Source organism: Streptomyces sp. NPDC102451, assembly GCF_044765485.1.
GTDB lineage: Bacteria > Actinomycetota > Actinomycetes > Streptomycetales > Streptomycetaceae > Streptomyces.
On the sequence record NZ_JBIWKD010000008.1, the window covers coordinates 57672 to 115217 of the forward strand.

48 protein-coding genes and 1 pseudogene (2 of these 49 running past the window's edge) are annotated in these 57546 nt (G+C 70.9%); 36 read left to right on the forward strand and 13 right to left on the reverse strand.

The window, feature by feature from the left end:
* The 4 genes from ACIRD8_RS19945 to serA all read left to right on the forward strand — a co-directional run.
* Window positions 1-1421, forward strand: partial view of an acetolactate synthase large subunit gene (locus ACIRD8_RS19945; protein ID WP_403992982.1) — the 3' portion only. 436 nt of this gene lie to the left of the window's left edge; the window shows 1421 of its 1857 coding nt (coding positions 437-1857); its start codon lies beyond the left edge, outside the window; the stop codon is at window positions 1419-1421.
* A gap of 22 nt (window positions 1422-1443) precedes the next feature.
* Window positions 1444-1971 carry an acetolactate synthase small subunit gene (gene ilvN / locus ACIRD8_RS19950; protein WP_099174327.1) on the forward strand — a complete coding sequence of 176 codons (528 nt, stop codon included), beginning with the start codon at window positions 1444-1446 and terminating at the stop codon, window positions 1969-1971.
* Window positions 1972-2076: 105 nt separating this feature from the next.
* Complete coding sequence (gene ilvC / locus ACIRD8_RS19955) at window positions 2077-3078, forward strand: ketol-acid reductoisomerase (RefSeq protein WP_031091632.1); 1002 nt, start codon at window positions 2077-2079, stop codon at window positions 3076-3078.
* A 302-nt stretch (window positions 3079-3380) separates the two neighbouring features.
* Window positions 3381-4973, forward strand: coding sequence for a phosphoglycerate dehydrogenase (serA, locus tag ACIRD8_RS19960; protein WP_403992984.1), 1593 nt, complete (start codon window positions 3381-3383; stop codon window positions 4971-4973).
* Window positions 4974-5078: 105 nt separating this feature from the next.
* On the opposite strand, the gene ACIRD8_RS19965 is transcribed toward serA, so the two are convergent.
* Complete coding sequence (locus ACIRD8_RS19965) at window positions 5079-6218, reverse strand: PucR family transcriptional regulator (protein WP_403992987.1); 1140 nt, start codon at window positions 6216-6218, stop codon at window positions 5079-5081.
* Window positions 6219-6395: 177 nt separating this feature from the next.
* On the opposite strand from ACIRD8_RS19965, the gene ACIRD8_RS19970 reads away from it, so the two are divergent.
* Both ACIRD8_RS19970 and pruA read left to right on the forward strand, forming a co-directional pair.
* On the forward strand, window positions 6396-7322 hold the full coding sequence (locus tag ACIRD8_RS19970; RefSeq protein ID WP_403992990.1) for a proline dehydrogenase family protein: 927 nt from the start codon (window positions 6396-6398) through the stop codon (window positions 7320-7322).
* 45 nt (window positions 7323-7367) lie between these two features.
* Complete coding sequence (gene pruA, locus ACIRD8_RS19975) at window positions 7368-8999, forward strand: L-glutamate gamma-semialdehyde dehydrogenase (protein WP_403992993.1); 1632 nt, start codon at window positions 7368-7370, stop codon at window positions 8997-8999.
* A 103-nt stretch (window positions 9000-9102) separates the two neighbouring features.
* Here pruA and ACIRD8_RS19980 read toward each other — a convergent pair whose 3' ends face one another.
* Entirely contained in the window at window positions 9103-11424 is a 2322-nt protein-coding gene (locus tag ACIRD8_RS19980) for a glycoside hydrolase family 3 N-terminal domain-containing protein (protein ID WP_403992996.1), read from the reverse strand.
* Between the two features lie 125 nt (window positions 11425-11549).
* Here ACIRD8_RS19980 and ACIRD8_RS19985 point away from each other — a divergent pair, with 125 nt between their 5' ends.
* The 9 genes from ACIRD8_RS19985 (at window position 11550) to cimA (ending at window position 21168) form a co-directional block, all read left to right on the forward strand.
* Window positions 11550-12149 (forward strand): TetR/AcrR family transcriptional regulator, encoded by a 600-nt coding sequence (locus ACIRD8_RS19985; RefSeq protein ID WP_403992998.1) that lies wholly within the window; start codon window positions 11550-11552, stop codon window positions 12147-12149.
* 268 nt (window positions 12150-12417) lie between these two features.
* On the forward strand, window positions 12418-12543 hold the full coding sequence (locus ACIRD8_RS19990; RefSeq protein WP_099174318.1) for a hypothetical protein: 126 nt from the start codon (window positions 12418-12420) through the stop codon (window positions 12541-12543).
* A gap of 104 nt (window positions 12544-12647) precedes the next feature.
* Window positions 12648-13691, forward strand: a complete 1044-nt coding sequence (locus ACIRD8_RS19995; protein WP_403993001.1) for a 3-isopropylmalate dehydrogenase — start codon at window positions 12648-12650, stop codon at window positions 13689-13691.
* Between the two features lie 291 nt (window positions 13692-13982).
* Window positions 13983-15086, forward strand: a complete 1104-nt coding sequence (locus ACIRD8_RS20000) for a branched-chain amino acid aminotransferase (RefSeq protein WP_403993004.1) — start codon at window positions 13983-13985, stop codon at window positions 15084-15086.
* A gap of 142 nt (window positions 15087-15228) precedes the next feature.
* Window positions 15229-15918, forward strand: a complete 690-nt coding sequence (ureA, locus tag ACIRD8_RS20005; protein WP_403993007.1) for an urease subunit gamma — start codon at window positions 15229-15231, stop codon at window positions 15916-15918.
* On the forward strand, window positions 15918-17600 hold the full coding sequence (locus tag ACIRD8_RS20010; protein WP_403993010.1) for an urease subunit alpha: 1683 nt from the start codon (window positions 15918-15920) through the stop codon (window positions 17598-17600). The genes ureA and ACIRD8_RS20010 overlap by 1 nt, the downstream gene beginning before the upstream one ends.
* Window positions 17601-17611: 11 nt before the next feature.
* Window positions 17612-18634, forward strand: coding sequence for an agmatine/peptidylarginine deiminase (locus tag ACIRD8_RS20015; protein WP_403993013.1), 1023 nt, complete (start codon window positions 17612-17614; stop codon window positions 18632-18634).
* Window positions 18635-18637: 3 nt separating this feature from the next.
* Window positions 18638-19282, forward strand: coding sequence for a TetR/AcrR family transcriptional regulator (locus tag ACIRD8_RS20020; RefSeq protein WP_403993016.1), 645 nt, complete (start codon window positions 18638-18640; stop codon window positions 19280-19282).
* 278 nt (window positions 19283-19560) lie between these two features.
* Entirely contained in the window at window positions 19561-21168 is a 1608-nt protein-coding gene (cimA, locus tag ACIRD8_RS20025; RefSeq protein WP_403993019.1) for a citramalate synthase, read from the forward strand.
* Window positions 21169-21177: 9 nt separating this feature from the next.
* On the opposite strand, the gene ACIRD8_RS20030 is transcribed toward cimA, so the two are convergent.
* Complete coding sequence (locus ACIRD8_RS20030; RefSeq protein WP_403993022.1) at window positions 21178-23046, reverse strand: ricin-type beta-trefoil lectin domain protein; 1869 nt, start codon at window positions 23044-23046, stop codon at window positions 21178-21180.
* Between the two features lie 276 nt (window positions 23047-23322).
* On the opposite strand from ACIRD8_RS20030, the gene ACIRD8_RS20035 reads away from it, so the two are divergent.
* The 9 genes from ACIRD8_RS20035 (at window position 23323) to ACIRD8_RS20075 (ending at window position 36498) form a co-directional block, all read left to right on the forward strand.
* A complete protein-coding gene (locus tag ACIRD8_RS20035; RefSeq protein ID WP_403993024.1) occupies window positions 23323-24297 on the forward strand; it encodes a LacI family DNA-binding transcriptional regulator in 975 nt (324 codons plus the stop codon).
* A gap of 148 nt (window positions 24298-24445) precedes the next feature.
* Entirely contained in the window at window positions 24446-26125 is a 1680-nt protein-coding gene (locus ACIRD8_RS20040; RefSeq protein WP_403993027.1) for an ABC transporter substrate-binding protein, read from the forward strand.
* Between the two features lie 219 nt (window positions 26126-26344).
* Window positions 26345-27400: an ABC transporter ATP-binding protein gene (locus ACIRD8_RS20045; RefSeq protein WP_403993030.1), complete on the forward strand. Its 1056-nt coding sequence runs from the start codon at window positions 26345-26347 to the stop codon at window positions 27398-27400.
* Entirely contained in the window at window positions 27397-28377 is a 981-nt protein-coding gene (locus ACIRD8_RS20050; protein ID WP_403993033.1) for an ABC transporter permease, read from the forward strand. Before ACIRD8_RS20045 ends, ACIRD8_RS20050 begins: the two co-directional genes overlap by 4 nt.
* 5 nt (window positions 28378-28382) lie before the next feature.
* Complete coding sequence (locus tag ACIRD8_RS20055) at window positions 28383-29456, forward strand: ABC transporter permease (protein ID WP_403993036.1); 1074 nt, start codon at window positions 28383-28385, stop codon at window positions 29454-29456.
* Complete coding sequence (locus tag ACIRD8_RS20060) at window positions 29453-30439, forward strand: ABC transporter ATP-binding protein (RefSeq protein WP_403993039.1); 987 nt, start codon at window positions 29453-29455, stop codon at window positions 30437-30439. The genes ACIRD8_RS20055 and ACIRD8_RS20060 overlap by 4 nt, the downstream gene beginning before the upstream one ends.
* A gap of 49 nt (window positions 30440-30488) precedes the next feature.
* A complete protein-coding gene (locus ACIRD8_RS20065; RefSeq protein ID WP_403993042.1) occupies window positions 30489-31901 on the forward strand; it encodes a GH1 family beta-glucosidase in 1413 nt (470 codons plus the stop codon).
* A gap of 42 nt (window positions 31902-31943) precedes the next feature.
* Window positions 31944-35030 (forward strand): glycoside hydrolase family 3 N-terminal domain-containing protein, encoded by a 3087-nt coding sequence (locus ACIRD8_RS20070; protein WP_403993045.1) that lies wholly within the window; start codon window positions 31944-31946, stop codon window positions 35028-35030.
* A 79-nt stretch (window positions 35031-35109) separates the two neighbouring features.
* Complete coding sequence (locus ACIRD8_RS20075; protein ID WP_403993047.1) at window positions 35110-36498, forward strand: hypothetical protein; 1389 nt, start codon at window positions 35110-35112, stop codon at window positions 36496-36498.
* A 9-nt stretch (window positions 36499-36507) separates the two neighbouring features.
* Here ACIRD8_RS20075 and ACIRD8_RS20080 read toward each other — a convergent pair whose 3' ends face one another.
* On the reverse strand, window positions 36508-37089 hold the full coding sequence (locus ACIRD8_RS20080; RefSeq protein WP_403993048.1) for an MSMEG_1061 family FMN-dependent PPOX-type flavoprotein: 582 nt from the start codon (window positions 37087-37089) through the stop codon (window positions 36508-36510).
* 160 nt (window positions 37090-37249) lie between these two features.
* On the opposite strand from ACIRD8_RS20080, the gene ACIRD8_RS20085 reads away from it, so the two are divergent.
* From ACIRD8_RS20085 to ppk2, 5 genes are all read left to right on the forward strand, one after another.
* Complete coding sequence (locus ACIRD8_RS20085; RefSeq protein ID WP_403993051.1) at window positions 37250-38317, forward strand: FecCD family ABC transporter permease; 1068 nt, start codon at window positions 37250-37252, stop codon at window positions 38315-38317.
* Window positions 38314-39390 carry a FecCD family ABC transporter permease gene (locus ACIRD8_RS20090; protein WP_403993053.1) on the forward strand — a complete coding sequence of 359 codons (1077 nt, stop codon included), beginning with the start codon at window positions 38314-38316 and terminating at the stop codon, window positions 39388-39390. Before ACIRD8_RS20085 ends, ACIRD8_RS20090 begins: the two co-directional genes overlap by 4 nt.
* 49 nt (window positions 39391-39439) lie before the next feature.
* Window positions 39440-40261 (forward strand): ABC transporter ATP-binding protein, encoded by an 822-nt coding sequence (locus tag ACIRD8_RS20095; RefSeq protein WP_403993056.1) that lies wholly within the window; start codon window positions 39440-39442, stop codon window positions 40259-40261.
* 31 nt (window positions 40262-40292) lie between these two features.
* Complete coding sequence (locus tag ACIRD8_RS20100) at window positions 40293-41318, forward strand: ABC transporter substrate-binding protein (protein ID WP_403993059.1); 1026 nt, start codon at window positions 40293-40295, stop codon at window positions 41316-41318.
* A 62-nt stretch (window positions 41319-41380) separates the two neighbouring features.
* Window positions 41381-42331 (forward strand): polyphosphate kinase 2, encoded by a 951-nt coding sequence (gene ppk2, locus ACIRD8_RS20105; protein ID WP_403993062.1) that lies wholly within the window; start codon window positions 41381-41383, stop codon window positions 42329-42331.
* A 49-nt stretch (window positions 42332-42380) separates the two neighbouring features.
* On the opposite strand, the gene ACIRD8_RS20110 is transcribed toward ppk2, so the two are convergent.
* The 3 genes and pseudogenes from ACIRD8_RS20110 to ACIRD8_RS20120 form a co-directional block, all read right to left on the reverse strand.
* Window positions 42381-43475: a chitinase gene (locus ACIRD8_RS20110; protein ID WP_403993065.1), complete on the reverse strand. Its 1095-nt coding sequence runs from the start codon at window positions 43473-43475 to the stop codon at window positions 42381-42383.
* Between the two features lie 207 nt (window positions 43476-43682).
* Window positions 43683-44357: pseudogene (locus ACIRD8_RS20115) on the reverse strand (cellulose-binding protein); the annotation flags it as partial.
* A gap of 209 nt (window positions 44358-44566) precedes the next feature.
* Window positions 44567-45949 carry a cellulase family glycosylhydrolase gene (locus ACIRD8_RS20120; protein WP_403993068.1) on the reverse strand — a complete coding sequence of 461 codons (1383 nt, stop codon included), beginning with the start codon at window positions 45947-45949 and terminating at the stop codon, window positions 44567-44569.
* Between the two features lie 519 nt (window positions 45950-46468).
* Here ACIRD8_RS20120 and ACIRD8_RS20125 point away from each other — a divergent pair.
* The 4 genes from ACIRD8_RS20125 to ACIRD8_RS20140 all read left to right on the forward strand — a co-directional run bounded on the left by ACIRD8_RS20125 (window position 46469) and on the right by ACIRD8_RS20140 (window position 48513).
* Window positions 46469-46690: a hypothetical protein gene (locus ACIRD8_RS20125; RefSeq protein ID WP_403993071.1), complete on the forward strand. Its 222-nt coding sequence runs from the start codon at window positions 46469-46471 to the stop codon at window positions 46688-46690.
* Window positions 46691-46758: 68 nt separating this feature from the next.
* A complete protein-coding gene (locus tag ACIRD8_RS20130; RefSeq protein ID WP_403993073.1) occupies window positions 46759-47790 on the forward strand; it encodes a sigma factor-like helix-turn-helix DNA-binding protein in 1032 nt (343 codons plus the stop codon).
* A 19-nt stretch (window positions 47791-47809) separates the two neighbouring features.
* Entirely contained in the window at window positions 47810-48301 is a 492-nt protein-coding gene (locus ACIRD8_RS20135) for a DUF2975 domain-containing protein (RefSeq protein ID WP_403993075.1), read from the forward strand.
* The gene (locus ACIRD8_RS20140; protein ID WP_403993078.1) at window positions 48301-48513 is read left to right on the forward strand and encodes a helix-turn-helix domain-containing protein; all 213 of its coding nucleotides are present in this window, start codon (window positions 48301-48303) and stop codon (window positions 48511-48513) included. Before ACIRD8_RS20135 ends, ACIRD8_RS20140 begins: the two co-directional genes overlap by 1 nt.
* Before the next feature lie 11 nt (window positions 48514-48524).
* On the opposite strand, the gene ACIRD8_RS20145 is transcribed toward ACIRD8_RS20140, so the two are convergent.
* Both ACIRD8_RS20145 and ACIRD8_RS20150 read right to left on the reverse strand, forming a co-directional pair.
* A complete protein-coding gene (locus ACIRD8_RS20145; RefSeq protein ID WP_403993081.1) occupies window positions 48525-48776 on the reverse strand; it encodes a DUF397 domain-containing protein in 252 nt (83 codons plus the stop codon).
* A complete protein-coding gene (locus ACIRD8_RS20150; protein ID WP_403993498.1) occupies window positions 48773-49597 on the reverse strand; it encodes a Scr1 family TA system antitoxin-like transcriptional regulator in 825 nt (274 codons plus the stop codon). The genes ACIRD8_RS20145 and ACIRD8_RS20150 overlap by 4 nt, the downstream gene beginning before the upstream one ends.
* A gap of 322 nt (window positions 49598-49919) precedes the next feature.
* Here ACIRD8_RS20150 and ACIRD8_RS20155 point away from each other — a divergent pair, with 322 nt between their 5' ends.
* Together ACIRD8_RS20155 and ACIRD8_RS20160 are read left to right on the forward strand one after the other, a co-directional pair.
* A complete protein-coding gene (locus ACIRD8_RS20155; protein ID WP_403993084.1) occupies window positions 49920-50957 on the forward strand; it encodes an NAD(P)/FAD-dependent oxidoreductase in 1038 nt (345 codons plus the stop codon).
* Window positions 50954-51589, forward strand: a complete 636-nt coding sequence (locus ACIRD8_RS20160; RefSeq protein WP_403993087.1) for an SAM-dependent methyltransferase — start codon at window positions 50954-50956, stop codon at window positions 51587-51589. The genes ACIRD8_RS20155 and ACIRD8_RS20160 overlap by 4 nt, the downstream gene beginning before the upstream one ends.
* Before the next feature lie 84 nt (window positions 51590-51673).
* Here the strand turns inward: ACIRD8_RS20160 and ACIRD8_RS20165 are convergent, their stop codons facing one another.
* A complete protein-coding gene (locus ACIRD8_RS20165; RefSeq protein WP_403993090.1) occupies window positions 51674-52282 on the reverse strand; it encodes a YceI family protein in 609 nt (202 codons plus the stop codon).
* 230 nt (window positions 52283-52512) lie between these two features.
* Between ACIRD8_RS20165 and ACIRD8_RS20170 the strand changes: the two genes are divergently transcribed.
* Window positions 52513-53037 carry a hypothetical protein gene (locus tag ACIRD8_RS20170; RefSeq protein ID WP_382985571.1) on the forward strand — a complete coding sequence of 175 codons (525 nt, stop codon included), beginning with the start codon at window positions 52513-52515 and terminating at the stop codon, window positions 53035-53037.
* 65 nt (window positions 53038-53102) lie between these two features.
* Here the strand turns inward: ACIRD8_RS20170 and ACIRD8_RS20175 are convergent, their stop codons facing one another.
* The 3 genes from ACIRD8_RS20175 to ACIRD8_RS20185 all read right to left on the reverse strand — a co-directional run.
* On the reverse strand, window positions 53103-54848 hold the full coding sequence (locus ACIRD8_RS20175) for an amidohydrolase (RefSeq protein WP_403993094.1): 1746 nt from the start codon (window positions 54846-54848) through the stop codon (window positions 53103-53105).
* A 132-nt stretch (window positions 54849-54980) separates the two neighbouring features.
* Window positions 54981-56303 carry an amidohydrolase family protein gene (locus ACIRD8_RS20180; protein ID WP_403993097.1) on the reverse strand — a complete coding sequence of 441 codons (1323 nt, stop codon included), beginning with the start codon at window positions 56301-56303 and terminating at the stop codon, window positions 54981-54983.
* 128 nt (window positions 56304-56431) lie between these two features.
* Window positions 56432-57546, reverse strand: the 3' portion of a protein-coding gene (locus tag ACIRD8_RS20185; RefSeq protein ID WP_403993501.1) for a glycoside hydrolase family 64 protein. The gene runs 97 nt beyond the window's last position; the window shows 1115 of its 1212 coding nt (coding positions 98-1212); its start codon lies off the right edge, out of view; it ends in the stop codon at window positions 56432-56434.

Consider the following 57546-nt stretch of genomic DNA (forward strand, 5'->3'; position numbering starts at 1 on the left):
GCATCACCATGCCGATCACCAAGCACAACTTCCTGGTCACCCGCGCCGAGGACATCGCGCACACGATCGCCGAGGCCTTCCACATCGCCTCCACCGGCCGTCCGGGGCCCGTCCTCGTCGACATCGCCAAGGACGCGCTGCAGTCGAAGACCACCTTCAGCTGGCCGCCGACGATGGACCTGCCCGGCTACCGGCCCGTCACCAAGCCGCACGCCAAGCAGATCCGCGAGGCAGCCAAGCTCATCACCCAGGCCAAGCGCCCGGTGCTGTACGTCGGCGGCGGTGTCATGAAGGCCGGCGCCACCGCGGAGCTGAAGGTCCTGGCAGAGCTCACCGGAGCGCCCGTCACCACCACCCTGATGGCGCTCGGCTCCTTCCCCGACAGCCACCCGCTGCACGTGGGAATGCCCGGCATGCACGGTTCGGTCACCGCCGTCACCGCGCTGCAGAAGGCCGACCTGATCGTCGCGCTCGGGGCCAGGTTCGACGACCGCGTCACCGGCAAGCTGGACAGCTTCGCCCCGTACGCCAAGATCGTCCACGCGGACATCGACCCGGCCGAGATCGGCAAGAACCGCGCCGCCGACGTCCCGATCGTCGGTGACGCCCGCGAGGTCATCGCCGACCTCGTCCAGGCGGTCCAGGCCGAGCACACCGAGGGCAACACCGGCGACTACGCCGCCTGGTGGAAGGACCTCAACCGCTGGCGCGAGACCTACCCGGTCGGCTACGACCTGCCGGAGGACGGCAGCCTCTCGCCGCAGCAGGTCATCCAGCGCATCGGTGAACTCGCCCCCGAGGGCACGATCTTCGCGGCGGGCGTCGGCCAGCACCAGATGTGGGCCTCGCACTTCATCCAGTACGAGCAGCCCGCCACCTGGCTCAACTCCGGCGGCGCCGGGACCATGGGCTACGCCGTCCCGGCCGCCATGGGCGCCAAGGCCGGCATGCCCGAGCGCGCGGTCTGGGCGATCGACGGCGACGGCTGCTTCCAGATGACCAACCAGGAACTCACCACCTGCGCCCTCAACAACATCCCGATCAAGGTCGCCATCATCAACAACGGCGCGCTCGGGATGGTCCGCCAGTGGCAGACCCTGTTCTACAACCAGCGGTACTCCAACACCGTGCTGCACTCCGGCCCGGACGCGGACGGCAACGCCGCCAGAGGCACCCGCGTCCCGGACTTCGTCAAGCTGTCCGAGGCCATGGGCTGCTACGCCATCCGCTGCGAGGACCCGGCCGACCTGGACAAGGTCATCGCCGAGGCCAACGCGATCAACGACCGCCCGGTCGTCATCGACTTCATCGTCCACGAGGACGCCATGGTGTGGCCGATGGTCGCCGCCGGCACCTCCAACGACGAGGTCATGGCAGCGCGGGGCGTCCGCCCCGACTTCGGCGACAACGAAGACGACTGAGAGACAGAGAGAGACCGACTCCATGTCCACCAAGCACACGCTCTCCGTCCTGGTCGAGAACAAGCCCGGAGTCCTCGCCCGGATCACGGCCCTGTTCTCCCGGCGCGGCTTCAACATCGACTCGCTCGCGGTCGGTACCACCGAACATCCCGACATCTCACGCATCACCATTGTCGTGAATGTCGAGGGCCTGCCCCTGGAGCAGGTGACCAAGCAGCTCAACAAGCTGGTCAACGTCCTGAAGATCGTCGAACTCGAGCCCGCCGCAGCGATCCAGCGCGAGCTCGTCCTGGTGAAGGTCCGCGCAGACAACGAGACCCGCTCCCAGATCGTCGAGATCGTCCAGCTGTTCCGCGCCAAGACCGTGGACGTCTCCCCGGAGGCCGTCACGATCGAGGCGACAGGGGGTGCCGACAAGCTGGAGGCCATGCTCAAGATGCTCGAACAGTTCGGCATCAAGGAGCTCGTCCAGTCCGGCACCATCGCCATAGGGCGCGGCGCGCGCTCGATCACCGACCGTTCCCTGCGCGCACTCGACCGCTCGGCGTAACCCTCACGGGCCGCCTCGCCGCTCGTATGGCGAGACCCGGCAACGTATCCGACGCACCCCGCCGTACGGTGGGACGCAACACCTGCACACCAAGGAGAAGACCCAGTGGCCGAGCTGTTCTACGACGACGATGCCGACCTGTCCATCATCCAGGGCCGTAAGGTCGCGGTCCTCGGTTACGGCAGCCAGGGGCACGCCCACGCGCTGTCGCTGCGTGACTCGGGTGTCGACGTCCGTGTCGGTCTGCACGAGGGCTCGAAGTCCAAGGCCAAGGCCGAGGAGCAGGGCCTGCGCGTGGTGACCCCGTCCGAGGCCGCCGCCGAGGCCGACGTCATCATGATCCTCGTCCCGGACCCGATCCAGGCCCAGGTCTACGAGGAGTCCGTCAAGGACAACCTCAAGGACGGCGACGCGCTGTTCTTCGGCCACGGCCTGAACATCCGCTTCGACTTCATCAAGCCGCCGGCCAACGTCGACGTCTGCATGGTCGCCCCGAAGGGCCCGGGCCACCTGGTCCGCCGCCAGTACGAGGAAGGCCGCGGCGTCCCGTGCATCGTGGCCGTCGAGCAGGACGCCTCGGGCAAGGGCCTGGAGCTCGCCCTCTCCTACGCGAAGGGCATCGGCGGCACGCGCGCCGGCGTCATCAAGACGACCTTCACCGAGGAGACCGAGACCGACCTGTTCGGTGAGCAGGCCGTCCTCTGCGGTGGCACCGCCGCCCTGGTCAAGGCCGGTTTCGAGACGCTGACCGAGGCCGGCTACCAGCCGGAGATCGCGTACTTCGAGTGCCTCCACGAGCTGAAGCTCATCGTCGACCTCATGTACGAGGGCGGCCTGGAGAAGATGCGCTGGTCCATCTCGGAGACCGCCGAGTGGGGCGACTACGTCACCGGCCCGCGCATCATCACGGACGCCACCAAGGCCGAGATGAAGAAGGTCCTGGCCGAGATCCAGGACGGCACCTTCGCCAAGGCGTGGATGGCCGAGTACCACAACGGTCTGCCCAAGTACAACGAGTACAAGAAGGCCGACAGCGAGTCCCTGCTGGAGACCACCGGCAAGGAGCTCCGCAAGCTCATGAGCTGGGTCGACAACGAGGACGCCTGAGTTCTCGCCGGGGGGCAGGTCCGTCACGGGCCTGCCCCCCGGCGCACGGCCGGCCTCGCACCCCGTGTCACTGCGGGGAGAGGTGGGTGGCAGGGGGCGGCGCCGTACGTCTGTACAGCCCGTCCACCCCGTGCGGGTGATCCTTCCACCGGGGCGCAGTGTGTGCCCGGCCGCATGACTACACTCTCACCAACACATACACGCGTCAGGGCCCACAGTGTCGTGCGTCTTCCACGCGGCTAGCCCCTCCACCGCCTGCGGCCGTCGGGACGGCCGTCCGCACTGGACTTGTGAGGACACACGTGAGCTCGAAACCTGTCGTACTCATCGCCGAAGAGCTGTCGCCCGCCACGGTCGACGCTCTGGGTCCGGATTTCGAGATCCGGCACTGCAACGGCGCGGACCGCGCCGAACTCCTCCCCGCGATCGCCGACGTCGACGCGATCCTGGTGCGCTCCGCCACCAAGGTCGACGCCGAGGCCATCGCCGCGGCGAAGCAGCTCAAGGTCGTCGCCCGCGCGGGCGTCGGTCTGGACAACGTCGACGTCTCCTCGGCCACCAAGGCCGGCGTGATGGTCGTCAACGCGCCGACGTCCAACATCGTCACCGCCGCCGAGCTCGCCTGCGGTCTGCTCGTGGCCACCGCGCGCAACATCCCGCAGGCCAACACCGCCCTGAAGAACGGCGAGTGGAAGCGGTCCAAGTACACGGGTGTCGAGCTCAGCGAGAAGACCCTCGGCGTCGTCGGCCTCGGCCGCATCGGCGTCCTGGTCGCGCAGCGCATGTCGGCCTTCGGCATGAAGATCGTCGCGTACGACCCCTATGTGCAGCCCGCGCGCGCCGCGCAGATGGGCGTCAAGCTCCTCACGCTGGACGAGCTGCTCGAGGTCTCCGACTTCATCACGGTGCACCTCCCCAAGACCCCCGAGACGCTCGGCCTGATCGGTGACGACGCGCTGCACAAGGTCAAGCCCTCGGTGCGCATCGTCAACGCCGCGCGCGGCGGCATCGTCGACGAGGAGGCGCTCGCCTCCGCCCTCAAGGAGGGCCGGGTAGCCGGCGCCGGTCTGGACGTGTACACCAAGGAGCCCTGCACGGACTCCCCGCTGTTCCAGTTCGACCAGGTCGTCTGCACCCCGCACCTCGGCGCCTCCACCGACGAGGCGCAGGAGAAGGCGGGCATCGCGGTCGCCAAGTCCGTCCGCCTGGCGCTCGCCGGTGAGCTCGTGCCCGACGCGGTCAACGTCCAGGGCGGCGTCATCGCCGAGGACGTGCGCCCCGGCCTGCCGCTCGCCGAGAAGCTCGGCCGGATCTTCACCGCGCTCGCGGGCGAGGTCGCGGCCCGCCTCGACGTCGAGGTGTACGGCGAGATCACCCAGCACGACGTGAAGGTGCTCGAACTCTCCGCGCTCAAGGGCGTCTTCGAGGACGTCGTCGACGAGACCGTCAGCTACGTCAACGCCCCGCTGTTCGCGCAGGAGCGCGGTGTCGAGGTCCGCCTCACCACCAGCTCCGAGTCGCCGGACCACCGCAACGTGGTGACCGTCCGCGGCACCCTGTCGAGCGGCGAGGAGGTCGCGGTCTCCGGCACGCTGGCCGGCCCCAAGCACCTCCAGAAGATCGTCGCGATCGGCGAGCACGACGTGGACCTGGCGCTCGCCGACCACATGGTCGTCCTGCGCTACGAGGACCGTCCCGGCGTCGTCGGCGCGGTCGGCAAGATCCTCGGCGAGGCCGGGCTGAACATCGCCGGCATGCAGGTCTCGCGGCAGGACGCGGGTGGCGAGGCGCTGGTCGTCCTCACCGTCGACGACACCATCCCGCAGTCGGTGCTCAACGAGATCGCCGACGAGATCGGCGCGGCCTCGGCCCGCTCGGTGAACCTCACCGACTGACCGGACCCCGCACGCAGGACCGCATACGCGACGACCGCGCCCGGCGGACAGATCCCACTCTGTCCGCCGGGCGCGGTCGTACGTGGTCCCCGGGGCGCCGCACGCTCACAGCCGGGCCTGTTTCAGCGCCATGTGCAGCAGCAGCCGGTCCTCGCCGTCGTTCAGGTCGAGGCCGGTGAGCTGCTGGACGCGGGCGAGCCGGTAGTACAGCGTCTGGCGGTGGATGCCCAGCTCGGTGGCGGTCCGGCTCGCCTGGCCCGCGCGGTCGAGGAACACCTCGGCGGTGCGGGCCAGCTCCGCGTGGGGCGGGGTCAGCAGGGGGCGGACGGCCGGGTCCGGCGCGGTGCCCGGGGTGCGGGGGAGGGCGGCCAGGAGCCGGTACGGGCCGATGGCCGACCAGTCGGCGACCGGGCCGAAGCGGGATTCCGCCGAGGCCGCGCGGGCCGCGGACAGGGCCTCGTGCCAGGAGTCGGCCAGCTCCGTCAGACCCCGGCGGGCGGCGGCGAGACCGGCGGTCGCGGCGGGTCCCGCGGTGGTGCGCAGCCGCTCCGCGGCAGTCGTCGCCGGGTCGAGCGCCTCGGCGGAACGCAGCCGGACCAGGGCGGCCAGGGCCTGGCCACCGGCCCGGGGCACCGTGGCGAGGGCCGCCGCCGACGGCACCGTACGCACGGAGGGGGGCCCGCCCGGCCACGGGGTCACGCACACCACCGTGTGCAGCCCCTCCGCGTCGGCCCCCAGGGCGTCGTGCAGTGCGGCCACCGCCATGTCGCGCTGCCAGCCGCGCCCGGCGACGAGCACCGCGCCGAGCTCCCGCGACAGGTCCGCGCCCGCGCGCTCCTCGTCGGCGAGCAGCGCGCCGATCCTGGCCGCCACGTCCATCGCCGCGGCCAGCTGCCCGTCGGTCGGACCCGGGTCGGCGTCCAGCAGCCATACGTAGCCCAGGACGACACCCCGATGGCGTACCGGAAGGCAGATGCGGTCCCGGTACACCCCGGCCTCCGGTGCGGCCGGGATACGGACCGGGCCCGTCGCACGGGTGATGCCGAAGCCCTCGAACCAGGCGCGGACCGCCGGTGTGGAGCGCCGGGTGAGGATCGAGCGCGTACGGACGGGGTCCATGGCGGTGTCGTCGTCGCTGTCGTGGGCGCCGAAGGCGACCAGGCCGAAGTCGCGGTTCTCCAGGGTCGCGGGGGCGCTGAGCAGCGCGGAGATCTCGTCGACCAGCTCCTGGTAATCGCCCTTCACCCCGCCATTCTCGCACCCCTTCAGACATATGTCTGAGATCCAGTACACGGATGCGTGACAGCTGTCGATGGCAGGCGGGTACCCGGGTCCCTAGATTTCACAGTGGTTCTCCGTGCCGTCCCGGTCCGTTCACATCCGTACCGTTCCGGCCTCTTTCGTACTCCGTGGAGGTGCCCCGTGCTGGGTCCCGTGATTCTCGCCGCGTCACGCAGCGACAAGATGCGTCGTTTCATCTCGGCCGCGCCCGGCACCAAGCAGGTCGTCGACCGCTTCATCGCCGGTGAGAGCGTCGACCAGGTCGTCCCCGTCATCCAGGACGCGGCTTCCAAGGGCCTTGAGGTCACCCTCGACGTCGTGGGTGAGGACATCACCACCCCCGAGCAGGCCGCCGCCGCGCGCGACGCCTATCTGGAGCTCGTCGGCCGCCTCAAGGAGCTGGGGCTCGGCGCCCGCGCCGAGATGTCCGTCAAGCTGTCGATGTTCGGCCAGGCGCTGGAGAACGGCCACGAGCTGGCCCTCGCCAACGTCCGCCCCGTCGTCGAGGCCGCCGCCGCGATCGGCACCACGGTCACGCTGGACGCCGAGGACCACACCACCCTCGACTCGATGTTCGCCATCCACGAGGAGCTGCGGAAGGACTTCCCGCAGACCGGCTGCGTGATCCAGTCCTACCTGTTCCGCACCGAGGCCGACGCACGCCGCCTCGCCGCCGCGGGCAGCCGGGTCCGGCTGGTGAAGGGCGCCTACAAGGAGCCCGCCTCCGTCGCGTACCAGAGCAAGCCGGAGATCGACAAGGCGTACGTCCGCATCCTGAAGACGCTGATGCTGGGCGAGGGCTACCCGATGATCGGCTCCCACGACCCCCGTCTCATCGCCATCGGCCAGGAGCTCGCGCGCCAGGCCGGGCGCAAACTGGACGAGTACGAGTTCCAGATGCTGTACGGCATCCGCAGCGAGGAGCACGTCCGGCTCGCGGCCGAGGGCCACCGGATGCGCGTCTACACGGCGTACGGCACCGACTGGTACGGATACTTCATGCGCCGCCTCGCGGAGAAGCCGGCCAACCTGCTCTTCTTCGCCCGCTCCGTCGTCACCAAGGGCTGACCTGCCCGGCCGACCACCCACCTCAACCAAGGAGACAAGGCACTCATGGACGCTGTCACCCAGGTCCCCGCGCCGGTCAACGAGCCGGTCCACTCCTACGCCCCCGGCACCGCCGAGCGAGCCCGCCTGGAGGCGAAGCTCAAGGAGCTCGCCGAGAACCCGATCGACCTGCCGATGACCATCGGCGGCGAGAAGCGCATGGGCGGCGGCGAGCGCGTCGACGTCGTACAGCCGCACAACCACAAGGCCGTCATCGGCACCTTCGCCGGTGCCACCGAGCAGGACGCCCAGGATGCCGTGGACGCGGCCCTCGCCGCCGCTCCGGCCTGGCGCGCCATGTCCTTCGACGACCGCGCGGCCATCATCCTGCGCGCGGCCGAGCTGCTGTCAGGACCCTGGCGCGAGACGCTGGCCGCCTCCACGATGCTCGGCCAGGGCAAGACCGCGCAGCAGGCCGAGATCGACTGTCCCTGCGAGCTCGTCGACTTCTGGCGCTTCAACGTGCACTACGCGCGCCAGATCCTCGCCGAGCAGCCCCCGGCGAACTCCCCCGGCGTGTGGAACCGCATGGACCACCGCCCGCTGGAGGGCTTCGTCTACGCGATCACGCCGTTCAACTTCTCGGCCATCGCGGCGAACCTGCCCACCGCGCCCGCCCTCATGGGCAACGTCGTGGTGTGGAAGCCGTCCCCGACGCAGACCCACGCCGCCGTGCTGCTGATGCAGCTCCTGGAGGAGGCCGGGCTGCCCAAGGGCGTCATCAACCTGGTCACCGGTGACGGCATCGCCGTCTCCGAGGTGGCGCTGAACCACCGCGACCTGGCCGGTGTCCACTTCACCGGTTCGACCCCCACCTTCCAGCACCTGTGGAAGACGGTCGGCAACAACATCGCCAACTACCGCACCTACCCGCGGCTCGTCGGCGAGACCGGCGGCAAGGACTTCGTCGTCGCGCACCCCAGCGCCGACCGCGCCGTGCTGAAGACCGCGCTGACCCGCGGCTCCTTCGAGTACCAGGGCCAGAAGTGCTCCGCGTCCTCCCGTGCGTACGTCCCGGCCTCCATCTGGAACTCCGGTTTCAAGGAGGAGTTCGCGGCCGAGGTCGACTCGATCACCATGGGTGACGTCACCGACCTGTCGCACTTCATGGGCGCCGTCATCGACGCGCGTTCCTTCGCGAAGAACAAGGCCGCGATCGACCGCGCCGCCGCCGACCCGACGTGCACGATCGTCGCCGGTGGCACGTACGACGACTCCGTGGGCTACTTCGTCCGCCCGACCGTCATCGTCTGCGACGACCCGGCCAACGAGGTCTTCACCACCGAGTACTTCGGCCCGATCCTCGCCGTGCACGTCTACGAGGACGAGAAGTACGACACCATGCTGGAGCAGATGGAGTCGGTCTCGGACTACGCGCTGACGGGTGCGGTCATCTCCAACGACCGCGCGGCCGCCGCGTACACGATGGACAAGCTCCGCTACGCCGCGGGCAACTTCTACATCAACGACAAGTCGACCGGTGCGGTCGTCGGCCAGCAGCCCTTCGGCGGCGGCCGTGGCTCCGGCACCAACGACAAGGCGGGCGCCCCGCAGAACCTGCAGCGCTGGACGCTGACCCGCGCCATCAAGGAGACGCTGGTCCCGCCGACCGAGTACACCTACCCCCACCAGGGCTGATCCCCAGCAGGGCTGACGCCCCCAGAACTCCGCCTCCCGACCGGCTCCCCCCGCCGGCCGGGAGGCGGTTTCCATTCCGGGGCGGGCTCAGCCCTTCACGGACTCAGCCCTTCACGGTGAAGTCGGCGCGCAGCAGGTCGTCGTCCGACGAGGACGGGCCGACGAGCAGTTCGAAGGCGCCGGGCTCGACGACCCGCCGGCCCGCGGCGTCCACCAGGGTGCACTCGGAGACCGGCAGTTCCAGCAGCACCTCACGGGTCTCGCCCGGGGCGAGCTCCACCTGCCGGTAGGTCTTCAGCTCCTTCTCCGCCCAGGTCACGGACGTCACGGTGTCGCTGATGTACACCTGCACGGTCTCCAGGGCCGGCCGGGCACCGGTGTTGCCGAGGGTGACGCGCGCCCGCAGGGTGTCGCTCTCCCCGACGTCCGCCGTGAGCACCTCCAGGCCGGAGTACGTGACGTCCGTGTAGCTCAGGCCCTCGCCGAACACGAACGCCGGACGCTGGGTGAGGTCGGCGTAGCGGGAGCCGTGCTGGCCGCGGATCTGGTTGTAGTACGTCGGCTGCTGACCCGCGTGCCGGGCGAAGGAGAGGGGCAGCCGGCCCGTCGGCTCGACGAGGCCCAGCAGGACCTCGGCCACCGCGCGGCCGCCCTGCATGCCCGGGTTGAAGGCGTACACGACCGCCGCCGCGCCGAGGGCGGACGGCGGAAGCACCAGCGGCTTGGAGCTGATGACCACGACGACCAGCGGCTTGCCGGTCGCGGCGAGCGCGTCGAGCAGCGCGACCTGGTCGCCGACGAGTTCCAGGGTGGCCGTGGATTTGCCCTCGCCGATCAGCTCGACGCGGTCCCCGACCACGGCGACGACGTAGTCGGCGGCCTCGGCGGCGGCGACCGCCTCACCGATCAGGCCGGCGTCGGGCTCGGCGGGGATGACCACCTCGGGGCGGGGCTGGCCGTCGGGGAAGAACTCCCCCTCCGGGTCCGCGCCCACATCGAGGATCCTGGCGCCCCGCGCGTACGAGACCGTCCAGTCGGCGGGCGCGTGCTCGCGGAAGCCGTCGAGGACGGTACGGATCATGGCGCGCGGCTGGCCGTCCGGAAGCCAGTCGACCTGGCCCGAGGAGCCCGCCCAGTCACCCAGCTGGGTCTGCGCGTCGTCCGCGTTCGGCCCGATCACCGCGACCGTACGGGGGCCGGGGGCCCCGGTGGCCCGCCCGTCGTCGCCCGCCGTCAGGCCGCCGGCCAGCGGCAGCGTGCCGTCGTTGGTCAGCAGCACCAGCGAGCGCCGGGCCGCCTCAAGATTCAGTGCGGCGTGGGCGTCGCTGCCGATGATCTCGGCCTGGCGGGCCGGGTCGGGGCGGCGCGGCTCCTCGAACAGGCCGAGCTCGAACTTGAGCGTCAGGACACGGCGTACGGCCGCGTCGATGTCGGTCTCGCTCAGTGTGCCGTTGCCGACCGCTTCCAGAGCGCCCTCGAAGAACCCCTCGGTCGCCATCACCATGTCGTTGCCGGCGCGGACGGCCGCGGCGGCGGCCTGCGCGTAGTCGGCGTACACCCTCTGCTCCCACACCATGCGGCCGACGTTGTCCCAGTCGGTCACCAGCGTCCCGGTGTAGCCCCACTCCTCGCGCAGCACGTCGTTGAGCAGCCAGTCGTTGACCGTGATCGGCACACCGTCCATGGACTGGTAGCCCAGCATGAACGTCCGGCAGCCCTCCTTGGCGACCCGCTCGAACGGAGGCAGGAACCAGGACCGCAGCTTGCGTCGCGAGATGTCCGCCTCGCTGGCGTCCCGCCCGCCCTGCGTCTCGGAGTACCCCGCGAAGTGCTTGGCCGAGGCCAGGATAGCGGTGGGGTCGGCCAGGCCGTCCCCCTGGTACCCGCGCACCATCGCCGACGCCAGCTCGCCGATCAGATGGGGGTCCTCGCCGAACGTCTCGCTGACCCTGCCCCAGCGCAGGTCCCGGGTGATGCAGAGGACCGGTGAGAACGTCCAGTGCACGCCGGTCGCCGCGACCTCCACCGCCGTGGCCCGCGCGATCCGCTCCACCAGCTCCGCGTCCCAGGTGGCGGCCATGCCGAGCTGGGTGGGGTAGATCGTGGCGCCCTCCCAGAAGGAGTGTCCGTGGATGCAGTCCTCCGCGACGAGCAGGGGGATGCGCAGCCGGGACCGGTCGGTGAGCTCCGCGGCCTCCAGGACCCGCTCGGGCGAGGTGTGCAGGATCGACCCCACGTGCAGGTCCTCGACGAAGTGCCGCACCCCTTCCTTGGCGTTCAGCTGGAGCATCTGGCCGACCTTCTCGGGCAGCGTCATGCGCCCCAGGAGATCGGCGACCCGCTCCGCCACGGGGAGTGAGGGGTCGAGATAGGGCAGGGAGGGGGCCACGGGGGGTCCTTTCGCGACACGGTTCCCCTTCACCATAGAGTGAATACCGACCACCTGGTAAGTATCTCCGGTGGTCGAATCTCCGGAGCCGGTCCTCCGGGGGAGTTGAATGGAACCGACGTGCCGGCCCGACCGAAGCCGGCGGACCGGGAGAGTGGCGAGTGACGGCCGAAGCGCTGCGCGGCTACGCGAAGGGCCGTGCGAAGCGGCGCGAGATCCTCGACCAGGCCATGTCCCTGTTCGGCGAGGCCGGCTACCGGGGCGCGTCGCTGCGGGTGATCGCGACCCGCTGCGGCATCTCCCACACCGGTCTGCTGCACCACTTCCCGACCAAGGAGGCGCTGCTGCTCGCCGTGCTGGAGCACCGCGACGACGTGGACGACGAGTGGCTCTCGCTCGGTGGCACCACGGGCGTCGGACGGCTGCGGCGGTTCGCCGAGCTGGCCGCGCTGAACTCCTCGCGGCGCGGGATCGTCGAGCTCTTCTCGGTGGTCTCCGCCGAGGCGACGGCCGCCGACCACCCCGCCCACGGATACTTCGTACGCCGTTACGAGAACTCGGTGGCGGGCGCCCAGCTCGCCTACGAACAGGCCCGCCAGGAGGGTGCGCTGCGGGCCGGTGTCGACCCCGGCGCCGCGGGCCGGCAGCTCATCGCCCTGATGGACGGGCTCCAGGTGCAGTGGCTGCTCAGCGACTGTGCGACGGACATGGCCGGCGTCCTGCGCGCCCACATCGAGGCGCAGCTCACCGTGGAGTTCTGAGGCCCGGCGGAGGGCTCCGTGAACTCCGCCGTCTCAGATAGTAGGAAGTCCGAGTATCTGTAGAGACAGATGGCCCGGGCTGTCCTAACTTTGTAGAAGCCGAACGAATCGCTGATCCAGCGACCGGCGTGTGTGAGCGTGCCCCGAGCAGGCAACCCCTGCGGCATCCGCTCCCCGCCCTGCCGGCGCCTCGAAATCCCCGATCTCGATATCCGTTGCGCGAAATCCCGATCTCGAAATCCACGCGATCTCAAGGAGTCGATCCCCCATGGCCGAGACCACCGTTCGCCGCGTCCGTCACACCTCCCGCTCCGAGTCGGAGCGCAAGAACGCCGCCGCAGCCCTGCAGCGGGCTCTCGACCGCCGGGACAACGGCGGTTCGACGGGCCACTGAGGGCGCGGTCCCGCCCCGTGACGCCCGCCTGCCGGCGGAGGCCCGCGATGTCCGTATCGTGGACGCCGAATGTCATGGGGTGGGACGGAAGCTAGGGTGCCTGTATGTCTCGCAGCATCGATCTCGCAGTGATCCCCGGCGACGGTATCGGCCAGGAGGTCGTCACCCAGGGCCTCAAGGTTCTCAACGCTGTTCTCCCGCAGGATGTGAAGCTGGAGACCAAGGAGTACGACCTCGGCGCCCAGCGATGGCACCGCACCGGTGAGACCCTCCCCGACGTGGAGCTCGAGGCCCTCAAGGGCCACGACGCCATCCTGCTCGGCGCCATCGGCGACCCGTCCGTGCCGTCGGGCGTGCTGGAGCGGGGGCTGCTGCTGAAGCTGCGCTTCGCCTTCGACCACTTCATCAACCTGCGGCCGTCGAAGCTCTTCCCGAACACCGCGACCCCGCTGGCCGGCCGCCCCGAGATCGACTTCGTCGTCGTCCGTGAGGGCACCGAGGGCCCGTACACGGGCAACGGCGGTTCGCTGCGCACGGGCACGGAGCACGAGGTCGCCACCGAGGTCAGCGTCAACACCGCGTACGGGGTCGAGCGTGTCGTGCGCGACGCGTTCGCGCGTGCCGCCGCCCGCCCGCGCAAGAAGCTGACGCTGGTCCACAAGAACAACGTCCTCGTGCACGCCGGCCACCTGTGGAAGAACACCTTCGACAAGGTCGCGGCCGAGTTCCCCGAGGTCACCACCGACTACCTGCACGTCGACGCCGCGACGATCTTCTTCGTCACCCAGCCCGAGCGCTTCGACGTCATCGTCACCGACAACCTCTTCGGCGACATCCTCACCGACCTGGCCGCAGCCGTGACCGGCGGCATCGGCCTGGCCGCGTCCGGCAACATCAACCCGACGGGCGCCTTCCCGTCCATGTTCGAGCCGGTGCACGGCACCGCGCCCGACATCGCGGGCCAGGGCAAGGCCGACCCGACGGCCACGATCCTCTCCGTCGCCCTCCTGCTGCGCCACCTCGGCTACGAGGCCGAGGCCGTGCGCATCGAGGAGGCCGTCTCCGCCGACCTCGCGGAGCGTGACGGGCAGAATGCACGTACCACCGACGAGATCGGCGACGCGCTCGCGGTACGCGTAGCGAGCTGACCCGACGTCTCCACTTCGAAGCCGCCGGGTCGCAACCGCACCCGGCGGCTTCACCTTGCGGTCTCCGGGTGCCACCATCGACCCCTGGACCGCGTTCTCGTGTCGCATGAGCGTCATCGTGAACGTCACCGCAATCACATCATTTCGTGCAGGGCCGCCCCCGGGAGATAATCGAACGCGGGACCGCGGCTCGCGGGAGAGCTCGGACGTCCTACAACCTGCCCGGATACCGGGCGGGAGCGGGCGTGAGCGCGGTCCATCACACACAAGACCGGTGAAGGACACGCACTCATGACGACGCCCACGATCGAGCTCAAGCCCTCCTCGAACCCGCTGTCCGACGCGGAGCGCGAGGCGATCCTGGCCAGCCCCGGCTTCGGCCGCCACTTCACCGATCACATGGTGACGATCCGCTGGACCGAGGGCCGCGGCTGGCACGACGGCCAGCTCGTGCCGTACGGGCCGCTGTCCATGGACCCGGCCAACATGACGCTGCACTACGCGCAGGAGATCTTCGAGGGGCTCAAGGCCTACCGGCAGCCCGACGGCACGGTCGCCACCTTCCGTCCGGAGGCCAACGCCGCCCGCTTCCAGCGGTCCGCCGCCCGGCTCGCGATGCCGGAGCTGCCCGTCGAGACCTTCATCGAGGCCTGTGACGTCCTGGTCCAGCAGGACCAGGCCTGGGTTCCGGCGCACGGCGGCGAGGAGTCCCTCTACCTGCGCCCCTTCATGATCGCCACCGAGGTGGGTCTCGGCGTCCGGCCGGCCAACGAGTACCTCTTCCTCGTCATCGCCTCTCCCGCCGGTGCCTACTTCCCCGGTGGTGTGAAGCCGGTCTCGATCTGGCTCTCCCAGGACCGGGTGCGCGCCGTCCCCGGCGGCATGGGCGACGCCAAGACCGGCGGCAACTACGCCGCCTCCCTCCTCGCCCAGGCCGAGGCCGCCGCACGCGGCTGCGACCAGGTCGCCTACCTCGACGCCGTCGAGCACAAGTGGGTGGAGGAGCTCGGCGGGATGAACCTCTACTTCGTGTACGGGCAGGAGGACGGCAGCAAGCGGATCGTCACCCCCTCCCTCACCGGTTCGCTGCTCGCCGGAGTCACCCGTGACTCCCTCCTCACCGTCGCCCGTGACCTCGGTTACGCCTCCGAGGAGGGCCGCGTCTCCATCGACCAGTGGCGCGCCGACACCGGGAACGGCACCCTCACCGAGGTCTTCGCCTGCGGCACCGCCGCCGTGATCACGCCCGTCGGCACCGTGAAGTCCGCGGACGGCGAGTGGGTCCAGGGCGACGGCACCCCGGGCGAGGTCACCCTCAAGCTGCGCGAGCGCCTGCTGGACATCCAGCGCGGCGTCGTCGAGGACACCCACGGCTGGATGCACGAGCTCGGCTAGTCACCTCGCCGTACCCCTGAAGGCCGCGCCCACCCGGGCGCGGCCTTTCTCGTCCCCGGCGTTTTGAGCGCCGCTCAAAACCTGGTTAGAGTGCTGCTCCAATGCTCTCAGGATCCAGCGCTCCGACCAGGAGGTCCGTGACATGCGACTGACCCCGACCGAACGCGACCGGCTGCTGCTCTTCGGCGCGGCCGAGCTGGCCAGGGCCCGGCGCGCCCGTGGCCTGCGGCTCAACGTCCCCGAGGCGACCGCCCTGATCGCGGACACCGTCTGCGAGGCCGCCAGGGACGGACGCAGGCTGGCCGAGGCCATCGAGGCGGCCCGGGCCGTGCTGGGGCCGGACGACGTGCTGCCGGGCGTGGCCGATGTGGTCACCGAGGTCCAGGTGGAGGCCGTGTTCGAGGACGGCTCCCGGCTCGCGGTCGTCAGCGCCCCCCTCGCCGGGGGCACCCTCGGCGACGACGCCCCCGGCGCGCTCCTCCCCGGCCCCGCGACGCCGGACCCGGAGCCCGCCGTGCGGCTCACCGTCCGTAACACCGCGACGGTCCCGGTCAGCGTGACGTCCCACTTCCACTTCTTCGAGGCCAATCCCCGGCTCGACTTCGACCGCGCGGCGGCGTACGGGATGCGGCTCGGCGTGCCGGCCGGCTCCTCGGTCCGCTTCGGCCCCGGGGAGACCGCCGACGCGGCGCTCGTCCCCCTCGGCGGCGACCGGATCGCGATCGGCTTCGCCGGGCTCGTCGACGGGCCGCTGGACGCGCCGGGCGCGAAGGAGGAGGCGCTGCGCAGGGCGGCGGCCTGCGGCTACCTCGGAGCGGGGGAGGGGAACTGATGGATCCGTACGAGTACGCCTCCGTGCACGGCCCGCGCGCCGGGGACCGGGTCAGGCTCGGTGACTCCGGGCTGACCGTCCGTGTGGAGTCCGACTCCCAGAAGCAGGGCGACGAGTTCCTCGCCGGCTTCGGCAAGACGGCCCGCGACGGCCTGCACCTCAAGGCCGCCGCCGTCCGGGAGACCTGCGACGTCGTCATCAGCAACGTGCTGGTCATCGACGCGGTGCTGGGCATCCGGAAGGTCTCGATCGGCATCCGCGAGGGCCGCATCGCCGCGATCGGACGGGCCGGCAACCCGGACACCCTCGACGGGGTCGACGTGGTCGTCGGCACCGGCACCACCATCGTCTCCGGCGAGGGCATGATCGCGACGGCCGGAGCCGTGGACCCCCATGTCCACCTGCTCTCCCCGCGCATCATGGAGGCCTCCCTGGCCTCCGGGGTCACCACGATCATCGGCCAGGAGTTCGGCCCGGTCTGGGGCGTCGGCGTCAACTCCCCGTGGGCCCTGCGCCACGCCTTCAACGCCTTCGACGCCTGGCCCGTCAACATAGGCTTCCTGGGCCGCGGTTCGTCCTCCCACGAGGCGCCGCTGGTGGAGGCGCTCGCCGAGGGCGGGGCCTGCGGCTTCAAGGTCCACGAGGACATGGGCGCCCACACCCGCGCCCTGGACACCGCCCTGCGTGTCGCCGAGGACCACGACGTCCAGGTCGCCCTGCACAGCGACGGGCTGAACGAGTGCCTCTCCGTCGAGGACACCCTGAGCGTCCTCGAAGGCCGTACGATCCACGCCTTCCATATCGAGGGCTGCGGCGGCGGACACGTACCCAACGTGCTGAAGATGGCCGGTGTCCCGAACGTCATCGGGTCCTCCACCAACCCGACGCTCCCCTTCGGCCGGGACGCGGTCGCCGAGCACTACGGGATGATCGTCTCCGTCCACGACCTCAAGACCGACCTGCCCGGCGACGCCGCCATGGCCCGCGACCGGATCAGGGCCGGGACCATGGGCGCCGAGGACGTCCTGCACGACCTGGGTGCCATCGGCATCACCTCCTCCGACGCGCAGGGCATGGGCCGGGCCGGCGAGACCGTACGCCGCACGCTCGCCATGGCCGCCAAGATGAAGGCCGAACTCGGCCCGCTGGAGGGCGACGGCCCCGGCGACGACAACGCCCGGGTGCTGCGCTACATCGCCAAGCTCACGGTCAACCCCGCGATCGCGCACGGGATCTCGCACGAGGTCGGCTCCATCGAGACGGGGAAGCTCGCCGACATCGTCCTCTGGCACCCGGAGTTCTTCGGCGCGAAGCCCCAGCTGGTCCTGAAGTCCGGCTTCCCCGCGTACGGCGTCACCGGCGACCCCAACGCGGCCACGGACACCTGCGAACCCCTCGTCCTGGGGCCGCAGTTCGGCGCGTACGGGGCCACGGCCGCCGATCTCTCCGTCGCCTTCGTCGCGGAGGCCGCCACCCAGCTGGGCACCGACCTCATGCCCACCCGCCGGCGCAGGGTCGCGGTCCGGGGCACGCGCGGTATCGGACCCGCGGACCTGCTCCTCAACTCCCGTACCGGGACGGTCGGCGTCGACGGCGAGACCGGCCTCGTCACCCTCGACGGCGACCCGCTGCGCTCACCCGCCGCCGACTCCGTCCCCCTCAACCGCCTCTACTTCCTCTAGGGAACGACGCCATGACCTTCCGCATGCCGCCCGAGTGGGCCCCGCACGAGCGCACCTGGATGGCCTGGCCGGGCCCCAACCCCACCTTCGCCACCCCGGCCGAGCTCGACGAGGCGCGCAGGGCCTGGGCCGCCGTCGCCCGCGCCGTACGCCGCTTCGAGCCCGTCACCGTGATCACCGGCCCCGGTCAGGAGGAGGGCGCCCGCGCGCTCCTCGGCCCGGACGTCGAGACCGCCGTACGCCCCCTCGACGACGCCTGGATGCGGGACATCGGCCCGACCTTCGTCATCGACACCGGGACTCGCGAACTCGCCGCCGTGGACTGGACGTTCAACGGCTGGGGCGCCCAGGGCTGGGCCCGCTGGGAGCACGACCGGCACATCGCGAAGGGCGTCGCCGAGCTGGCCGGGGTGCCCGTGCACAGCTCGCCCCTGGTCAACGAGGGCGGCGCGATCCATGTGGACGGCGAGGGCACCGTGCTGCTCACCGAGACCGTCCAGCTGGGCAAGGAACGCAACCCAGGCTGGACCAGGGAGGCCGTCGAGGCCGAGATCCACGCACGCCTCGGCACCGAGAAGGCGATCTGGCTGCCGCGCGGCCTGGCCGGCGACTACGGGACGTACGGCACCCTCGGCCATGTCGACATCGTCGCCGCGTTCGCCCGCCCCGGCGTCGTCGTCGCCCACGTCCAGCCCGACCCCTCCCACCCGGACCACGGGATCACCCGTGAGACGGTCCGGATCCTGCGGGCCGCCACCGACGCGGGGGGCCGCCCGCTGGAGGTCGTGGAGATCCCCGCGCCCACGGCGCTCACCGACGCCGACGGCGCCTGGACCGACCACTCCTACATCAACCACTACCTCTGCAACGACGGCGTGGTCCTCTGCGCCTTCGACGACCCGAGGGACGACGAGGCGGCAGCCGTCTTCGGCGACCTGTTCCCGGACCGTACGGTGACACCCGTCGACGCCCGTACGATCTTTGCCGGTGGTGGAGGCATCCACTGCATCACGCAGCAACAGCCCAGGATCTGAACCGTGCCCAGTAGCCCGCGCCGCCGCAACATCGCCCCGCCCAGGGAGGACGTGCTCGCCGCCGTCATGGCCACCGTCGCCGAGCGCGGGCTCGACGGGCTGACCATGGCGGGCCTCGGCCGCGAGGTGCGGATGAGCAGCGGCCACCTCCTCTACTACTTCCGCACCAAGGACGAGCTGCTGCTGCAGACCCTGGAGTGGAGCGAGGCGCGGCTCGGCGCCGAGCGCCGGGCCCTGCTCACCGGCCCCGGCACCGCCCGTGAGCGGCTCGACGCCTACATCGCCCTGTACGTCCCCGAAGGCCACCGCGACCCGCACTGGACGCTCTGGCTGGAGGTCTGGAACCGCTCGCAGAGCGCCGACGGCGACGCCCGCGCCCGGCAGGCCGCCATCGAGGACGCCTGGCACCGCGATCTCGTCGAGCTGCTGGCCGAGGGCATCGCGCGCGGCGAGTTCCGCGCCGTCGACACCGGCCGGGCCGCGACCCGCCTGCGGGCCCTGATGGACGGGTTCAGCGTCCATGTCACCGTCGGCATCCCGGGCACCGGACGGGAACAGGTCCTGGACCAGATGCGCACGTACGCGGACGAGACGCTCACACCCGCCGGCGGGGACACTTCTGCGACGGACATCACGCCCGCATCCTGAGACGGGCCGGGACCGCGGAGCGCCGCTGTGCCAGACTGCGGGCGTGTCCTCGTTCGCCATGATTATCGGCAGCAGGCGCGCCGGTCCGCAGTGACCGTCCCGTATCACCACGTACGGAACGGACATCGTGCCCCAGACCCGCGCGCAGACCTCTCGCACCCGCGAGGGGTTTTTTCGTTTTCCGGCCCCCACCACGGCCGGAGCGAGGCACGCGAGATGATGGGGGCAAGTGGAGCCGATTCGTCCGGATCCGCTCACCCGACAGGAGTCAGATCAGCATGACCACCAAGGCCACGGCCCCCGACGACACCTTCCATGTGTTCGACACCACGCTGCGCGACGGTGCGCAGCGTGAAGGCATCAACCTGACGGTCGCGGACAAGCTGACCATTGCCCGGCATCTGGACGACTTCGGCGTGGGCTTCATCGAGGGCGGCTGGCCCGGCGCCAACCCCCGCGACACCGAGTTCTTCGCCCGCGCCAAGCAGGAGATCGACTTCGAGCACGCCCAGCTCGTCGCCTTCGGCGCCACCCGCAGGGCGGGCGGCAAGGCCGCCGAGGACCCGCAGGTCCAGGCGCTGCTGGACTCGGGCGCCCCGGTGATCACCCTGGTCGCCAAGTCCCACGACCGTCATGTGGAACTGGCCCTGCGCACCACCCTGGACGAGAACCTGGAGATGGTCCGCGACACCGTCGCCCACCTCCGGGAGCAGGGCCGCCGGGTCTTCGTCGACTGCGAGCACTTCTTCGACGGCTACCGCGCGAACCCGGAGTACGCCAAGGCGGTCGTACGCACCGCCCACGAGGCCGGCGCCGACGTCGTCATCCTCTGCGACACCAACGGCGGGATGCTCCCCGCGCAGGTCCAGGCCGTCGTCTCCACCGTCCTCGCCGACACCGGCGCCCGGCTCGGCATCCACGCCCAGGACGACACGGGCTGCGCCGTCGCCAACACCCTGGCCGCCGTGGACGCGGGCGCCACCCATGTGCAGTGCACCGCCAACGGCTACGGCGAGCGGGTCGGCAACGCCAACCTCTTCCCCGTCGTCGCCGCGCTGGAACTCAAGTACGGCAAGACCGTCCTGCACGAGGGCGCACTCGCGGAGATGACCCGCATCTCCCACGCCATCGCCGAGGTCGTCAACCTCACCCCCTCCACCCACCAGCCGTACGTCGGTGTCTCCGCCTTCGCGCACAAGGCCGGACTGCACGCCTCCGCGATCAAGGTGGACCCGGACCTCTACCAGCACATCGACCCCGAACGCGTCGGCAACACCATGCGGATGCTGGTGTCCGACATGGCGGGCCGCGCCTCCATCGAGCTCAAGGGCAAGGAGCTCGGCATCGACCTGGGCGGCGACCGCGCCCTTGTCCAGCGCGTCGTCGAGCGGGTCAAGGAGCGCGAACTCAAGGGCTACACCTACGAGGCCGCCGACGCCTCCTTCGAACTGCTGCTGCGCGCCGAGGTCGACGGCCGCCCCCGCCGCTACTTCCGCGTCGAGTCCTGGCGGGCCATCGTCGAGGACCGCCCCGACGGCACCCACGCCAACGAGGCGACCGTGAAGCTCTGGGCCAAGGGCGAGCGGATCGTGGCCACCGCCGAGGGCAACGGCCCGGTCAACGCCCTTGACCGGGCGCTGCGCGTCGGCCTGGAACGCATCTACCCGCAGCTCGCCAAGCTGGAGCTGATCGACTACAAGGTCCGCATCCTGGAAGGCCGCACCGGCACCGAGTCCACCACCCGGGTGCTGATCACCACGGGCGACGGAACCGGTGACTGGGCGACCGTCGGCGTGGCCGAGAACGTCATCGCCGCGTCCTGGCAGGCGCTGGAGGACGCGTACACGTACGGCCTGCTGCGGGCGGGCATCGAGCCGACGGACTGACGCGGGACCCTACTGGAGCCGCCACTTCTGGTTGGCGGCTCCGGTGCAGGTCCAGATCTGGACGCGGGCGCCGTTCGCCGTGGACCGGTCCGTCACGTCCAGGCACTTGTCGGCCGCCGTGTTGACGACGTCGCCCGTCGCCGCGTCGTACCTCCAGCGTTGCGCGCCCGACCCGTTGCAGGTGTACAGCTGGACCTTTGCTCCGTCCGCCGTGGAGCCCCCGGTGACGTCCAGGCAGGCGCCGAGCACCGTGATGCTTCCGTCGCCGCCGACCGTCCAGCGCTGGTTGGCCGCGCCGGTGCAGGACCAGATCTGGACGGGTGTGCCGTCGGCGCCGGTGTTGCCCGTGGCGTCCAGGCACGTGCCGCCCGCGCCCGCGAGGGCGCCGCTGCTGCCCGCGGAGCCCGACTGGGTCCCCGACCAGGTGAACGTCGCCGAGGTGCGGCCGGGCAGGGAGTACGTGAACTTCTGCCCGCCCCAGTTGACCGTGATCTGCTGGGCGGAGGACGAGCCGTTGTAGGCGATCAGGGCCTTCGAGCCGTCCGGGTTGCGCCAGGCCACGTTGGGCACGGCGGAGCTGGCGGTGGAGGCGATGCGGGAGGCGCCGGGCCGGACGTACTTCGTGAGGTGGCCCATCGTGTAGTACTCGATCGTGTAGTCGACCTGGCCGTGCCTGCTGTCCCCGTTGTGCACCGTGACCAGCCCGTCGCAGGTGCCGCAGCCCCCGTTGTGCGGGCCGCGGTTCTGGTCCACGGCCAGCGACCACTTGGTCACCGACTTCGCCCAGTTGCGCGTGTAGTCGATGATGTTCAGCATGTCCTCGCGCTGCTGGTCGGCGATCCACGTACCGCCCGAGTGCTCGGTCTGGAAGGCGTCCAGCCCGGGGTACTCGTCGTGCACGGCGGTCTGTTTCGCGATGTCACCGCCGTACCCGTGCCAGGCGATCCCGCCGAAGTTCGGGTGGCTGCGCACCGCCGCGTCGTCGACCGTCGGGGCGGCGTACGCGTCGTAGGTGTCCCAGTTCCAGTCGTGCGCCAGCACCTTGGTGGTGAGGCCGGCGCCCTGGAGCTTCGGCAGCAGCTCGCTCTTGGTGAAGTACGCCAGCCCCGAGCCGTTCCAGCTCATCGACGGGTAGCCGGAGCAGCAGGTCGGCTCGTTCTGCGCGGTGACGTAGTCGACCGGGACGCCCTGGGCCTTCCACGCCTGGAGGTACTTCACGAAGTAGTTCGCGTAGGCGCCGTAGTTCTCGGCCTTCAGCCAGCCGCCGTTGAGCTGTCCGTTGTCCTTCATCCACGCCGGGGCCGTCCACGGGGAGGCGACCGTCGTGAGCGCCGGGTTGAGCTGCTCGGCCTGCTTGGTGAGCGGCAGGACGTCCTGCAGATCGTGTGCGATCGAGAAGTTGGCAAGATTCGGGTCGGTCTGCCCCGCCGGCATGTCGTCGTAGGTGTAGCCGAACCGCGCGAGGTCGGATCCGCCCATCGGATTGCGTACGAACGACAGCCCGATGCCCTCGGTGGGGGAGAAGAGCCTCTTCATCGTCTCGTCGCGGGTCGCCTGACTCAGCGCCCCGCTGCCCTTCAGCAGCCAGGCCGCCGTGTCCGTGAACGAGGCGCCGCCTCCGGTGAAGGTCTGGTAGCGGGTGTTCTCGTCGACGGTGATGTTCGTGCCGGAGCCGCCGTTGCCCGCGCCGAAGGCGACCGGTGTCTGCGGCTGGAGGCCGCGGGTGACATGACGGCCGCCGGAGTCGTCCGTGGTGGTCAGCACGATGTTCACCGTCTCGCCGGCCGCCTGGGCGGTGCCCGAGGAGAGCCCGGCCAGTCCCGCGGTCGCGAGCGCCGTCGCGACGAGGACTCTCGCCGTCCTGCTGGTCCGAATCATGGCTGCTGCCTTTCTCGGCAGGGTGTGGGGAAGTGCCGTCGAACGAGCCGTGAGTGAACTGCTCTTACGTGCCCACGTCAAGAGGTTCGGTCGTTCAAGAAATGAACACAAGCCTCGCCGGAGCTGCTCCGAATATGGGTACGGACCAATCTCGGTGTGAAGTATTGACGCCTCTGTTCCGGCGGGGTTAACTCCAGCCGCAACGCCGGTACCGGTTCCGGAACCGGTACCGAACCCCGACCGACCTTCTGTCCTGCCTTGTCCCTGGAGGCCCCGTTGCGTGTCACCATCGCCGATGTCGCCCGCGAGGCCGGCGTCAGCAAGACGACCGTGTCCCGGGTCATCAACCTCAAGGGTGAAGTGGACGGTTCGACGGCCGCCCGTGTTCGTGAAGTGATCGCGGACCTCGGCTACGTACCCAGCTCCGGCGCCGTCGGGCTGGCACGCGGTCGTAGCCGTACGGTCGGGCTGCTGGTGCCCTCGTTCACCTGGCCGTGGATGGGTGAGGTGCTCCAGGGGATCGTCGACACGGTCGAGGCCGCCGACTACGGGCTGCTGCTCTTCACGTGCACCCGGGGAGCGGAGTCCGTCAAGCGCTTCACCACCCAGGTGTCGGCGCGCGCCTTCGACGGGCTCGTCGTCGTCGAACCGGAGAACACGCTCGACCAGCTCACCGAACTGCACCGCTCCGGGCTGCCGATCGTCCTGATCGACGACAGGGGCCACCATCCCGAATTCCCCTCCGTCGTGACCACCAATCACGAGGGAGGCGCGTCCGCCGCCCGCCATCTGCGAGCGGCGGGGCGCACCAGACCCCTGGTCGTCACCGGCCCGCAGCACTTCGGCTGCGTCCGGGACCGGCTCGCGGGCTTCCGTTCGGTCCTCCCCACCGAGCTGGTCGTGGACGGGGACTTCACCGAACGCCGCGGCCGTCTCGTCGTCGAGGAACTCCTCGCGGCCGGAACGGAGTTCGACTCCGTCTTCGCTCTCAACGACATCAGCGCGGCCGGGGTCCTGCGGGCCCTGAGGGCCGCCGGCCTCCGCGTACCCGACGACATCGCGGTGGTCGGCTTCGACGACATCCCGATGGCCGAACACACCGAACCGCCACTGACCACCGTGCACCAGCCCACGCGTCAGATGGGCGAGGCGGCTGCCCGCCTGCTCCTCTCCCACCTCGGCGGCACCGACGTACCGGACGGACCGGTCGTGCTGCCCACCGAACTGGTCGTGCGCCACTCGGCGCCGTAACGGAACCGGCCCCGCCGGTCACCCGTCCGCATCCCCGAACCCGCCGCACCCGGCGCACGCACCACCCGCACGAACCCCCGCACCCCGGCGCGTCGAGCGCTGACCACACCCTCGGATCTCCCAGACCCGAAGTCCTCCTGGAGTCGCCATGTCCGTACGCCGTCGTCACACGTTGAGAGCGCTCTCAGCCGCCACTGCCGTGGTCGCGCTCGCCGCCGGATGCTCGTCCGCCAACTCGGGTGCCAACAAGGGAGGCGGAGCCGGCGCCTCCGGCGTGCTGACCCTCGGCAAGCCCGACGGGCCGCAGACGAACAACAGCAACCCGTTCCTCGCGACCTCGGCGGCGGCCGTCCTCGGCTACCGGGTCATGGTCTACGAGCCGCTGGCGATGCCCAACCAGATCCGGCCCTCGGACAAGGCGGACCCATGGCTGGCGACCGCCTGGGACTGGGAGGCGAACTTCACCAAGGTCACCTTCACGCTCGACAAGCGGGCGAAGTGGGCCGACGGCAAGCCGCTGACCGCCGAGGACGTGGCCTTCACCTTCGAACTCCTGAAGAAGCACCCGGCGCTCAACAAGGACGGCATCCCCTTCGACGGCATTGCGGTCGAGGGCGGCAAGGTCGTCCTGACCTTCAAGGATTCCCAGTTCGTCAACCAGAACAAGATCACCTCGATCTTCGTGGTGCCCAAGCACATCTGGGAGAAGGTCGAGAACCCCGAGACCTGGCCGAACCGGACCCCGGTCGGCTCCGGCCCGTACAAGCTGAAGACGTTCACCCCGCAGACCACCACCCTGACCGCCACGCCCACCTACTGGAAGGGCGAGACCAAGGTCAAGGAGCTGCGCTACACCACGTACAACGACAACAGCGCCGCGACCACCGCCCTGGCGAACGGCAAGCTGGAGTGGTCGTTCGTCTTCATGCCGAACTACAAGCAGCTGTACGTCGCCAAGGACCCGAAGAACCACAAGCTCTGGTTCCCCTCCGGGCTCGGCATCCACGGCCTGTGGTTCAACACCGCCCGCAAGCCGTTCGACAACCCGGCCCTGCGCAAGGCGATGGCCATGGTCATCGACCGCAAGGCCATCCACGTGCAGGCGCAGGCGACCCTCTACCCGGAGATCACCAGCCCGACCGGCATCCCGCTGCCCGCCGGCGAGTCGTTCCTCGCCCCCGAGTACAAGAGCGCCACCACGGCGCCCGACGTGGACGGCGCCAAGGCGCTGCTCAAGGACGCCGGCTTCAAGCTCAGCGGCGGCGTCCTGAAGGACCCGAGCGGCAAGCCGGTGGAGCTGACCTTCACCGACCCGGCCGGCTGGAACGACTACATCACCGGGCTCTCGATCATCAAGGACAACATCAAGCAGCTCGGCATCGCGGCCAAGGTCAAGACCCAGACCGCCGAGGCCTGGGGCAACGACGTCGGCACCGGCAACTTCGACGCCACCCTGCACTGGACCAACAGCGGTGCCACGCCGTACGACATGTACCAGAACATCATGGACGAGGCGATCTACCAGCCCATCGGCAAGAGCGCCCAGACGGGCAACTTCGGCCGGTTCAAGAACGCCGAGGCGACCGCCGCGCTGCGGGAGTACGCCAACGCCGCGGACGACGCCACGCGCACCAAGGCGATGAACACGCTGCAGAAGATCATGGTCGAGCAGGCGCCGGTCATCCCGACCGCCGCGGCCCCGATCGGTGCCGAGTACTCCACGAAGAACTGGGTGGGCTGGCCGACCGAGAAGGACCAGTACGCAGCCCCGCAGCACACCCAGCCGGACGCGCTGGAAGTCGTGCTGAACCTGAAGCCCGCCAAGTGAGAGGGTCCGGCAGTTGGGGGGCGGCGTCGCGGGGTTGGGCACGCACTCCCCCAAGCTCTCGGCTTCGCTCGAGCAGGGAGGGGCCCCCAGCGGCGTTGTCGTCAGTCAACAACGCTCCGCGTTGCCTCCCTCCTCCGCCTTGCAGCTGCACGCGCCCAACCCCGCTCCTTCTCCCACCCCCCAACTGCCGGACCCTCTAATCACGGGGAAGAACCGACCATGACCACCGAACAGTCCGAAGACGTGCGCACCACGGCTGACGTGGTGCTCGAAGCACGCGGAGTCACCAAGCACTTCCCCGTACGGCGCACCGCAGGCGACCTCGTCGCCCGCAGACGCCGCACCGTCCACGCCGTCGACGACGTCTCGCTGAAGCTCCGGCGCGGCACCGTCACGGCCCTGGTGGGGGAGTCCGGCTCCGGAAAGTCCACCGTCGCACGGCTGCTCGCCCAGCTCTACCCGCTCACCGCGGGCGAGATCGACCTGGGCGGCACGGCGGTGAAGGCCGGGCGTGGCCGGTCCTTCCGCAGATACGTCAAGCAGGTCCAGCTGATCTTCCAGGACCCGTTCGCCTCGCTCAACCCGGTGCACACCGTGCGCTACCACCTGACCCGCGCCCTGAAGATCCACGGCCGGGCGGGGAGCGGGGAGACGGAACTGGAGACGAATCTGGCCGCTCTGCTCGAACGCGTCCAGCTGACTCCTCCTCATCAGTACCTGGACAAGTTCCCGCACGAGCTGTCCGGCGGGCAGCGCCAGCGCGTCGCGATAGCGCGCGCGCTCGGCGCCGACCCGCAGGTCCTGCTCGCCGACGAACCGGTCTCGATGCTCGACGTGTCGATCCGGCTCGGCGTCCTCAACCTGCTCCGCGACCTCAAGGAGCGGCTGCACCTCGCGATCCTCTACATCACCCACGACATCGCGTCCGCACGCTACTTCGCGGACACGACCCTGGTGATGTACGCGGGCCGGATCGTGGAGGGCGGGGACAGCGAGACCGTCACCCAGCACCCCGCACACCCCTACACCCAGCTGCTGATCGCCTCCGCGCCCGACCCCGACCGGGTGGCGGACGAGGAGGCGCAGGAGGAGACCGGAAGCGGCGAGCCGCCCTCGCTGATCGCCCCGCCGGCCGGCTGCCGCTTCCACCCCCGCTGCCCGAAGGCCATGGAGCGCTGCCGCACCGAACTGCCGCCGCGCTTCGACCTGGCGGACGGCCAGTGGGCCGCCTGCTGGCTGTACGACGGCACGACCGCCGAGGGAGCAGCGAAGTGAAGTACATCCTCCAGCGGTTCGTCTTCTACGCGGTCACCGCGTGGGCCGCCATCACCATCAACTTCCTGATCCCGCGCCTGATGCCGGGTGACCCCGTCGAGGCTCTGATCAGCCGCTACCAGGGGCAGCTCGACACCTCCGCCATCGCGTCGCTGCAAGCGCTGTTCGGACTCGACGAGAACGCGTCCATCTGGTCGCAGTACACCGACTACTGGTCTCACCTGCTCGACGGCGACCTCGGTCTCTCCTTCACCTTCTTCCCGACCCCGGTCGGCGAGGTGATCTCCCAGTCGCTGCCCTGGACGCTCGCCCTGGTCGGTATCACCACCCTGATCAGCTTCCTGCTCGGCACCGGCATCGGCGTCTACAGCGGCTGGCGGCGCGGCTCCTGGCTGGACGGGCTGCTGCCCGTGACCACCTTCATCTCCGCCATCCCGTACTTCTGGCTCGGCCTCATCGCCATCGCGGTGTTCGCGGTGAAGTGGCAGATCTTCCCGGCCGCCGGAGGGTACGACAACTCCCTGGTCCCGGCCTTCGACTGGCCGTTCGTCTCCAGCGCGCTCTACCACGGGGTGCTGCCCGGCGTGACGATCGTGCTCAGCGCCATCGCCGGCTGGATCCTCGGCATGCGCAACATGATGGTGACCGTCTCCTCCGAGGACTACGTCATGGTCGCGCAGGCCAAGGGCCTGTCCGAGCGGCGCGTGATGTTCTCCTACGCCGCGCGCAACGCCGTCCTGCCCAACATCTCCGGCTTCGCCCTCTCGCTGGGCTTCATCGTCGGCGGGACCCTGCTGGTCGAGATGGTCTTCTCCTACCCGGGCATCGGCTACCAGCTCTTCCAGGCCGTCGGGGCCAAGGACTACCCGCTGATGCAGGGCGTCTTCCTGATCATCACGCTCTCGGTCCTCGCCGCGAACCTGCTGGCCGACATGGCCTACGCCCTCCTCGACCCCCGCACTCGTAAGGAGGCCTGACGACCATGTCCGTCACCGCCACCGACGTCGCCGTACTGGACGACCCGCCCACCCCCGCCGCCCCGGGCCGGGCCAGGTTCCGCTTCCTGCGGGGAGGGAAGACCCGCACCGGGCTGCTCATCCTCGCGTTCTTCGTGGTCCTCGCCGTGGCGGGCCCCTGGCTCGCGCCGTACGACCCGGACGCGATGAGCGACCAGCTGCTGCAACCGCCGTCCGCCGACCACTGGTTCGGTACGACGCAGACCGGGCAGGACGTCCTCTCGCAGATCCTGGTCGGCACCCGCGGGGTGCTGCTCGTCGGATTCCTCGCCGGCATCCTCGCGACCGTGCTGTCCGTGCTCATCGGGGTCAGCGCGGGGTTCCTCGGCGGAGCCGCCGACGAGATCCTCTCCATGCTCTCCAACATCTTCCTCGTCATCCCCGGCCTGCCGCTGATCATCATCATCGCGAGCTTCGTCGAGGACACCGGGGACATGCTGATCGCCGCCGTCATCGCCCTCACCTCCTGGGCCTGGGGGGCGCGAGTGCTGCGCGCCCAGACCCTGTCGCTCCGCCGCCGCGACTACGTGGAGGCGGCCCGGGCCACCGGCGAATCCACCTGGCGGATCATCCTGTTCGAGGTCATGCCGAACCTCACCGCCGTCATCGCGTCCGGCTTCGTCGGCACCGTCATCTTCGCCGTCCTCTCCGAGATCACCCTCGCCTTCATCGGCGTCGCCGACATCTCCCACTGGAACTGGGGCACCGTGCTCTTCTGGGCCCAGTCCAACCAGGCCCTGGCCCAGGGAGCCTGGTGGTGGTTCGTCCCGGCCGGCCTGTGCATCGCCCTGCTGGGCACCGCGCTCTCCCTCATCAACTTCGGCATCGACGAGTTCGTCAACCCGCGCCTGCGCACCGCGACGGGTGCCTCCCGGAAGGTCCGGATGCGGGTCGGCTTCACCCCGGTCGCCCGCATCACCGTGCCGGAGAAGACCGCGCTCGGCTTCACCCCGGTGGCCCGTACCACCGCACCCGCCGCTCCCGGGCCGGCCGAGGAGCCCGAGTCGCCCGGAACGCCCAGCAAGGAGCACAGCGCATGACCGCCGAGCCGATCCTCACCATCAGCGGCCTGAACGTCGACTACGGCACCGGCGCGAGCGGTGTCCGTGCCCTGCGGGACATCGACCTCACCCTGCACCGCGGCGAGGTCCTGGGCCTGGCGGGCGAATCGGGGTCGGGCAAGTCCACGCTCGCGTACGCCGTCACCCGGCTGCTCTCCCCGCCCGGGGTGATCACCGGCGGCGACGTCCACTACCACCGGCCGGGCGGCGAGAGCGTCGACATCCTCTCCCTCAGCCCGGACGAGCTGCGCGCCTTCCGCTGGCAGGAGCTGTCGATCGTGTTCCAGGGGGCGATGAACTCGCTCAACCCGGTGCACACCGTCCACAGCCAGCTCACCGATGTGCTCACCGCACACCGCCCCGGCATGCGGGCCGCCGAGCGCACCGCGCGCGCCGAGGAGCTGCTGAACCTCGTCGGCATCTCCGCCGACCGGCTCGCCGCCTACCCGCACCAGCTCTCCGGCGGCATGCGCCAGCGCGTGATGATCGCGATGGCGCTCGCCCTGGAACCCGAGATCGTCATCATGGACGAGCCCACCACCGCGCTCGACGTCGTCATGCAGCGGCAGATCCTGCGCAAGCTGGTGGAGCTGCGCGAACGCCTCTCGTTCTCCGTCGTGTTCATCACCCACGACATCTCGCTGCTCATCGAGTTCTCCGACCGGATCGCCATCATGTACGGCGGCCGGATCGTGGAGCAGGCGGGAGCCACCGAGATCTACCGCGACCCCCGCCACCCCTACAGCGAGGGGCTGCTGCACTCCTTCCCCGCGCTGCACGGCCCCCGGCGCGAGCTCACCGGCATCCCCGGCTCACCCCCGCACCTGTCCGCGATGCCCGCGGGCTGCGCCTTCCACCCCCGCTGCGGCAAGGCCTTCGACGCCTGCTCCGCCCGGGTCCCGGTCCTCGCCGCACCGGACGCCGGCCAGGACCGCGAGGTCGCCTGCTGGCTGCACCACTGACCGCACCACCCCTCACCACCCCACAGCACACCCGGAGTTACGGAGACCCATGAATCTCGTCACGCCCCGCAGCAGCCTGCAGCCCGCCGCCGTCCAGGGACTCCCTGCCGACTTCCGCTGGGGCGTGGCCACCTCCTCGTACCAGATCGAGGGCGCGGCCTCCGAGGACGGCCGTACCCCGTCCATCTGGGACACCTTCTGCCGCGTACCGGGCGCCGTGCACAAGGCGGAGCACGGCGACGTGGCCTGCGACCACTACCACCGGATGCCCGAGGACGTCGAGCTGATCGCGGGCCTCGGCGTCGACACCTACCGCTTCTCGCTCGCCTGGCCGCGCATCCAGCCGGGCGGCCGCGGGCCCGCCAACGCCAAGGGCCTCGACTTCTACAAGCGGCTGGTCGACGAGCTCCAGGGCCGGGGCGTCACCCCCTGGATCACCCTCTACCACTGGGACCTGCCGCAGGAGCTGGAGGACGCGGGCGGCTGGCCGGCCCGCGACACCGCCCTGCGGTTCGCCGAGTACGCCATGCTCGCCTACGAGGCACTCAGCGACCGGGTCGAGCACTGGACGACCCTGAACGAGCCGTGGTGCTCGGCCATGCTCGGATACGCCTACGGGGCGCACGCCCCCGGCCGCTCCGACATGGGCGACGCCATGAGCGCCCTCCACCACCTCCTCCTGGGCCACGGCCTCGCCGCCCGGCAGATGCGTGAGGCGGCGGGCAGCAACCCGCTGGAGCTCGGCATCACCCTCAACCTCGGCACCGCCACCCCGGAGACCGACAGCGAGGCCGACCGGGAGGCATGCCGCCGCGCCGACGGCATGGGCACCCGCCTCTACCTCGACCCGATCGTCCACGGCCGCTACCCGGCGGACGTCGTCGACGACCTCGCCGCCCAAGGCATCGAACTCCCCGTCCAGGACGGCGACCTGGCCGCCATCGCCACCCCCCTCGACGTCCTCGGCGTCAACTTCTACCGCGGCGCGCTGTTCTCCGGGGTGACCGAGGACGGCTCGACGACCGACACCGACGGCCTCCCCGTCGTGCGAGGGGTGGAGCGCGACCTGCCCCGCACCGCCATGGACTGGGAGATCACCCCGGGCGAGCTGACCGAGCTGCTGCTGCGGCTCCAGAGCGACTACGCCCTGCCGACCGTCATCACGGAGAACGGGGCCGCGTTCGACGACACCGTCGCGGCCGACGGGTCGGTCCCCGACACCCACCGCACCGCCTATCTCGCCGACCACATCGCAGCCGTGTCCGAGGCCCGCAGGCAGGGCGCCGACGTCCGGGGCTACTTCGCCTGGTCGCTGATGGACAACTTCGAGTGGGCCTACGGCTACGACAAGCGGTTCGGCATCGTCCGCGTCGACTACGACACGCAGGTGCGGACGCTCAAGGACAGCGCCAAGTGGTACCGCGACACGATCCGCCTCACCCGGAACACCCACCAGGACTGACCGGGCCGCAGACCCGCCCGGACACCACCAAGGAGAGCCGCCATGCCCCGTACACCGCACGCCCGCGCCCGGCACCGCGCGAGACCGGCCACGGCCGCGCTCGCCGCCGCCACCGTCCTCGCGTCCCTGCTCGCCGGGGCCGTCCCCAGCGCGGCGGCCGGCGCCGACGACCCCGCGCCCGTCCTCGTCGACCGCTTCGAGGGCGAGGTCCCGCTCGGCAATCCGCCCGCCGACTCCCTCTTCACCTGGGGCGGCGACACCGACGACCACCCCGCCCTCACCTTCCAGGAGCGCGCCGACGCCCCCGAGGGCGCCAAGGTCCTGTCGGGCACCTACGACATCAGCTCCTACGGCGGGCTCAGCCACGAGTTCGCCGTCGACCAGCCCCCGAAGGACTGGACGGCCCACAAGGGCATCCGCTTCTGGTGGTACGGCCAGAACACCGCGCCCCTGCCGCCCGGTTCGGGCAAGCGGATCAACTTCGAGATCAAGGACGGCGGAGCCAACGGCGGCGCCTCCGAGCTCTGGACCACCTCCTTCACCGACGACTGGGAGGGCTGGCACCAGGTCGAGATCCCCTTCGCGGACTTCGTCTACCGCGCCGACTACCAGCCCGTCGGCGGCATCGACCAGATCCTCGGCCTGAACGAGATGTGGGGCTACGCCCTCACCCTCCCGACCGGCGCCCCCGGCTCCTTCGCCATGGACGCCGTCGAGCTGTACGGCAAGGCCGACCCGGCCCTGAAGTCGAGCGTCGTCGTCGACTCCGCGGTGCACCCGGTCAAGGAGGGCGGCACGGCGGACATCAAGATCTCCGTCGCCACCACCGGATCGGCCCCCATCGAGGAGCCCGTCACCGTCGCCTGGACGACCAAGGGCGGCAGCGCCGAGTCCGGCAAGGACTACACCCCGGTCACCGGCACCCACACCTTCCCCGCGGGCACCGCCTCCGGCACCACGCACACCGTCTCCGTGTCCACCACCAAGGACAAGGGCGCCGAGTCCGCGGAGACCATCCCGCTCGAACTCACCGTCACCGGGGCCAAGGCGCCCAAGGAGAACCCCCAGGTCGTCATCGACGCCCACGGGCTGCCGTACCAGAACGCGAAGCTCCCGGTGAAGCAGCGCGTCGCCGATCTGCTCGCGCGGATGTCCCCGGCCGAGAAGGCCGGCCAGATGACCCAGGCGGAGCGCAACGCGCTGCGGTCGCAGGGCGACATCGCCACGTACGACCTCGGCTCGCTGCTCTCCGGCGGCGGCTCCGTGCCCACCCCGAACACGCCCGAGGCCTGGGCGAAGATGACCGACGCCTACCAGCTGCGCGCGCAGGCGACCCGCTTCCAGATCCCGCTGATCTACGGCGTGGACGCGGTGCACGGCCACAACAACGTCATCGGCTCGACGATCATGCCGCACAACATCGGCATCGGCGCGGGCCGCGACCCGAAGCTCGCCGAGAAGACCGGCGCGGTCACCGCCAACGAGGTCCGCGCCACCGGCATCCCGTGGGACTTCGCGCCCTGCGTCTGCGTCACCCGCGACGAGCGCTGGGGCCGTTCCTACGAGGCGTACGGCGAGGACCCGGCGCTGGTCGAGGCCATGGAGACGGTCATCACCGGCATGCAGGGCAGCCCGTCGGGCAAGGACCTCGCCCGCAACGACAAGGTGCTGGCCAGCGCCAAGCACTTCGTCGGCGACGGCGGCACCGAGTTCGGCTCCTCCACCACCGGCTCGTACACCATCGACCAGGGCGTCACGAAGGTCACGCGCAAGGAGCTCGAAGCCGTCCACCTCGCGCCGTTCGCCGAGTCCGTGAAGCGGGGCGTCGGCACGGTCATGCCGTCGTACTCCTCGCTGGACGTCCTCGGCGACGACGCGGGCCCGGTGAAGATGCACGCCAACGCGGAAATGATCAACGGTGTGCTCAAGGACCGGATGGGCTTCGAGGGCTTCGTCATCAGCGACTGGCAGGCCATCGACCAGATCCCCGGCGACTACGCGAGCGACGTCAGGACCTCGATCAACGCCGGCCTCGACATGATCATGGTCCCGACCGCGTACCAGGACTTCACGAAGACGCTCCAGGACGAGGTCACCGCCGGCCGGATCGAGCAGGCCAGGATCGACGACGCGGTGTCCCGGATCCTCACCCAGAAGTTCCGCCTCGGCCTCTTCGAGAAGCCGTACGCCGACACCTCCAACCTGGACAAGGTCGGCTCGGCGGCACACCGCGCGGTCGCCCGCGAGGCGGCCGCCAAGTCCCAGGTGCTGCTGAAGAACGACGGCGCGGTCCTCCCGCTCAAGGCCTCGCAGAAGGTCTACGTCGCCGGGTCCAACGCCGACGACCTCGGCAACCAGGCCGGCGGCTGGACCATCAGCTGGCAGGGTGCCTCCGGCGCCACCACCACCGGCACGACCATCCTCGACGGCATCGAGAAGAACACCTCATCGGCCACCTACTCGAAGGACGCCTCCGCCCCGACCGCCGGGTACGACGCCGGAGTCGTGGTCGTCGGCGAGAAGCCGTACGCCGAGGGCATCGGGGACGTCGGCAACGGCCACGACCTGGAGCTCACCGATGCCGACAAGAAGGCGATCGACACGGTCTGCGCCGCCATGAAGTGCGCGGTCCTCGTCGTCTCGGGCCGCCCCCAGCTCATCGGCGACCGGCTCGGCGACATCGACGCCCTCGTCGCCTCCTGGCTCCCGGGCACCGAGGGCGACGGCGTCGCCGACGTCCTCTACGGCAAGCGGGCCTTCACCGGACAGCTCCCGGTGACCTGGCCGAAGTCCGAGGCGCAGCTGCCGGTCAACGTCGGCGACGCGACCTACGACCCGCAGTTCCCCTACGGCTGGGGACTGACCACCCTGCGCAAGGCCCCGGCGGGCGGCGAAGCCACCCTCACCGGTCTCGCCGTCGCCGCGCAGCTCGCCGAGCGTGCGGGCCTCGGGAGGACCGCGGCGGGCAAGGAGATCGTGGACCGGGCGAGGCTCCTGGTCCAGCAGAGGACCGGCGGAAAGCTGACCGCGGCGGTGTCCAAGCCGTTCGCGGAAGCCGACCACCTGCTGCTCACCGGCGATCTGACCGGGGCGGTGGCGAAGCTGCGCGCGGCGTACCGCGCCGTGTAACAGCCTGAAGCCGTGTAACAGCATGAAGGGGACCCGGGCGGGCGACGCGTTTGTCGCCCGTTCGGGTTACTTTCGGAGTATGAGGAAGAGGCTGTTCGCTCCCCTGTGGGCCTGCCTGCTGCTGATCCTCTCGGCGGCCGTGCTGGCCATGATCCCCGCTGCCCAGGCCGCCGCCCCCTCGACGATCGGCGATGCGGCCACCGCTCTGCGCGAGGACCCCGTCTACGTCGACCCGGCGGCATCCGGCCAGCTCTCGGCGTCCCAGGAGGCCGCCCTGGAGAAGAAGATCGTGGACGCCGACAAGCCGGTCTTCGTGGCCGTGCTGCCCGCGACGTCCGAGTACCCGCCCGACAACCTCCTGCAGAACCTGCGCACCGACACCGGAGTCACCGGCGTCTACGCCGTCCGCCTCGGCGACGGCTTCGACGCGGGCGCCGACCCGCAGGTGATGCCCGTCCGGGCCGTCGAGAACCTCACCACCGCCGTGAAGGCACCCGGCGCGGACACCGACGCCGCGACCCAGCTCAACGCCTTCGTCGACCGTGCCGTCGACGAGGCCAAGGGCAGCGCCCCCGCCTCCTGGTCCGGCGGCGCGGCGGACGACGGCGACCGGAACGGCCTTCCCGTGGCCGGTCTGATCGTCCTCGGCGGCGTGGTCCTGCTCGGCGGAGGCACCGCGCTCGCGGTCTCCCACCGCAACAGGAAGCGCAAGGAGGAAGAGGAGCAGGCCTCCCTGGAGAAGCTCCGGGTCGTCGTGGACGAGGACATCACCGCGTACGGCGAGACCCTGGACCGGCTGGACTTCCATCCCGCCGAGAAGGGCGCGGACGACGCGATGCGCATCGACTACGAACGCGCGCTCGACTCCTACGAGGACGCCAAGTCCCGCATGGGCAACGCCCGCCACCCCTCCGACGTACGCGGGGTGACCAAGGCCCTGGAGGACGGCCGCTTCTCCCTCGCGGTCCTGGAGGCCCGCCGCAAGGGCCGCACCCTTCCGGCCCGCCGTCCGCCCTGCTTCTTCGACCCCCGGCACGGACCGGCGGTCGCGGACGTCATGTGGACACCGTCCGGCGGCTCGGCCCGCGAGGTCCCGGTGTGCGGCGCGGACGAGGTCAGACTGCGCGAGGGCGAGGCCCCCATGAGCCGCACCGTCGACGTCGGCGACGGCAGACGGCGCCCCTACTGGGAGGCGGGCCCGGCCTACGGCCCCTGGGCCGGCGGCTACTTCGGCGGCGGCCTCCTCCCGGGCCTGCTGGTCGGCACCATGCTCGGCTCGATGCTCTCCACCCCGGCGTACGCGGCGGAGTACGGCGGCGGTGACTTCGGCGGAGGCGGCGGGGGCGGTGACTGGGGCGGCGGCGACGTCTCCGGCTCCGACTTCGACTCCTCCGGCTTCGGAGGCGGCGGCTTCGGCGACGGCGGCGGTTTCGGAGGCGGCGGAGGCTTCGACGGCGGCGGGTTCTGAGCGAAAGCCTCAGCCCTCCGCGGTCTCCCAGCTCTCCGGCGCCCACATGCCCGAGCGCTTCAGCGACGCCGGGCAGTGCAGATAGATCTCGTCGATCTCCACGACCAGCGCCAGGTCGGGGCGCCGCCCCTTCACCGTCATCGCGTCGAAGAAGGGGGCGTCCGTGAGGATGCGGGCGCGCCCGTTGATCCGCAGGACCGTCATCGCACCCGGTATCAGGTAGAGCAGGCCGACGTGCGGGTTGGACAGGATGTTGTGGAAGCTGTCGCCGCGCCGGTTGCCCGGCAGATCGGGCAGGGCGAGCGTCCGCGCGTCCAGGACCCGGGTGAAGCCCGGTTCGCCGCCGCGCGGTGAGGTGTCGCAGTTACCGTCGGCGTCCGAGGTCGAGACGGCGCAGAACGGCGCACGGGCCAGGAGGTCCAGGTCGGCCTCGGTGAGCTCCTCGTGGACCTTGTCGATGACGAGCGGCCACGGCGTCCCGAGGATCTCGCGCAGCTGCTCCGCCGACCGCAGGGGCACCGCTCCGGCCAGAGGATCCCCGCCGGGGGAGGGAACGTCGGCGGTGACGGCCACGGGCGCGGCGTTCGACAAGGGATTCTCCGTACCTTGCGGGGGCACAGCAGCGGATCGCTGACCTGGCACTGTTAGGCTCACCTTACTTATGCCTGCCGGTTCGCCCCGTCCCGGGGGCGGACAAGCAAGGGTGAGGAACAGTGCACAACCGTATGTCGCCGCGCCGGGTACGCCGGCTGTGAGCGGCCCGGTTCTCCAGGGAACGAACGAACGGAAGACCGCGAAGCTCGAGCGACGGCGTGCGCGCAGCCGCCCCGTCCTGGCCCTCGGACTGCTGGTCGCCGTGGCCGTTCTCCTGCTGACCGTGCTGGTGAGCCTCGCGGTCGGCTCGGGGGACGTGGCCCTCGGCGACGTATTCGACGGGGTGTTCGACCCTGACCTCGGCGTCAAGGGCCAGCTCATCGTCCAGGAGGTCCGCATACCCCGCACCGTGGCCGGGCTGCTGGCCGGTGCGGCGCTCGGCCTCGCGGGCACGGTCATGCAGGGCGTGGCCCGCAACCCGCTCGCCGACCCCCAGCTCCTCGGCATCAACGCGGGCGCCTCGGTCGCCGTGGTGTGCTCGATCAGCTTCTTCGGACTCACCGTCGCCACGCAGTACATCTGGTTCGGCTTCCTCGGCGCCCTGCTCGCCGCCCTCCTCGTGTACGGCGTCGGCTCGCTCGGCCGCGAGGGCGCCACCCCGGTCAAGCTGGCCCTGGCGGGCGCGGCGACCAGCGCCGTCCTCACCTCCGTGACCAGCGTGGTCCTGCTCCAGGACCGCGAGAGCTACGACCGCTTCCGCTTCTGGCAGCTGGGCGCGCTCACCGCACGCGACGCGGACGTGCTGTGGCAGGTGTCCCCGTTCATCGCGGCCGGAGCCGTCCTCGCGCTGCTGCTCGGCCCGCAGCTCAACGCCCTCTCCCTCGGTGACGACCTGGCCCGCGGCCTCGGCCAGCGGGTGGGCCTCGCCCGGCTCACCTCGGCGCTCGCCGTGGTGCTGCTGTGCGGCGCGGCGACCGTGGTGGCCGGCCCGATCGGCTTCGTCGGCCTCGCCGTGCCGCACGCCGCCCGGCTCATCACCGGCCCCGACTACCGCTGGGTGCTCCCGTACAGCATGGTGCTCGCCCCGGTCATGCTGCTCGTCGCCGACATCACCGGCCGGGTCGTCGCCCCGCCCGGCGAGGTCCAGGTGGGCGTGGTCACCGCCGGGATCGGCTGCATCCCCTTCATCTGGCTCGTCCGGCGCAGGAAGCAGGTGGAACTGTGACCGGGACCCGCCTCCAGGAGGCGCCCGACGCCGCCCGCCTCACGGACGCCGTACGCACGGTGACACGGGTACGCGGCCGGGGACGCCGGCGCTCCGTGCTGGTCGCGGCCGCCCTGTCGGCCGCCGTGGTGGCGGTGTTCGCCCTCTCGCTCAGCGTCGGCGACATGGTGATGCCGCTCGGCAAGGTCGTGGAGACCCTGTTCGGCGGCGGGGACGGCGGCTCGCGCTTCGTCGTGCTGGAACTCCGCCTGCCCCGCGCCCTGCTCGCGATCCTCGTCGGTATCGGCTTCGGGCTCTCCGGAGCCGTCTTCCAGTCCCTGCTGCGCAACCCGCTGGCCAGCCCGGACGTCATCGGCATCAGCGCCGGGGCGAGCGCCGTCGCCGTCACCGCGTCGCTGCTCTTCCAGGTCAGCGGCCTCGCCCTGTCCGGGAGCGCCCTGTTCGGGTCGGTGGCCGCCGGCGCCGCCATCTATCTGCTCGCCTGGCGCCAGGGCGTCGCCGGCCAGCGCCTCGTGCTGATCGGCGTGGGCTTCGGGACCGGGCTGAGCAGCGTGGTCTGGTACGTGATGGCCCGCTCCGACACCGCCGACGCGCAGGAGGCGTACCTCTGGCTGACCGGCACCCTCAACGGCCGTTCCTGGGGCCAGGTGTGGCCGCTGCTGAGCGCCCTCGCCGTCCTCGTGCCGCTCACCGTCCTCGCCTCCCGCGCCCTGGGCCCCCTCCAGCTCGGGGACGACGCGGCAGCAGGGCTCGGCGCCCGCGTCGAGCCCGGCAGGCTGGCCCTGCTCGGCTGCGCGACCGCCCTCGCCGGGGTCGCCACCGCGGCGGCCGGCCCGGTCGGCTTCGTCGCGTTCGTCTCCGCGCCGATCGCCCGCCGCCTCGTCCCGGGCCGCGGCGCCGCCCAGCCGCACGCGGCGCTGACCGGCGCCCTGATCGTCCTGGTCGCCGACTTCGGCGCCCAGCACCTGCTGCCGTCGGTCCAGCTGCCGGTGGGCGCGGTGACCAGCATCATCGGCGCCCCCTACCTGCTGCTGCTCCTGGCCCGTGCCAACCGAGGGGGCAGCGGTGGCTGACACAGAGACCCACGCGAACCTACGCGAAAAGGAAAGGCATGGCCGAGCCGTGGCTGAGCACACCCTCCGGGCCCAGGACGTCCGCCTCGCCTACGGCGACCGGGAGATCGTCTCCGGCCTCACCGTGAGCGTCCCGCCGGGGCGGATCACGGTCATCGTGGGCCCGAACGCCTGCGGCAAGTCGACGCTGCTGCGCGCGATGGCGCGGCTGCTCGCGCCCTCGGAGGGCGCCGTGCTGCTGGACGGCCGGAGCATCCAGGAGATGCCGACCAAGGAGGTCGCCGCCGTGCTCGGCATCCTCCCGCAGAGCCCGTCCGCGCCGGAGGGGATCACGGTCTCCGACCTCGTCGGGCGCGGCCGCTATCCGCACCAGGGCTGGTTCCGGCGCTGGGGCCCCGAGGACGACGAGGCCGTCGCCCAGGCGCTGCTCTCCACCGGCACCCTGGAGCTCGCCGACCGCCCGGTGGACGAGCTCTCGGGCGGGCAGCGCCAGCGGGTGTGGATCGCGATGGCGCTCTCGCAGCGTACGGACATCCTGCTGCTGGACGAGCCGACGACCTTCCTGGACGCCAGCCACCAGCTGGACGTCCTGGACCTGCTGACCGACCTGAACCACGAGCACGGCGCCACGATGGTGGCGGTGCTGCACGACCTGAACCTGGCCTGCCGCTACGCCGACCACATGATCGCCATGAAGGACGGGCGGATCGTCGCGGAGGGCCCGCCCTCCGGCATCGTGACGGAACCGCTGGTCGGCGAGGTGTTCGGCATGCGCTGCTCGGTCATGGAGGACCCGGCGTCGGGCACGCCCATGGTGGTGCCCCTGGGCCGCCACCATGTGCGGGGCGCCGCGGCCCGCCCCGCATCGTGATCACTCTTTAGGTGAGGCTAACCTAATCGGCATGAACGATTCCGCTCCCCGCTCCCGCCGCGCACGGCGCACTCCGGTCCTGATGGCCGGCGTCGTCGCCGCCCTCCTCGTCGGCCTGGCCGCCTGCGGCTCCTCCGACGGCACAGGCTCGGACTCCGCAGCCTCCTCGGACGGAGCCGCCGAGGGCGCCTTCCCCGCGAAGGTCGCGACGAAGTTCGGCGAGGTCACCGTCGACAAGGCTCCCCAGCGCATCGTCGCGCTCGGCTGGGGCGACGCCGAGACGGTCCTCGCGCTCGGCGGGCAGCCCGTGGGCGCGAGCGACTGGCTGGCCTTCGGCGGCGAGGGCGTCGGACCGTGGGCCAAGGGCGCGTACGACAAGAGCCCGCAGATCATCGGCACGCTGGAGCCCGAGTACGAGAAGATCGCGGCACTCCAGCCGGACCTGATCCTGGACACCAAGTCAAGCGGGGACCAGACGCGTTACGACACCCTGAGCAAGATCGCCCCGACCGTGGGCGTGCCCGAGGGCGGCGACCAGTACAAGCAGACGTGGGAGAAGCAGACCGAGATGGTCGCCGCCGCCATGGGCGTCCCGGAGAAGGGCGAGAAGCTCATCGCGGACACCGAGGCGAAGTTCGCCGCGGCCGCGAAGGCGCACCCGGAGTTCAAGGGCAGCACGATCACCCTCGGCTCCCGTACCTCCGAGGGTTACGGCGCCTACGTCTCCGGCACCGGCCGGGTCGACTTCGTCGAGCGCCTCGGCTTCGAGAACAACCCGGCCGTCGACGCCGAGGCAGGTGAGGGCTTCTCGATCTCCGTCTCCAAGGAGAAGCTCGACCTCCTCGACGCCGACCTGACGGTCATGGCCCCCATCGGCATCCCGGCCTCCGACATCAGCGGCGACCCGCTGTACAAGGCGGTCCCGTCCGTGAAGGCCGGACACTCCCTCGTCTTCGACGACAAGGGCATCAGCCAGGCGTTTGCCACCGACTCGGTGCTGTCGACCTCCTATGCGATCGACAAGGTCGTCCCGCTCTTCGCGGCGAAGATGAAGTAGACGGCCGCGCGCCCCGCGCCACCTGGTGGCGCGGGGCGCGAAGGGGTGCCAGGCTTGGTCCGGTGGAACGTGACCGGGTGGAGAAGCAGCTGCTGGACGGCCTGACCGTCGACACCAGCAGGCCCGAGCAGCCGATCCTGCTCGACGAGGCGGGCAAGCCGATCAGGACCTGGCGCGAGAACTATCCGTACGACCGCAAGATCCGCCGCAAGGAGTACGAGCGGATCAAGCGCGTCCTGCAGATCGAGATGCTCAAGCTCCAGCGGTGGACCAAGGACACCGGGGCACGGGTCGTCGTGGTCTGCGAGGGGCGCGACGCGGCCGGCAAGGGCGGCACCATCCAGCGCTTCACCGAGCGCCTCAACCCGCGTGGCGCGCGCATCGTGGCCCTCGACAAGCCCACCGACCGCGAGCGGGGCCAGTGGTACTTCCAGCGTTACGTCGCCCATCTGCCGGCGCCCGGCGAGATCGTCTTCTTCGACCGCTCCTGGTACAACCGGGCCGGTGTCGAACGCGTCATGGGCTTCTGCACCCCGCCGGAGTACGAACTCTTCCTCAGGCAGTGCCCGGCCTTCGAGGAGATGCTCGTCGACGACGGCATCCTCATGGTCAAGTTCTGGTTCTCCGTCTCCCGCGCCGAGCAGCGCACCCGCTTCGCGATCCGCCAGGTCGACCCCGTACGCCAGTGGAAGCTCTCGCCCACGGACATCGACTCCCTGGACCGCTGGGACGACTACACCAGCGCGAAGATCGACATGTTCCGTGCCACCGACACCGAGCACGCGCCGTGGACCGTCGTGAAGAGCAACGACAAGCGCCGGGCCCGCCTCGAAGCGATGCGCAGCCTGCTGGCCCGCGTCGACTACGCGGCGAAGGACTCCGGCGCCGTCGGCAAGCCGGACCCCCTCATCGTGGGCGCCGCGGCCACCCTGCTGGAACCGGGCGAGGAGGACACCGCCCTCTCGCCGACCCGCCTCGCCCCGCACCGCGACGGGCCGGGTCAGCACCCCTGACGAGCTGTCAGGTGACGCCCGGGGGAAGCCTTCCCCCGGGCGGCCGGGATCAACGGCCCTGCAGCGACTTCACGTTGTCGCCGAAGGTCCAGTCGCGGGACCCGTCCCAGTTGAGCGACCAGGTCATCAGCCCCTTCAGGCCGCTGATCCCGTTCCAGGCCTGGGCCACGAGCGAGGGCGCCATGTAGCCGCCGCCCGCACCCGACTGGGCGGGCAGACCGGGCACCTGCTTGTCGTACGGGACCTTGATGGTCGTGCCCTGCACGACCAGGCCCTGGTTCAGGCAGTCGGTCTGGGCGGTGAAGCCCTGCACGGTGCCCGCCTCGTAGGAGTCACCGGAACACCCGTACATGCTGCCGTTGTAGTACTGCATGTTCAGCCACCACAGCCGGCCGTTGTCGGCGTACTTCTTGATGACCGGCAGATAGGCGCCCCAGATCGAGCCGTAAGTGACGCTGCCGCCGGTGACGTAGGCGGTCTCCGGGGCCATGGTCAGGCCGAATCCGTCGGACATGGCGGCGAGGACCCCGTCGATGATCCGGATGAGATTGGCCTGCGAGGGCGAGAGCGTGTTGATGTCGCCGCTGCCGCTGAGACCGGTCTCGATGTCGATGTCGATGCCGTCGAAGTTGTACGTCTTCAGGATCGGCACCACCGTCTCCACGAACCGGTCGGCCACCGCCGAGGAACTGAGGTCGATGCCCGCCGTCGCACCGCCGATCGACAGCAGGGTGGTGAGCCCCCCTTCCTTCGCCTGGCACATCTCCTTGGGCGTCGGCACCTTCACGGTGGCGTCCATGCCGTCCTCCCACAGCACGGTGCCGTCCGACCGGATGACCGGGAAGGCCGCGTTCACGACGTTGTAGCCGTGCTCGGGGATGCGCGGATCGGCGATCGAGGTCCAGCCGAACGGCGGGTGCACGCCGTTGGCGGCCCCGTCCCAGTTCTCCCAGTAGCCCTGGAGCACCTTGCCCTGCGGCCTCGGCTTCAGGGCGCAGGTGGCGGCGGCCGGGGACGCGGAGTCCCCGGCGGCGGCGGAGGCGGCCGGTGCGGTGCCGACCAGCGCCTGGGCGGCTCCCGCGGCCGCCAGCGCGACGGCCAGAAGCCGGGCGGTGTAGGTGTGTCCTGCCGTACGTCGAGGCATGGGGGGCCCTTTCTGTGGCTGTGCCGACGGGCACAGTGGGGGACGCCGGGTGGGGGGTGGCTACCTCTGCGGTCTAGACCAACCGCGAGGCTAGCCCTGCCGGTTGAGCATGTCCATACCAATGCCGCCCCGGGCGTGCGCCTGTCCGAGGGGCGCGCGCAGAAGCACCGGACAGGCGGGGGCCTGTCCGGTGCTCCGATGGGGCTGTCAGCAGTCCAGAGGCGCGGACCCGACGGTCACGTCGTCGAACCACAGCGTGTCGTCACCCGTCCCGTAGCTCTCCCAGCCCAGCCGCAGGGCGGTGGGCCGGGGCGGCGTGGTGCGGACCAGCCACTGCTGGTCGATGTCCTGGGTGGGGACACCGTCGGCGTGCAGACCCGGGACCAGCTCGTCGCCGAGCCAGGTGTCCAGGGCGGGTGCCGTCGTGTCGATCGAGAAGCGCAGGCACTGCCAGCTGTCCGTCGGCAGCGGCCTGCTCAGACCGACGCCGACCGGGCTCTGGGCCGGGAGGGTGGCGTCGTCGGTCTCGCGGTTCCACTGCAGGGCGCCGTTCTGGCCCCCGACGCGCAGACTCCGCCCGCCCTGCGAGGCGTCGGGCAGCGAGACGAACGTGACGTGGGCGGCGGGAAGGCCGGTGGTGTGCCGCACCCACATGCGTACGTGGAGCACCGGGCCCGCCGTGGACAGGTCCGCCGTGGAGGCGACGAACGCGTGGTTGCAGTAACCGGCCCGGCCGTCGACCCGCAGCGATCCGCTGCCGCTGTGCGCGACCTCGCTGTCGACGGCGGCCGTGCCGGTGCCCTGGCAGTCGGGGGCGGTGAACTGCCAGTCGCCGGACGGGGCGGGACCGGTCTGGTCCTCGAAGTCCGAGCAGATCAGGGCCCCGTCGTTCTGGCAGCCCGCCTCCGCGCCGCTCGCGGCGTTCGCCGTGAAGCCGGTCGCCAGCAGTGCGGCAGCCGTGAGGGCCGCCGCCCATGACCGGCGCGGTAATCGGGACTGTGATCGTGAGGGAAGGACGCGCACGTGTGCCTCCGGGGTGGGGGTGAGGTTCCTGCGCGGCGGGGCTCCTCGCCGGAGCCCCGCCGGGGACGTCAGCTCGTGGGGAAGCTGTCGGGCGTGCTGATCCGGCTCTTGAGCAGGGCGCCGGACTCGCTCAGCACACCGCCGCTGCTGTAGTCGGTGCCGTTGCAGGTGCCGGACCGGAACGCGGCGCTGCTCTCGTCGGCGTCGGAGTAGGTCCAGTTCGCGTAGCTGATCTTCAGCTGGTCGAGCAGGTCCAGCCACGCCGTGGTGCTCGCCTGGTCCATCGCCCCGCCGCCGGTCGCGCTCACCGTGCCGAACTCGGTGACGAACAGCGGGAGTTTCGAGGCCGCCCGGCTCACCGTGGAGCGGTAGGCGTCCTTGTGGCTCGCGGCGTAGAAGTGGAAGGCGTACATGAGGTTGCTCGCGTTGACGGGGTTGCTGACGACCTCGCCCTCGTCGGAGCCGTCCGAGACCCCCAGCGAGGACCAGCCGCGGGTGCCGACGATGACGACGGCGTCCGGGTCGGCGGCCCTGATCACCGGGATGACCTGCTCGGCATAGCTCTTGATGGCCGACCAGCTCACGCCGTTGGGCTCATTGGCGATCTCGTAGATCACGTTCTTCTTGCCGGCGTTGCGGGCCGCGACGGACGCGAAGAACGTCTTCGCGCGGTCGATGTTGAAATTCGGGTCGCCCGGCGTCAGCGTGTGGAAATCGATCAAGGCGTACATGCCACGGGCCTCGGCCTCGTCGACGAGGCCGTTCACACGGTTGGTGAAGCCCGTGGGATCGGTCTCGTAACCGTCCTCCTGTACGTACATGGCGATGCGCAGCAGGTCCGACTTCCAGTCGTTCGCCAGCGCGTCCAGGGACGCGGTGTTGTAGCACTGGCTGAACCACTGGATGCCGTGCGTGCTCATGCCCCTCAGCTGGATGGGGCGGTCGTGCTCGTTGCACAGGTTGACGCCGCAGACGTGGAGTTGTCCGTTGACGTCCACCGGGGTGCCGGCGGCGGGGTCGGGGTCGGGCGTGGGCTCTTCGAGGGAGCCCGTGCAGGCGACACCGTTGAGCCTGAACGCCGTGGGCTTCGGGTTGGCGCCGGTGGCGGAGCCCGCGAAGCCCAGGTCTGCCGTCGCATCGGTGGCGAGCGTACGGTTCCAGTCGACGCCGGCCGCGGTGACCTCGGAACCGGACTGCGACCAGGTGGCGTTCCAGCCCTGCGTGACCTTCTGCCCCGCGTCCGGCAGGGAGAAGGTGAGGGTCCAGCCGGTGACCGGGGCGCCCAGGTTGGTGACCTTCACTCCGGCCTGGAAGCCGCCCTGCCACTGGCTGGTCACGGTGTAGTCGACCTTGCAGCCGGCGGCGGCGGCGGCCCCGGCCTGGGGACTGATCGCCGCCGTGAGGCCCAGGACGGTGGCGCAGGTCGCCAGTAAGGCGAGCAGACGTTTCATGACGTTCCTCCTCGTGCGAAGCGGTGGGGGGTGGGAGCGCTCCCAAGGTCCATCGGGCCGAGACCGTACACGGTGCGCCGAGGCGCGTACAGACATGCGACCGGCTTTGACGAAGAGGGATCCGGCCGCCGGGCCGGCCGCACGGGCGGGACCGGCGGCCGCCTGCGGCGGATCTGCACACCGTGTCCCCAGGCGGCGCGCGGCCCGCGACGACTCCCCGTGGCCCGCACCGGTCCAGGGTGCCCGTGGCCGCGAATGTCCGCTTTCGCGGTGGCTTGAAATTCCCGGCAGCGGAACGTCCGTCGATCGGGAAGGTGAAGAAGCTGTACCGGTCCGAAGGGCAATGTGACCGCAATGGCTTTACGGCGCCGAGAAAGCGGAGGGAGAGCTACCGGGCGGGTGGCCTCCCCTGATGCCCCCGTGCTTACATCCTCCGTATCGCGGAAGCGGCAACGGCATTCTCTCCTGACGGAGTTGGTCCGGGCCAATTCCGGAATTGACGCGAAAGGAATTCACCTCATGAGCTCCGCCCCCCACATCCACACCCAGGAAATCTCCGACGCGGACCTGGACAACGTGTCCGGTGGCCTTTCCGGCGCGGCTTCCCTCGAAGCGCCGCTCGTCGGCGGCATCTCGGGCGGCCTCAACGCCGACCTGCTCACCGGCAGCCTGTCGGGCGCCGTCGGCGCCAACCTGCTGGGCGTCGCCGGGCTCGGCTCCGCCGCCACGCTCTCGGCCTGAGCCGACAGCTCGGCCCGTATGCCCCGATGCCGGTCAGGCGCGGGGCATAGGGGCATGTGAGGGGCACCATGATCAGGCACGCGGAGGACCCCGAGGCCATGGATCCCGGGACCGCTTTCACGGACGACCGGTGGGCACTGATCTGGAGCCACCGTGACGAACTGCTGGACGTCGCGCGCGGTTGCTCGCAGAGCGCCGAGGACGCGGAGGACGCCGTCCACGAAGCGATGATCTGCGCGAGGGAGACCCCGGACATCCCGTACGGCCGGGTGCGCCCGTGGCTCCGCCTCGCGACCCTCCGCGCATGCGCCGACCGGCGCCGTCAGGTCGCCCGGGACGCGGAGCTGAGCGCGGCCTGCCCCGTCGCCCCCGCCGATCCCTCCCCCGTGGAGGAGGCGGCCTGCGACCGCGCGGAGGCCAGGTGGATCGCCGCCCGCAGCGCCGAACTGCTGCCCGCACGCCAGGCGGAGGCGCTGCGGTTGCACTCCCAGGGCCACGACGTCGGACAGGTGGCCCGGACCATGGGCCTGAGCTACCGGGCCACCGAGTCCCTGCTCGCCAGAGCCAGACGTTCGCTGCGCGCCGCGCTGGCCGGGAGCCTCACCCTCGCCGCGGCCGTGTGGCTGTCCGTGCGGAGACTCCCGCGTACGGGCTTCGCCCAGCAGGCGGTGGCGGCATCGGCGGCGGCGACCGTCGCCGCCGCCGGACTGACCCTCTCCGCCCCCGTCCGGCCCGAGAGCCCGCGTCCCGCCGACAGGCCCGGGGGCTCGGCCCCACGCGCCGTGGAGTCGCCCGCTCCCCACGTGCATCCCGCACGCTCTCCCGCGCCCTCCACCGCCCGGGGTCCGCAGGATTCCGCCGACCGGACGGGCCGGGACACCTCGCATCCCGTGACGAGGAATCCGCCGAGGACCTACGAGCCGCCGCGTGCGGCCCCCGTGGAGATATCGATCGAACTCGGCACGGGCGAGGCGGTGCCCACGCCGGTGCCCCGGTCGGTGCCCACGTCGGTTCCGTCGCTGCCGCCGGTCGACGCGTCCGGCGCCGATGCCACGGAGGCCTTGCTCGATCTATCGAGATTCGATAGATTCCCATCGTAGGTCGATGGGAGGCTGAGTCATGGGAAAGCTGACAGTGCGTGCGCTGCGCGCAGTGCTCGCCGTGGTGCTCACCGGCACCGTGTGCGTACAGGCACTGATGGTGTGGGTGTTGGTCAGCGGGAGCGACCCGGAGGACGGGTCGCTCCCGCTGACCCCGCTGCGTGTGATCACGATCCTGGGGATCGGGGCGGTCCAGGTCGCCCTGGTCTGCGTATGGCGACTGGTGACGATGGTGCGGCGCGGCACCGTGTTCTCGCACGCCGCCTTCCGGTACGTGGACGGCATCATCGGCGCGGTCGTCGCGGTTGCCCTCGTGTGGTTCGGGGTCACCGCCCTGAACGCGCCGGGCCAGCGTGAGGACCCGGGCGTCACCCTCATCATGGGCGGGATCGGCCTGGCCGTCCTGGGAGTCGCGCTCATCGTGCTCGTGCTGCGGACCCTGCTCGCCCAGGCCGTCGCCCGCGACGGCGAAGCGGCCCAGATGCAGGCCGAGTTGGACGAGGTGATCTGATGCCGATCGCCGTCGACATCGACGTGATGCTGGCCAGGCGGAAGATGTCCGTGGGTGAGCTCGCGGACCGCGTGGGGATCACGCCCGCCAACCTCGCGGTGCTCAAGAACGGCCGCGCCAAGGCGGTGCGCTTCACGACGCTCGCGGCGCTCTGCGAGGTGCTCGACTGCCAGCCGGGCGACCTGCTCCGCTGGGATGCCGAGGGCGAATGAACCGCGCGGCCCTAGACGGCAGCGCGGACGAACGCCGCCCAGGCGGCCGGGGGCACGGTCAGGACCGGGCCGGCGGTGACCTTGGAGTCGCGGATGTGCACGGCGGCGGGGTGGGTGGCGACCTCTACGCAGTTGCCGCCTTCGCTGGCGCTGTAGCTGGAGGTGCGCCAGTCGTAGGCGACTTCGAGGCACGCGCCGCCCTCGCTGCCGCTGTGGCTGGACTTGAACCAGGTGAGGCCGGTGTCGTGTGCCGCGCGCGTCATGACTCTCCAAGCAGGTCGTCCAGTAGGCGCATGCTTTCCTCGGGGGAAATCGCCTGCGAACGCAGCATCCCATATTTCTGTTGCAGCACACTGACCTCGTCGAGGTCGTCGAGCAGCACACTGACGCGCTGCCCCTCGATGTAGGCCAGCTGATCGTGGTCCGGGGTCTCCAGCAGCACCATCGGCCCGTCGAGTGCGGCGTGCGTCTGCCGGTCGGTGGGCATGATCTGGAGTCCCAGGAAGGGCAGTTCGGCGCAGCGTCGCAGATGCAGGATTTGCCCGCGCAGGACGGAGCGACCGCCGAGAGGCCGCCGGAGAATGGACTCCTCGATCAAGAAGTTGGCCATGGGCCGGGGCTTGCGGTCGAACACGCGCTGCCGGTCGAGGCGGGCTGCGAGGCGTTCCTCCAGCTGGCTGTCTTCCAGGGGTGGGTAGAGGCTCGCGAAGACCGCGCGGGCGTACTCCTCCGTCTGGAGAAGCCCTGGTACCACCTGGTTCTCGTACCAGAGCAGCGTCACGGCCTCCTGCTCGTACTCCACGAAGTCCTGCGCGAACGCCGGGAACCGCTCCTTCTGCGGCACCTTCGCCACCGCGACCCCCAGCACCCCCTTCGTGTCCAGCAGTTCGTCCAGCTGTGCCGCGAAGTCCGCCTGGAGCGTCCGGCGGCCCTGTTCGATCGAGGCGATCGTGTCCTCGCCCACGCAGAACCGGTCGGCCAGCGACGTCTGCGTGTGCCCGGCCGCGCGGCGGAAGGCGGCGAGCTGCGCGCCGATCACATGCCAGGACGTGACCCGCTTGCTCTTCTTCTTTGCCGAGTGCATGAGGTGCCTCTCCCCGTACGCGAGCCCCGCCGGACCCGTCAGCGCTCGTACAAACGCGTCCCGCTCCCCCACCCCCCAGGCGTCGGCGAGCGCCCCGACGAGCGCGAGTCCGCGCCCGTGCTCGGCGAGGGGCCCGGGGTCCGCCGGCTCCCGGGCCTGGCCCTCGCCGCTGTCGTGCACCTCGATCCGGAGCACGCTCCCGCAGGTGAGCTGGACCCGGGACCCGGGGAAGATCGTCTGGTGCGAGTTTGCCGGTTCGGCAAGCAAGTTTGTCGAATCGGGCCGGCCCGCGCACCATCACCCGTAACAGGAGGTGTTCCGCATGAGCGAGATGGACCAGCGGTACGACGTGGTGGTGATCGGCGGTGGGGCCGCCGGGCTGAGCGGGGCGCTCGCCCTGGCCCGGGCGCGGCGTTCCGTGCTCGTGATCGACGCGGGCAGTCCGCGTAACGCGCCCGCGTCCCACGTGCACAACTACCTGGGCCGCGAGGGCACCCCGCCCTCGGAACTGCTGGCCGCGGGCCGGGCCGAAGCGGCGGACTACGGCGCCGAGATCGTCCCGGGCGACGTCGTCTCGGCCGAGAAGCTGCCCGACGGCTTCCGCGTCGTACGGGCGGACGGGAGCGCCGTCCACGCCCGGCGTCTGCTCGTGACCACCGGAATCGTCGACGAGCTGCCGCCGGTGGAGGGCCTGGCCGAGCGCTGGGGCCGCGAGGTGCTGCACTGCCCCTACTGCCACGGCTGGGAGGTGCGGGACACGCCGGTCGGCATCCTGGCGCTCAGCCCGATGGCCGTGCACCAGGCGCTGCTCTGGCGGCAGTGGACCGACGACGTGGTGCTGTTCCGGCACGACCGGGCCGACTTCGGTGACGAGGAGTACGAGCAGCTCGCCGCCCGGGGCATCTCCGTGGTGGACGGCGAGGTGACCGGGCTGGAGGTGACCGGCGACCGGCTCACCGGGGTGCGGCTGGCCGGGGAGACGGTGATCCCGCGCGAGGCGCTCGTGGTCCAGCCGCGCTTCACCGCGCGGTCGGCGGTCCTGGAGAGCCTCGGCCTGGTGCCCACCGAGCTGACGGCGGGCGACCACGTCGTCGGCACGTACATCGCGGCCGACCCCGCCGGGGCCACCGCCGTGCCCGGGGTGTGGGTGGCCGGTAACGTCGCGAACCTCATGGAGCAGGTCGTCGGCGCGGCGGCGGCCGGGCTGAAGGCGGCCTCGATGATCAACATGGACCTCGTCACCGAGGACACCGGCCGCGCGGTCGACGCCCGCCGCGCGCCCTTCTCGGCCGAGGCCGAGCGCCAGGTCACCGAGCGGGTGCTCGGGGGCCGCCGTCACGGACTTCAGGAGATGAAATGACCACCGACAGCACCCGTACCGACGCCGAGATGTGGGACGACCGCTACCGCGAGAGCGACCGGATCTGGAGCGGGAACCCCAACGTGGTCCTCGTCCGCGAGGTGGAGGACCTGAAGCCGGGGCGCGCCCTGGACCTCGGCTGCGGTGAGGGTGCCGACGCGGTCTGGCTCGCCCGGTCCGGCTGGCAGGTCACCGCCACCGACATCTCGCGCGTCGCCCTGGAGCGGGCGGCCGGCCACGCGGCCGAGGCGGGGGTGGCCGGCCGGATCGACTGGCAGTGGCACGACCTGGGCGACACGTTCCCCGAAGGGGAGTTCGACCTGGTCTCCGCCCAGTTCCTGCACTCCATGGGCGACCTGCCGCGCGAGCGGATCCTGCGGCAGGCGGCCTCGGCCGTGGCACCCGGAGGGGTGCTCCTCATCGTCGGCCACGCGGGCTTCCCCACCTGGGAGAAGAACCCGCACCCCGAGGTGCACCTGCCCACGACGGACGAGGTCCTGGAGTCCCTCGAACTGCCGGAGGGGCGGTGGGAGGTGCTGCTCAGCGCCGAGCACGAACGCATCCAGAACGACCCGGACGGCAACCCCACCACCCGCACCGACAACGCCCTGAAGGTCCGCCGCACGGGGTGAATCGGTAGGGGTTTCGGCACATCGACGGACCGGACCGCACCGTGGGTGGGTGCGGTCGGGGGGGGCGAGGCGCCCCCCGTACGGTCAGGCGGCCTTGATCGCGGAGATGTCGAAGTTCAGCTTGACCTTGTCGCCGACGAGCACGCCGCCGGTCTCCAGCGCGGCGTTGTAGGTCAGGCCCCAGTCGGAGCGTAGGATCTCGGCGCTGCCCTCGAAGCCCACGCGCTGGTTGCCGTAGGGGTCGGTGGCTGAGCCGTTGAACTCCAGGTCGATGGCGAGCGGGCGGGTGACGCCCTTGATCGTGAGGTCCCCGGTGATCCGGTACGCGTCGCCGCCGAGCTGCTCGGCCCCGGTGGAGCGGAACGTCATCAGGGGGAACGTCTCCGCGTCGAAGAAGTCGCCGCTGACCAGGTGGCCGTCGCGGTCGGCGATCCCGGTGTCGACGCTGGCGATCTTGACGTCGATGGACGCGGTGGAGGCGGAAGGGGTCGTGCCGTCCAGGGTGAGGGTGCCCTCGTGCTCACCGAAGGAGCCCCGCACATTGGTGACCATGGCGTGGCGCACGGTGAAGCCGATGCTGCTGTGGGCCGGGTCGATCGTGTACGCGCCGGTCAGGGCGGCCAGCGCCGGGTCCACGGCGAGGGTGGCGGTGGTGGACGGGGCGTCGTTGTTCCTGCGGTTGAACAGAGCCATGGCTCCTCCTCGGGGGACGGTTCAGACGAGTGGCCGTCGAAGATTTGTTTAATCTTCAACGAGATTGACTGTAGACCCATTTTGTTCAAAGTTCAACATCAAGGGTCCAGGCCGGTCCGAAAGTCGCGGGCGGAGCCCCGTCCGCCTCCTGCCGCCCCCTGGCGGACGCGCGTAGAGCTGGGGCACTATCTCCCTGCCCCCAAATTGTCATGAGCAGGAGGACTTCCCCCATGCAGACCCGTCCCCGTCTCCGCTCGGCCCTGGCCGCTCTCGCCCTCGTCCTCGGCGCGCTCTTCGCGCCCGGCGTGGGCATCCTCGGCGGCGGCGCCACCGAGGCGCACGCCGCCACCAAGCTGACCCACTCCCAGGCGACCTCCCGCTTCACCTCGTCCGGGGTCACCTGGTCGTCCTCGGGCGGCTGTTCCAACCGGAACGTCTCCACCTGCACGTCCTTCGACCAGCTCAACCTGACCAGCGCCCAGGGCGCCCAGACCCTGAAGAGCGCCACCGGCTGCGCGCTCAACATCACCGGGGGCACCGAGACCGGGCACGCCAGTGGCACGTACTCGCACTGGAACGGCTACAAGCTCGACTTCGGCAAGACCACCTGCCTGACGAACTACGTGAAGGGCACGTTCGCCTACATCGGGGTGCGCGGCGACGGCGCCCCGCAGTACCAGTCCGGCTCCGGCAACGTCTACGCGGACGAGGGCAACCACTGGGACGTGACGTACTACAACTGCGGCGGCTGCTGAGCCCCGTACGCACAGAGCGAAGGGTGCCCCCGTCCGGCCGGACGGGGGCACCCTTGCGTGCGTGCTCAGACCTGCGGTTCCAGGGCCGGGCCGAGCGAGGAGAACTTCTCCTGGCTGACCACCCGGCGCGGCGGCCAGGTGATGTTCTCCGGCGGCCAGCTCTGGCCCGTCCTCTTCAGGAACCAGGCGGGCGGCTCGTACATCGGGGGCTCGTAGCCCTCCGGGAGCGCGGTCTTCCAGGTCAGGCCCTCGGTCCGCTTCCGGAACTCCTCCTTGACGCCCCTCAGCAGCTCCGGCTTCACCAGGAGGTCCACGGCCGTCGCCGCCAGATAGGCAGCGGCGGCCTTGATCGCCGCGTGGCCGGGATCCGATCCCGCGCACGAGGCGGTCGACCAGGTGTGCATCTTGCCCCCGATGGGAGCCACGGCCGCGCCCATGGAGACGGTCGGCACCTGCCAGCTGATATCGGCCACATCCGTGGAACCGCCGCCCAGGAAAACCGGGTTGGGCGGGGCGAGCTCGCCGATCTTGTCGTGCAGACCGCTCTCCGGCAGCCCCAGCGAGCTCTGCAGCTCCTTGGCCAGGCGCTGGGCGCCCTCGGAGAAGACCGGCGGCCCGATCTGCCGCATGTTGTCGTACATCAGCTCGGCGAACGCCTTCGAGGGGAGCTGGTTCCAGCACGCCGAGGTGATGCGGTGCCGCACCGACGTGCGGCTGGCGGTCGCGGCCGCCTTCGACACGGCGATGACCTTGTCCAGCAGCGAGGTGACGCGCTCGACGCTCCCCTCGCGGACGTAGTACGAGATCTCCGCGATCTCCGGCGTCACATTGGGGATGTCCCCGCCGTTGTTGATCACCCAGTGCAGCCGGGCGGAGGGCGCCATGCTCTCCTCGCGGAGGAACTCCGACATGGTCGCCATCATCACGGCCGCGTCCAGCGCGCTCTTGTTCCCGAGCGGGGTGCCCCCGTGGCCCGCGACACCGAGGAAGGTGAAGGTGACGGCCGTCATCGCGTTCGACGTGCCCCAGCCGGTCGCGTTGCCCGTCGAGGGATGCCAGTCGAGGAAGGCGTCGAGCCCGTCGTAGACGCCCTTGCTGACGGCGTACGTCTTGCCGATCAGCTGCTCCTCGGCGGTGGACCCGAAGAACTTCACCGTCACATCGAGCTTGTGGCGCCGGGACGCCTCCGCCACGGCGGCCGCGGCGGCCGCCGCCGCGGTCCCGAGCGCGCAGTGCCCGCAGCCGTGGCCGGGCCCGTAGCCCGGGGCGAAGGGGTCGTGGACGTACTCCTTGGGGTCGTGCTCGCCCACCCCCTTGTTCTGCGACAGGCCGGGAAGGGCGTCGTACTCACCGCTGAAACCGAGGACCGGACCGCCCTTGCCCCGGGTGTACGTGGCGGTGAACGCGGTCGGGAAGCCGGCGGTGCCGAACTTCACGTCGAACCCGGCCTTGCGCAGGAAGTCCGCCTCGGCGAGGGAGGAGTTCCACTCCCGCAGGCTCAGCTCCGCGTGCTCCCAGATCTCGTCGTTCAGCGCGGTGATCCGGGACGCGTTCCGCTCGATCCAGCCGAGCGCCGTGCGCTTGGCCGCCGAGTCCTCGGCGAGCCCTTCCGGCGGGGTGTACGCGGCGGCGTCCACCGCGGTACCGGCGGCCTCGTCCGAGGCCGCCGCCATGGCCGGGTCCGCCGTCATGCCCATCGCCGTGGTGGCGATTCCCGCGGCCCCGAGCAGTTGCATGATCCGGCGGCGGCTGGGCCCGTCGCCTGTGTGTACCGCATGGTCGTGGTCGCTGGGGTCGTGCAAGTCGCACACGGGCGCCTCCGGTCCGATGGCATGTACAAGTACAGTGCCCGGCACTCTCCATTCCGGATGTTGCGAAGTCAATAGGGCTGCGTATCCGCGTGGTTACACGCTCCACCACCGGCAGGGACGGAGGCGTCCGGCTCAGGGGCGGAGCGCGGGCAGGACACCGTCGCCGAGTACTCCGGCGCGGTCCACGGCGATCCGGCCCTCCTTCACCACGGCCAGGATGTGGGCCGGATCGCCCAGGGACGCGATGTCGGACAAGGGGTCGATGTCCGTGACCACCAGATCGGCCGCCTTGCCCGCCTCCAGGGTCCCGGTGACCTCGTCGACACCGCACAGCCGCGCCGCGTCACCGGTCGCGGCCACGATCGCCGCCATGGGCGTCAGGCCCGCGATGTCCACGAGCAGCCCGAGCTCCTGGAGGTTTTGGCCGTGCCCGACGGCCAGGCCGCTGTCGGTCCCCATCGCGATCCTGACCCCCGCCGAGGCCGACCGGGCCACCGACTCCTGGGCGATCCGGTGCCAGCGCACCCCCTTCTCGTACGCCGATGGGGAGGTGCGCGCCGGGTCCAGGTCCTGCGTCGTCTCCAGCAGCGTCGGCACCAGGAACTGGCCCCGGTCCACCATCTCCGCCCGCAGCTCGTCGTCCAGGGCGTAGCCGTGCTCGATGCTGCTCACCCCCGCCCGGACGGCGGCCTCGATGCCGGGCCGCCCGATCGCGTGCGCGGCGACCGGCAGGCCGCCGTAGGCCTGGGCCTCCTCGACGGCCGCCCGGATCATCTCCGGGCGCAGCCCCAGCCACTCCGGCCGGTCGTGCGGGGAGGTGACGCCGCCGCTGGTGGCGAGCTTGACGCAGTCGGCGCCCACCGCGACCAGGTCGCGCACCCGGGCCCGCATGTCGTCGACGGAGCCGACCAGGCCGCGCGGGCTCTCGGGAAAGGTGACGGCCAGGGCGAGCCCGTCGATACCTCCCGCGAGGGTGAAGTCGGCGTGGCCGGCCCGCTGGCTGAGCATGGTGACCGAGACCAGCAGCCGGGGGCCGGGGATCCTCCGCTCCGCCACGGCCTGCCGGAAGCCCGCGTCCAGACCCATCAGATCCCGGGCGGTCGTCACCCCGTTCTCCAGGGTGACGCGCAGCCGGTCCAGGACCTTCAGCATCCGGTAGCTCGGCAGTTCACCGAGGCCCTGGAGGGGATTGCCGGCGGGGCCCGGCAGGGCGAAGTGCACATGGGTGTCGATGAAGCCGGGGCACACGGTCCGTCCTGCGAGGTCCAGCCGCCTCGCCGGTCCGAGGCCGGCGGGAAGCCCGGCCCCGGGGCCGGCCCAGCGGACGACGGTCCCCTCGATCAGCAGCGCCGCGTCGGGTACCGGGGCCCGGCCGGTGCCGTCGATCAGACGCAGGCCATGGAGGAGGACCCGCTCAGCGGGGTCACCGACGGGGGACTCGTCGAGGGAGGACATCTGCCAACGATCCACCCCGGGGGCCGGCGGCGCAGGCCGCACTGGGCCGCACGGGTGGAGGACGCGGGCGTGCCCGCCCGCCGCGGACGGGCGGCGGGCGGGCACGGTGTCACAGGGTCACGGGCGCGTCAGGAGCCGACGGCCACCGTGAAGCGCCGCGGGTTGCCGTCGTGCGCGGCCCCCGACACGTCCGGCTCGCCGTCCGGGCGTACGTCGTCGTAGGGGAACGCGTAGCCGATCGGGGAGTTCGCGTGGACGACGCGCGACCAGTGGTTGGTCACCGCTCCCTTGTAGTAGTCCGCCACCGACGTGCCGTTCGGCTGGCTGGGGTGGCTGAGCATGATCGAGCGGTTGAAGCCCGCCGCGATCCTCGCCAGCAGCGCCTTCTTGTCGTCGTTGTCGCCCGGGTTGTTCGTGAAGGGCCCGTGGTTGCAGGTGAAGATGTCCTTCGACGTGGGCTTGACGAAGGTGTGGCCGCCCTCGAAGGTCAGCGTGTCACCGCTGACCCGGCCGGCGAGCGTGCCCCGGCCGCCCTGCAGGTCGATCTTCAGATCGGTGGAGCGGTACTTCTCCCAGACCTCGTCGATCTGCGCGGTGAACAGGTCGCGGAAGGGCATCTCGGCCGGGCGGTCGAAGTACGGCGCCATCAGGTTCTGCGGCGAGACGACCCGCAGGACCTTCCCGTCCGAGCCCCGGGTGACCAGCTTGTCCCAGGGCTGCCCGTCGGCGGCGGCCTGGGCCGTGAGGTCGTCGGCGATGCGCTGGACCGCGCCGTCCGGGAGCGGGGCCACGGTGTGCGTCCCGTCGCCCTCCAGGGTCAGCCCGATCGGCAGCGCCGTCACCAGGTCGACGTAGCTGATGTTCGCGTACAGCTGCTGCGGATTGAAGGTGAACTCGCAGAACGACCAGGTCCTGCCGTAGTTCGGGTCCGTGGGGGTCGCGAAGGCCGGCTCGACCAGGGACGGCCCCGGGTTGAGGTAGAAGTCCAGCTTGTCGTCGCGTACGAAGTAGACCCTCGCCCCGTACATCTGAGGCAAGGTCAGGACGACCGGCCCGGCGCCCGCCGCCTTCAGCGGGATGGCGCAGTCCACCGGCAGGGGGGTCTGGGGGGCGCCGGGGGAGTCGGGGTGGTAGACGCTGCCGTCGGGGCGCAGCAGCACCCAGCGGTCCGTGCCCTGCTCGTGGCCGGTGACGTACGCGTGCACCGTGCCGGGCAACGAGCGGTTCTCCAGGGCCAGTTCGC

What these genes read in the sequence shown, in the direction of transcription:
- ACIRD8_RS20145 (WP_403993081.1), bottom strand. Translation starts at nt 48,776, where the DNA reads ATGACGCGCGCGGCACACGACACCGGCCTCACCTGGTTCAAGTCCAGC.
- ACIRD8_RS20040 (WP_403993027.1), top strand. Translation starts at nt 24,446, where the DNA reads ATGTCCGTACGCCGTCGTCACACGTTGAGAGCGCTCTCAGCCGCCACT.
- ureA (WP_403993007.1), top strand. Translation starts at nt 15,229, where the DNA reads ATGCGACTGACCCCGACCGAACGCGACCGGCTGCTGCTCTTCGGCGCG.
- ACIRD8_RS20060 (WP_403993039.1), top strand. Translation starts at nt 29,453, where the DNA reads ATGACCGCCGAGCCGATCCTCACCATCAGCGGCCTGAACGTCGACTAC.
- ACIRD8_RS20110 (WP_403993065.1), bottom strand. Translation starts at nt 43,475, where the DNA reads ATGCCTCGACGTACGGCAGGACACACCTACACCGCCCGGCTTCTGGCC.
- ACIRD8_RS20140 (WP_403993078.1), top strand. Translation starts at nt 48,301, where the DNA reads ATGCCGATCGCCGTCGACATCGACGTGATGCTGGCCAGGCGGAAGATG.
- ACIRD8_RS20120 (WP_403993068.1), bottom strand. Translation starts at nt 45,949, where the DNA reads ATGAAACGTCTGCTCGCCTTACTGGCGACCTGCGCCACCGTCCTGGGC.
- ACIRD8_RS20000 (WP_403993004.1), top strand. Translation starts at nt 13,983, where the DNA reads ATGACGACGCCCACGATCGAGCTCAAGCCCTCCTCGAACCCGCTGTCC.
- ACIRD8_RS20075 (WP_403993047.1), top strand. Translation starts at nt 35,110, where the DNA reads ATGAGGAAGAGGCTGTTCGCTCCCCTGTGGGCCTGCCTGCTGCTGATC.
- ilvN (WP_099174327.1), top strand. Translation starts at nt 1,444, where the DNA reads ATGTCCACCAAGCACACGCTCTCCGTCCTGGTCGAGAACAAGCCCGGA.
- ACIRD8_RS20030 (WP_403993022.1), bottom strand. Translation starts at nt 23,046, where the DNA reads ATGATTCGGACCAGCAGGACGGCGAGAGTCCTCGTCGCGACGGCGCTC.
- ACIRD8_RS20155 (WP_403993084.1), top strand. Translation starts at nt 49,920, where the DNA reads ATGAGCGAGATGGACCAGCGGTACGACGTGGTGGTGATCGGCGGTGGG.
- ACIRD8_RS20135 (WP_403993075.1), top strand. Translation starts at nt 47,810, where the DNA reads ATGGGAAAGCTGACAGTGCGTGCGCTGCGCGCAGTGCTCGCCGTGGTG.
- ACIRD8_RS20150 (WP_403993498.1), bottom strand. Translation starts at nt 49,597, where the DNA reads ATGCACTCGGCAAAGAAGAAGAGCAAGCGGGTCACGTCCTGGCATGTG.
- ACIRD8_RS19980 (WP_403992996.1), bottom strand. Translation starts at nt 11,424, where the DNA reads ATGGTGAAGGGGAACCGTGTCGCGAAAGGACCCCCCGTGGCCCCCTCC.
- ACIRD8_RS19990 (WP_099174318.1), top strand. Translation starts at nt 12,418, where the DNA reads ATGGCCGAGACCACCGTTCGCCGCGTCCGTCACACCTCCCGCTCCGAG.
- ACIRD8_RS20130 (WP_403993073.1), top strand. Translation starts at nt 46,759, where the DNA reads ATGATCAGGCACGCGGAGGACCCCGAGGCCATGGATCCCGGGACCGCT.
- ACIRD8_RS19995 (WP_403993001.1), top strand. Translation starts at nt 12,648, where the DNA reads ATGTCTCGCAGCATCGATCTCGCAGTGATCCCCGGCGACGGTATCGGC.
- ACIRD8_RS20170 (WP_382985571.1), top strand. Translation starts at nt 52,513, where the DNA reads ATGCAGACCCGTCCCCGTCTCCGCTCGGCCCTGGCCGCTCTCGCCCTC.
- ACIRD8_RS20010 (WP_403993010.1), top strand. Translation starts at nt 15,918, where the DNA reads ATGGATCCGTACGAGTACGCCTCCGTGCACGGCCCGCGCGCCGGGGAC.
- cimA (WP_403993019.1), top strand. Translation starts at nt 19,561, where the DNA reads ATGACCACCAAGGCCACGGCCCCCGACGACACCTTCCATGTGTTCGAC.
- ACIRD8_RS20180 (WP_403993097.1), bottom strand. Translation starts at nt 56,303, where the DNA reads ATGTCCTCCCTCGACGAGTCCCCCGTCGGTGACCCCGCTGAGCGGGTC.
- ACIRD8_RS20160 (WP_403993087.1), top strand. Translation starts at nt 50,954, where the DNA reads ATGACCACCGACAGCACCCGTACCGACGCCGAGATGTGGGACGACCGC.
- ACIRD8_RS20045 (WP_403993030.1), top strand. Translation starts at nt 26,345, where the DNA reads ATGACCACCGAACAGTCCGAAGACGTGCGCACCACGGCTGACGTGGTG.
- pruA (WP_403992993.1), top strand. Translation starts at nt 7,368, where the DNA reads ATGGACGCTGTCACCCAGGTCCCCGCGCCGGTCAACGAGCCGGTCCAC.
- ACIRD8_RS20070 (WP_403993045.1), top strand. Translation starts at nt 31,944, where the DNA reads ATGCCCCGTACACCGCACGCCCGCGCCCGGCACCGCGCGAGACCGGCC.
- ACIRD8_RS20100 (WP_403993059.1), top strand. Translation starts at nt 40,293, where the DNA reads ATGAACGATTCCGCTCCCCGCTCCCGCCGCGCACGGCGCACTCCGGTC.
- ACIRD8_RS20165 (WP_403993090.1), bottom strand. Translation starts at nt 52,282, where the DNA reads ATGGCTCTGTTCAACCGCAGGAACAACGACGCCCCGTCCACCACCGCC.
- ACIRD8_RS20015 (WP_403993013.1), top strand. Translation starts at nt 17,612, where the DNA reads ATGACCTTCCGCATGCCGCCCGAGTGGGCCCCGCACGAGCGCACCTGG.
- ACIRD8_RS20065 (WP_403993042.1), top strand. Translation starts at nt 30,489, where the DNA reads ATGAATCTCGTCACGCCCCGCAGCAGCCTGCAGCCCGCCGCCGTCCAG.
- ACIRD8_RS20125 (WP_403993071.1), top strand. Translation starts at nt 46,469, where the DNA reads ATGAGCTCCGCCCCCCACATCCACACCCAGGAAATCTCCGACGCGGAC.
- ACIRD8_RS20055 (WP_403993036.1), top strand. Translation starts at nt 28,383, where the DNA reads ATGTCCGTCACCGCCACCGACGTCGCCGTACTGGACGACCCGCCCACC.